Here is a 57,671-nt window from a genome sequence, read left to right on the forward strand (position 1 = left end):
GCCCCGCCCTCTCCCCGGCGAAAGATGGCGGCTGGCACAGGTAGGCGTGTGCTCGCGACCACCTTTTGCCGGCGGGCCGCGCCCTCTCCCCGGCGAAAGATGGCGGCTGGCACAGGTATGCGTGTGCTCGCGACCACCTTTTGCCGGCGGGTGGTTACTGGTGCTCCTGGCGGGGGACCAGGACCTCTTCGTAGAGGAGCAGCAGACCGGCGGCCACCGGGATGGCCAGCAGCGCGCCGAGCACCCCGAGCAGGGTCCCGCCGGCGAGCGCCGCCACGACGGTCACAGCGCCCGGAACGGCCACCGTCCGCTGCATGACGCGCGGCACGATGAGGTAGTTCTCCACCTGCTGGTAGATCAGGTAGTACACCCCGACGACGATCGCCTTCTGCGGCTCGACGAAGAAGGCCACCACCGCGACCAGGACCGCACCCAGCGTGGCCCCGACCATGGGGATCAGCCCGAGGAAGCCGACGACCACGGCGAGCACCGCCGCGTACGGGATCCCCAGGATCGTCATCATGATCCAGCTGCAAGCGGCGTTGATGGTGGCGACGAGGACCTGGCCGATGGCGTACGAGCCGACCCGCCGCATGATCTCCTCGCTGAGCGAGATGAACCGGGGCCGACGGGTGGCCGGGACCATCGCGTACGCGGCCTGCTTGACCCGCGGCAGGGACGCGAGGAAGTACAGCGTCAGGATCAGGATGGTGAACGCCTGGAACAGCCCGCTCGCGACCGCCTTGCCCGCGCCGAGCACGCCGCCGAAGACCTGGCTGACGAACGCGCCGTCGTTGATCCGCTTGTCCATCTCGGCCTGGACCTTGGTGCCGATGTCGTAGTTCTGGTCGAGGTCCTTGACCCAGCGCTGGGCGAGGAAGTCGTCGGCGATGTGGGGCGCGTTGTTGCCGAGCTCGGTCGTCTCCTGGACCAGCGGCGGCACCACCAGCCACGCCAGCAGCGCGAAGACGCCGATCAGTCCGAGGCACACGACCGTCACCGCACCGGAGCGGCGCATCCCGCGTCGGCAGAGCGACTCGACGATCGGGTTGAGGGCGAGGGTAAGGAAGAACGCGACGAGCAGCACCGTCAGGGTGGTGGTGAGCCGGGTGATCAGGTGGACCAGCGCGTACGCCAGCGCGACACCGATGGCGGCCATGAACCCCACGTAGATCGGGGAGGCGCGGTTGATCGGCTTGCCGATGCTGCCGTACGCCGTCGTGGTGCCCTCGGCGGTACGCGGCCGCTCGGGCGTCGGCCCGTCGCCGCCCTCGGCGCTCCCGAGCGGCGTGGCGCCGCCGGTCGACCGTCGCGGCTCCGCCGGTTCCGGCGTCGGCGCCAGGGAGGTGTCGCTCGGGAACTGGTTGCTCTCGCGCAGGGCGACGCGCTGCTGCTCCTGGAAGGCGCGCCAGCGGCGCATCGCGTCACCGGGTCGGTAGTGCGGTCGGTCGGGTGCCCGCAGCCGAGGTCGGCGCAGTCGAGGGCGGGGGAGCGGGCTCACCGGCGCATTCTGTCCCACCCCTGCGTCCGATGTGTGTCACCGGAGGATCCCCGTGGTGTCGAGCGCGCGGCGACCTGAAGCGTGGTGTCACTTATAGCCATAAGTGACACCGAGGCGGTAACCTCCGTGTCATGTCCACGTCCTGGCCCGCGCTCCGCTGGGAGGAGCAGAGCTGGGACCCCGGGCCTGGATGGGGGCGAACCCCCCGCGAGCGGGCGCTGGCCGGCCGGCGCTACCGGTCCGCTCTCGCACCGCCCATCACCGACCGGGTCCTGCGAGTGGACAGCGACGTGCTCGCGCACGCGGAGGACGCCGCTGCTGCCATGGCCCGCTTCGATGCGAGCGGCCCGATCCAGTACGGCGCCGTCATCGCCATCCTGCTGCGCAGCGAGTCGGCGTCCTCGTCCCAGATCGAGCAGATCAGCGCCTCCGCGCGGGCCGTCGCCGAGGCCGAGCTCACCGGCCGGGGACGGGGCAACGCGGCAACCGTCGCGGCGAACGTCACGGCGATGCGCGCCGCGCTGGAGCTGTCCGACCATCTGGACGTCTCGGCAGTCGCTGCCATGCAGGCGGCCCTGCTGCAGGAGAGCGCCCCGCACATGGTCGGCTGGCGCACCGAGCCGGTGTGGATCGGCGGCGGCTCGTCCACGCCGGTCGACGCCGACTTCGTTCCTCCCCATCACACTCGGCTCGCCGCGGGTCTGGAGGACCTGGTGACCTTCATGGAGCGCACCGACCTGCCGGTGCTGGTGCAGGCCGCGATCGCGCACGCCCAGTTCGAGACGCTGCACCCCTTCCCGGACGGCAACGGCCGTACGGGCCGGGCCCTGGTGCACGCGTTCCTGCGGCGCAAGGGGCTGACCCGGTCGGTGACGGTTCCGGTGTCCGGGGGCCTGCTGGCCGACCGTGAGCGCTACATCGCAGCACTCACCACCTACCGGGCGGGACGTCCGGAGGCGATCGTCCGGGTGTTCGCCGACGCCGCGTTGCACGCCGTCGATCACGGAGGGCGGCTCGCGGCCGAGCTGACCCAGCTGCAGCGTCGATGGGAGACGCAGCTGACCGCCCGCGTCGACTCCGCCGCGTGGCGGCTCCTGGTGGAGCTCCCGGCCCATCCGGTGCTCGACGCGTCGACCGCCGCCGAGCTGATCGGGAGCGACCGCCGGAACGTGCACCGCCACCTGCGCGCGCTCGTCGACGCCGGCATCCTGCGCAGCGCGAACCACCACGGGTCCGGGCGCATCCTGTTCCGTGCGCCCGAGGTGCTCCAGGCGCTGGACACGTACGCGGAGGCGGTCGGCCGGCGGTCCCGGGGCTAGTGGGCCGGCTCGACCAGCTCGACGAGGACGCCGCCGGCGTCCTTGGGGTGGACGAAGTTGATCCGGCTGCCGGCCGTCCCGCGACCCGCCTCGTCGTAGAGGAGGCGCAGCCCGCGCTCGCGCAGGACGGCGCTGACGGCGTCGAGGTCGCTCACCCGGTAGGCGAGCTGCTGCAGGCCGGGGCCGTTGCGGTCCAGGAACGTCGCGATCGTCGACTCCGGCGTGAGCGGGGCGAGCAGCTGCAGCCGGGTGCCGCTGCCGTCCTCGCCGATCTGCAGCATCGCCTCGCGGACGCCCTGCTCCTCGTTGCGCTCCTCGTGGACGGCGACCACGCCGAAGGTGTCGCGGTAGAACGCCAGGGCTTCGTCGAGGTCGGCGACCGCGATGCCGACGTGGTCGACCGCCTCGAACAGGTGGGTGGGAAGAGCGCTCATGTCCGCCACCCTAGAATGGGTGGGACGAGCGTCACGTTCGCATCCCGTCGCTCCCACCATCGTTGCTGGAGGCTTCCCCATGTCCGAGTCCACCGACCGCACCCCCGTCCTCGTCGCCGGCGCCCGGACGCCGATGGGCCGGCTGCTCGGCTCGCTCAAGGACTTCTCCGCCGCCGACCTCGGCGGGTTCGCGATCGAGGGCGCCCTCGACAAGGCCGGCGTCGCCGGCGACCAGGTCGACTACGTGATCATGGGCCAGGTGCTGACGGCCGGCTCGGGCCAGATCCCGGCGCGCCAGGCGGCGGTCAAGGGCGGCATCCCGATGTCCGTCCCGTCGCTGACGATCAACAAGGTCTGCCTCTCCGGGGTGGACGCGATCGCGCTCGCCGCCCAGCTGATCCGCGCCGGTGAGTACGACGTCGTCGTCGCCGGCGGCCAGGAGTCGATGAGCCAGGCGCCGCACCTGCTGGCCAAGAGCCGCGAGGGCTTCAAGTACGGCGACGTCACGATGCGCGACCACATGGCGTACGACGGCCTGTGGGACGCCTTCACCGACCAGGCGATGGGCAACCTCACCGAGGACGCCAATGTCGCCGACCAGGAGTTCTCGCGCGAGGAGCAGGACGCCTTCTCCGCGCGCAGCCACCAGAACGCCGCGAAGGCCTGGAAGGACGGCCTCTTCGAGGACGAGGTCATCAGCGTCAGCATCCCGCAGCGCAAGGGCGACCCCATCGAGTTCCGGGAGGACGAGGGCATCCGCGCCGACACGACCACCGAGTCGCTGTCGAGGCTGCGCCCGGCGTTCCGCAAGGACGGCACGATCACCGCCGGCAGCGCTTCGCAGATCTCCGACGGCGCCTGCGCGGTCGTCGTCATGAGCAAGGGCCGCGCGCAAGAGCTCGGCCTCACCTGGCTGGCCGAGATCGGCGCCCACGGCGTCGTCGCCGGCCCGGACTCCACGCTGCAGAGCCAGCCGGCGAACGCCATCGCCGTCGCGTGCGAGAAGGAGGGCATCGAGCCCACCGACCTCGACCTGGTGGAGATCAACGAGGCGTTCGCCGCGGTCGGCCTCGCCTCGACCAAGCAGCTCGGCTACGACCCGGAGAAGGTCAACGTCAATGGTGGCGCCATCGCCCTCGGCCACCCGATCGGCATGTCGGGCGCGCGTATCGCGCTGCACCTGGCCCTGGAGCTCAAGCGGCGCGGCGGCGGCATCGGTGTGGCCGCCCTGTGCGGCGGTGGCGGCCAAGGCGACGCGCTCATCGTGCGCGTCCCGCAGGCCTGACGTCCGCGGACGCGAGTCGTATGCCGAGGGGACCGGTCGACGTCCCGGCGCTGGTGGCGGCCGCCCGTGAGGGTGCCCCCCGCGCCGTGGCCCGGCTGATCACACTCGTCGAGAACGCCGATCCTGCGCTCCGAGAGGTGATGGCCGCGCTCGCCCCGCACACCGGGCGGGCGCGCGTCATCGGCATCACCGGTTCGCCCGGCGTCGGCAAGTCGACCTCCACGAGCGCGCTCGTGAGCGCCTGTCGGGCCCGCGGCTCGCGCGTCGGCGTCCTCGCGGTCGACCCCACGTCGCCATTCTCCGGTGGCGCCCTGCTCGGAGACCGGATCCGCCTGTCCGAGCACGCCCTCGACCCCGATGTGTACGTCCGCTCGATGGCCAGCCGGGGTCACCTGGGCGGCCTGTCCTGGGCGACCCCGCAGGCGCTGCGCGTGCTGGACGGCGCGGGCTGCGACGTCGTCCTGCTCGAGACGGTCGGCGTCGGTCAGAGCGAGGTCGAGGTCGCCGGGCTGGCCGATACGACGGTGGTGCTGCTCGCGCCCGGTATGGGTGACGGCGTCCAGGCCGCGAAGGCCGGCATCCTGGAGGTCGGCGACGTGTTCGTCGTCAACAAGGCCGACCGCGACGGCGCCGACGTCACGGTCCGCGACCTGCGCGGGATGATCTCGCTCGGCGACCGCAGCGAGCCGGGTCGGTGGCGACCGCCGGTGGTGAAGACGATCGCCGAGAAGGCCGAGGGCGTCGATGACGTCATGGAGGCGCTGGACAAGCACCTCGCCTGGATGCAGGAGGGCGGGGCGCTGCGCGAGCGTCGCGTCCACCGCGCGAGCCGGGAGGTCGAGGCCATCGCGGTCCGTACCCTCCGGGAACGCATGGGTGACGTCCGCTCCGGTCACGGCCTGGACGAGCTCGCCGCCGAGGTGGTCGACGGCCGCACGGACCCGTACGCCGCCGCGGACCGCCTCGTCGCCTCGCTCTGACCGCGGACGCCGCGCGTCAGAGGTGCTTCTGCACGACGACCAGTCGCTCGACCGTGCGGAAACCGACCTGCTCGTTGATCGCGTTCATCGCTGCGTTGTCGCCCGCGTTGTCGGTGAAGACCGTGGTGCACGTCGGGTGCGCCTCCAGCAGCGCGCGCTGGTTGGCGATCTTGAGGGCGAGGCCGAGTCTGTGTCCGCGGTGCTCCGGCAGCACGAGCGTTCCGGACTGCTCGGCTCGCCACGGCGTCGCGGTGTCCACACCGATCTCGGAGAGTCCGACGAGCGCACCGGTCGCGTCGCGGGCGACCGTCGTGACGACCGAGCGGCAGATCCGCGCGTGCCGCTCCTCACGCTCGCGGACCCGCTCCGGCGTCCAGGTCTGGGCCTGCATCTCCAGGTCGCCCACCGGGACGTCGGCGCTGAAGGCCGTGCGCAGCCGGCTGTACCCCGGCAGTGCCTCGTCCGGCACCCGGTCCAGGAAGGTCTCGATGTGGTAGTCGCGATGGCCGGCGGCCGCGTGTGCCGCCAGCGCGTCCCAGTCGGCCTGATGGGCCCGCAGCTCCAGCGTCTTGACCTCCTCCTCCAGTGCCGACTCGTACCCGGTGGCCCGGGCGAAGTCCAGCGCCGTCGGCGGCCCGGAGGTGGGCACGTACGCCTCAATCGCCATGGTGCGGCGGTCGTGGTGACGCGCGTACGCCTCCAGCGCGTCCAGGACGGTGCGTCCGACGCCGCGGCGTCGGTGGGACGGCAGCACGAAGACTTCGCCGTACGAGGCGCTCAGGTTGTCGGCCATCGGGAGCAGCACCTGACCTGCGCCGACCATGCCGCCCTGGTCGTCGTGCGCGCTGATGAAGGTCGACGTGCTCTCCGTGCGGGGGTGCCGGGCACCGGCCAGGCAGGCATCCCACGACCAGTACATCTCGTACGGTCGGCTCCGCTCGGCCTCCTGCCCGACCTCCCAGTGCTGGCGCAGCGCCGCTTCGTCGGACGGGTCGATGACGTGTGTGCTCCAGGTCCTCACGGCGAGCAGCGTAGGTGGCGCGGCACCGGCACGCTCGCGAGTTCTCGCGGTCTACGCTCGCTGGATGAAGGCAGAGAAGCCGGCGATCCTCCTGGTGACGGGCGACCACCGCGACCAGGTCAGCGAGGAGATCTCGAGCCGCTACGGCCGTGACTACGACGTGGTGGTCGCCGGGGGCCTCGGCGAGGCGGTCGCCGCCGCCCAGGGCCTGGTGGCCCGGCACGCGCCCGTGGCCCTCGTCGGAGTCGAGTACTCCCTGCCGGACGCGCAGGGTCTGGTCACCGTCGACTGCCTGCACGCCCTGATCCCCACCGCGAAACGGCTGCTGCTGACGCCCTGGGAGGAGTGGGCAGCGGCCAAGGAACCCACCCAGCAGGCGCTCGGCGCGGGTCGGCTGGACTTCTCCCTGGTGATCCCGCGTGGCGCGCGGGACGAGGAGTTCCACACCGCCATCACCGAGTCCCTGTCCGACTGGGGCTGGACCACGGGCGGGCCGGTCGTGGACTCCGTGCGCATCGTCGCCGATCAGGAGACGTCCGAGCTGACGGTGCTGCGCGACTTCCTGGACCGGATGGGCGTCCCGTCGCGCGTCTACCCTTCCGACCACCCCGCCGGTCAGGAGGTGATCGCCCAGGCGGTCTCGGCCGGCCGTCCGGTCGACCAGCCCCTGGTCGCGGCGTTCGACCGCGACCCGATCTCCCGGCCCACCATCGGCAAGCTCGGGCGGGTGATGTTCGGCGACCCGGACGCGCTGGGGGAGGGCTACGTCGCCGACCTGGCGATCGTCGGCGCCGGCCCGGCGGGGCTCGCGGCCGCGGTGTACGGCGCGTCCGAGGGCCTGGAGACGGTGGTCCTGGACTCCGAGGCGATCGGCGGCCAGGCCGGGACGAGCTCGATGATCCGCAACTACCTCGGTTTCCCGCGCGGCATCTCCGGGATGCGGCTCACCCAGCGGGCGCGCTTCCAGGCGGCCCGGTTCGGCGCGCGGTTCTTCGCTGCGCGACCGGTCACGTCCCTGGACCCCGGTGTCGACGGCGAGCCGCACACCGTCCACCTGGACGGGCACCGCATCCGCGCCCGTACGGTCCTCATCGCCTCGGGCGTCTCCTACCGGCGGCTGGGGGTGCCCGGCATCGAGGCGCTCGTCGGCCTCGGCGTCAGCTACGGCGCGGCGATGAGCGCCGCCCGCGACTGCACCGGCCTGGACGTCTGCGTCGTCGGCGGTGGCAACTCGGCCGGGCAGGCGGCCCTCCACCTGTCCCGGTTCGCCCGGTCGGTCTCGATCCTCATCCGACGCGACAGCCTCGAGGAGACGATGTCCGCGTACCTGATCCGGGAGATCGAGGGCAACCCGCGCATCGTCGTCCGGCCGCGCACCGAGGTCGTGGACGGCGGCGGCGGCAACCGGCTGGAGTGGCTGAAGCTCAAGGGCCCGGACGGCGAGCCCACCAAGATGCACGTGGGCGGCCTGTTCCTGCTGCTCGGTGCGAAGCCGTGCGTCGACTGGATCCCGGACTCGGTGACCCTGGACGAGCGCGGGTTCGTCCACACCGGGCGCGACGTCCCGCCGCAGCGGTGGGGTGGTGAGGTCCCTCCCGCCGCCCTCACGACGAGCGTGCCGGGGGTCTTCGCGGCCGGTGACGTGCGCTCCGGCTCGATGAAGCGGGTCGCGTCCGCCTCGGGCGAGGGGGCGGCCGTCGTCCCTCTGGTGCACACCTTCCTGGACGCGATGGCGGGCTCTCCCGCGCCGGCGCCGTCCGCCTAGGTTGGGTCCATGCTCTTCGCGTTCTCCGTCGCCCCTGCCACCACCGACTCCGAGGACGGCTCGGTCAGCGCCGTCGTCGCCGAGGCGATCAAGGTCGTCCGCGACTCCGGTCTGCCGCACCGGACGGACTCGATGTTCACGACCATCGAGGGCGAGTGGGACGAGGTCATGCCGGTCGTGAAGGCGGCCTGCGACGTCGTGGCCCGGCACAGCCCCCGGGTCAGCCTCGTGCTCAAGGCGGACCTTCGCCCAGGCCTCACCGGTCAGCTGGACGCCAAGGTGCAGCGGGTCCAGGACAGGCTTCGCGAGCTCGAGTCATGAGCGAGGACAACGGGTTCCGGCTGTACCGGATCCGTCCCCCGCGGCTTGAGGACGCCGATGAGATGGGCCGGCTGCACGTCCAGGTCTGGCGTGAGGCGTACGCCGACGACATGCCCGCGGAGTACCTCGCCTCGCTCGACCCGCAGGTCCGGGCCGGCTGGTGGCGCACCATCGCGGCAGGCGAGGCGGAGGGCACGGCGGCGCAGGCAGGCAGGACCACCCGCGTCGCGGTCGACCCCGAGACCGGTGCGCTGGCCGGGTTCGCCACGGTGGCACCGGCCCGCGACGACGACGCCCCGACGCCCGTCGAGCTGTGGGCGCTCAACGTGCTCCGCGCGCACTACGGCACCGGGGCGGCCGGGCAGCTGCTGGCCGCCACGCTGGGCGACCGGGCGGCGTACCTGTGGGTCGTCGAGGACAACGGCCGGGCGCAGGCGTTCTACCGCAAGTACGGGTTCGAGCTCGACGGAGGCGCGTCGCGGCACGACGACTCGGGCGCAGAAGAGGTCCGCATGCTGCGGTCGTGACAACGCCGTGACCTGAGTGATCGGCACGTGACCGGACCGTGACGGCATCGTGCCCGAAACCGGCTGCGGTGTCACAAGGCCCGTCGATAGCGTCGCGATGTTCCATTGCTCACCCCGTTGTGATCGCTTCGTTCGCGACGGCTGCAGTCATGGGTGCCCTGTGGGGACAGGGTTCAGGGAGGACATGAGACATGCTCGCAGCGTTGCGGTTTCGTCGAGGTCAGGCGGTCGTGCTGGCTCTGCTGTCGATGGTGGTGACGGCGTGCGCGGTGTTCGCGCCGGTCTACCAGCACTCGTTACGCGAGTCGTTGGTCAAGGCCCGCCTGACCGAGCTCGCGCCCGTCAATCGAGACCTGACATTGCGCTCGTCGGTGAACCCGCGGCTGAACGACGTCTCCGAGCCCGAGAGCTTCGACGTCCTGGCCGACGCGGTGCCCGCCGATCTGCGAGCGGCCCATGGTCTCGCCCGTCGTGAAGCGCGAGCCCCTGTCAGCTTCGACTCCGCACCACTCACGATGCTGTCCGTCGACGGCATGTGCCAGCACGTCCGCATCGTGTCGGGAAGGTGCCCCGGTGATCGCAAGGGCGAGGCGCTGGTGTCGGACGCGCAGGCCAAGGTGCTGCACTGGAAGGTCGGCGACCGGGTGGCGCTCTCCGTGCCGGTCGTCGTGGTCGGCACGTACGCGCAGCCGCCGAGCGACCCGTACTGGGGAGGTGAGCCGTTCAACCTCGGCACCGGAGCCCGCGTCCAGGTCGCCCCGAACGCCCCACACCCGCTCGACACGGTGCTGGTGTCCATGGCGACCCTGGACGGTGCGGGGCTTGCCGAGTGGTCCCGCACGATCTCCTTCCCGATCCGCGACGACGGTGTGACGGCCGGCAACCTGCCGTCCTTGGCCGCTTCGGCCCAACGGCTGGCGGACGGTGGTCACGGCCTGCAGTATGTCGACGCACGCACGTCCCTCCCGACCGTCCTGACCGCCTTCCAGGAGGACGAGCAGCAGGCGGGCGTCATCGTCCTGGTGACCCTCGTCCAGCTGCTCCTGCTGGTCGTGGTGGTGCTGCGCCTGGTGCTCGCGGCCGCGGTGGAGCAACGCCGCCGTGAGATGGCGCTGGCGCGGCTGCGCGGTCTGGGACAGCGTGGCGCACGCGAGCTGGTGGCCCGCGAGCTCGGGCTGCCGCTGCTGCTCGGCGTGCCGTTGGGCGTCCTGCTCGCCCTGGCCGTCGATCAGGCCGCGCGAGCGTGGTGGCTGGTGGACCGGGTGCCGTACCCGTTCACCTGGACGATCCTGCTCGCGGTCGTGGTCGCGACCGCGCTGCTGGCCGGGACCCTGCTGCTCTCGGTCCTGGCGGGCCGGTCCCAGACGATCGGAGACCAGCTGCGCGGTGTGCCGGAGCGCAGCAAGGGCTGGGGCCTGCGGGTCATGGACGCGGTCGTGCTCAGTGCGGCGACCGTCGCCGTGGTCGCCGCCGCGACGGGCAACGTGGAGGGCCCCGTCGCGTTGATCACGCCCGGCGTGCTCGCACTCGCCATCGGCCTGGTGCTGGCTCACCTGGTGATCCCGGTCGCGGCACTGCTCGGCCGACGCCTGCGTCGCCGCGGACAGGTCGCCCGCTCGCTCGCGTCGTTGCAGGTCGCACGCCGACCTGCCGTCCGACGCCTGGTGACGGTGGTGACGATCGGGACCGCTCTCGTGGTCTTCTCGGCCAACGCAATCGGTGTGGCCGACGAGAACCGCGCCAACCGTGCCGCCGCGGAGGTGGGGGCTCCGCTCGTCCTCACGGTGGACCAGAGCCAGCGGATCGGCACCGCGCTCGCCGACACCCGAAAGGCGTTGCGCTCGGTCGATCCCACAGGTCAGGTCAGCACGCCGATGCTGCAGCTGTACCCACCCTCGGACTCGGCGCCGAGCCTGACCGCCGTCGACCCGGTCGCTTATGAGCGGATCGCGACCACCGGCGGGCGCACGCTCGACATTGCCGGTCTGAGCACGTCCGGCGTGAAGCCGCCTCGTATGAGGGGATTCCGGCTCACCACGACGATCTCCATGGACTCGCTGGAGCAGAATCTCGTGGGACTGGGGAAGTGGAGTCCGTTCACCTCTGCCACCTCGGAGATCACGGACGAGAACGGTAAGAGCTCGACCGTCACCGCGACGCCGCCCCATCTGCGCCTCTCCCTGACCACCGGTGAGGGCACCGCCACCACCGTCGATCTCGGCGCCGTGCCCGGAAACGGCCTCCGGGCGACGACCAGGAGCGTGGACGTGCCGTGCTCGGAAGGCTGCCGGATCGACGGGCTGACCCTCGCGCCGAACCCGCCGGACCGTTTCCTGCGCACGGGCATCACCCTGCGAGGGCGCATCCGGCTGACAGGAATGCGCACGAACGTCGGCCCGGTGGCCGGGATGAACGACCTGCGCCAGTGGGTGGACAAGTCGTCGAAGACCAGCAGCGACGACCACGTCAGCCTGCGCGCCGTCGCCGGTGGACTCGGCCTGAACTGGCTGACTCAGGACAACACGGTGACCCTGAAGCAGCGGGCCGGGCTCGAGCGCGGGTCGGCGATCATGTCGCAGTACGCCCGCGACAACGGCGAGCTGGCCGGCGCGTACTCGGGCGGTGCAGTGCAGCTGCCCTCCCTCGCCGGCTCCGACGTGCAGTACCGCGCCATCCGGGTTTGGCCCTTCGTGCCGGGTTCGGACCTGAACACCGCGCTCGTCCCGATCGAGGTGGTGACCGCCAAGACCGAGCGGCTGGACGATGCGAAGGCGACGCTCAAGGTCCTCTCCAGCGATGCCTCCCCGGCCAACGAGGCGCGGCTCACGCAGGCGCTGGCGAAGGTGGGCGTCCCCGTGCTGGAGGTGGACCGGGTCAGCACCCGCAAGGAGGCGTACGACCGGTCCGCCTCGGCCTGGGGACTCCAGCTCGGGCAGGCGGTGGCGGTGGCGTCGCTGCTCGTGGCGCTGCTGGTGATCCTGGTCGCGGCCGTGACGTCCTGGCGCGAGCGGTCACGTGACTTCGGCTCCTTGCGACTGGCGGGCGTACCGGTGAGGGACCTGCGACGCGCCGCGGTGCTGGAGCAGTCGCTCGTGGTCGGTCTCGCCGTCGTCCTCGGCGCTGTAGCAGGCGTGATCGGTAGCGCGCTGAGCCTGAAACGCATCCCGTTGTTCGCGGTCGCACCCGACATACCCGTCGTCCATCTGGAGACACGGTGGTGGGTCGTCCTGGCCGTCACGCTCGCTCTCGGTGCGGCGCTGGTCGCTGCATCGATAGCGGTCGCTCGCGCGATCGTCGGCAGGGCAACGCTGGTGCGAGCGAAAGAGTCGGTGTGAGCCTCGCAGCACTGCGCTTCCGGCGGGGGCAGGCTCTGGTCCTGATGATCCTGTCCACGGTGGTCACGGCGTGTGTGGTGTTTGCTCCGGTGTACGAGCAGACGTTGCGGGATTCGTTGGTCAAGGCGCGACTGGCCGAGCTCGCCCCCGTGAACCGGGACCTGGTCCTGAGGTCCTCGGTGAGTGAGAGCACACTGTCCGCCCGGGGCGAGCCGCAGAACTTCGACACGATGGAGGCGACCCTGCCCGACGCGCTCCGCGCGGTTCACGGCTCACCGAAGCTCGAGGCGCGAGCGCCGCTGATGTTCGACGGTGCAGAAGTCACCATGCTGGCTGTGCAGGGCATGTGCGAGCACGTACGGGTCGTCACCGGCCGTTGCCCGAGCAGCGACAAGGGCGAGGCGCTGGTGTCCGCCAGGCAAGCACAGCTGGCGGGCTGGAAGGTCGGGTCCAGGCTCCAGCTCACGCCTGCTCAACCGGTCACGGTGGTGGGCACCTACGTCCAACGGACGAACGACCCGTTCTGGGGCAACGAGCCCCTCAATGTGGGGACGGGCACGCGTGGGATCCCGCGCGGCCCCAAGGCCCCGCCGGTGCTGGACACGGTGCTGGTCTCCTTCGGCACCTTCGACTCCGCGAGGCTCACTGAGTGGTCGCGCACGATGACGCTCCCGATCCGGGACTCGGCGGTGACCACGCGCAACCTGGCTTCGGTCGCCGCCGAGGCGGAGGCCGTTGTCGCCGGAGGCGAGGGCGAGATCAGCTACGTGGACGTCCGGACGTCCCTCCCCGACGTCCTGCTGGGCTACCGCGCCGACGAGGACCAGGCGGGCGTCATCGTGCGGGTCGCCGTCGTCCAGCTCGTGCTGCTCCTGGTCGTCGTCCTTCAGCTGGTTCTCGGCGCCGCGGTGGAGCAGCGCGGCCGTGAGATCGCGCTGGCCCGGCTGCGAGGTCTGGGCCGGGCGGGCGCTCGCCGGCTCGTGACGCGAGAGCTCGGCCTCCCGCTCCTCCTCGGCCTGCCGCTGGGTGTGCTGCTGGCCCTGGCGACCGATCGGCTCGCCCGGTCGTGGTGGCTCCTGGGCGGGCTACCGCCGCCGCCGTACGTGCAGGTCGCGTGGGCTGCCCTGGCCGCGGCCGTCGTGCTCGGGTTCACGTTGCTGCTCTCCGTACGACCTGACCGGTCGCAGACGGTCGCTGACCAGCTGCGCGGGGTGCCGGAGCGCAGCAGGGGGTGGCGCCTGCGCGTGCTGGACGCAGTCGTGATCAGCGCCGCGGTGGTCGGCGTCGCGGCCGCCGCGACCGGCAACGTGGACGGGCCTGTCGCGCTCCTCACGCCAGGCCTGCTCGCGCTGGCGGTCGGGCTGGGGCTGGCTCATCTGGTGGTCCCGGTGGCCGCGGTGCTCGGGCGGCGGATGCGTCGTCGCGGTGCTGCCCAGCGCGCCCTTGCTGCGCTGCAGATCGCGCGCCGCCCGGCCGTGCGTCGACTCGTGACGGTCGTGACCGTGGCCGCCGCGCTGACCGTGTTCTCGGCCAACGCGATCGGCGTCGCCGACCAGAACCGCGCCGACCGTGCGGCAGCCGAGATCGGTGCACCACTCGTGCTGACGATCGACCACAGCCTGCGGATCGGGACTGCCATGAAAGACGTGCAGCACGCGCTGCGGACGGTGGATCCGGCGGGCCGGACGAGCACGCCGATGCTCACGCTGTACCCCGCGTCCGACGCCGCGCCCAGCCTGACCGCGGTCGACCCGGTGGCGTACCAGCGCATCGCCCTGACCGCAGGCATGGACCTGGATCTGTCAGCCATCCAGTCCGTCGCGGCCCAGCCCGTCCGCCTGACCGGGTTCCGGCTCTCGGCGACCCTCTCCACCGACATGCTTCAGGCACGCGGTTTCGGCTACCAGGAGTGGGCGCGGTCGACTCACCGGTTCGACGCCCCTGATCCGGATGCTGAACCCGTCAACCGGCCTGGCACCTTCGGCAAGATCCTGCAACCGAACGTCTATGTGGACATGACGAACGCTCAGGGATCCAGGACCACCGCGAACCTCGGACCGGTGCCCGACCAGGGCGAGCACGCGGTCACCCGGACCGCGAATGTCGCCTGCTCCAACGGATGTCGGGTCGACGGGCTGAGGGTGGCGCCGAGCCGAGATGCCGATCGCAAGAGCCGAGAGATGATGGTGCGGGGTCGCGTGCGGGTGACCGGTCTGGCGACGAATGCGGCGCCGGTGGCGGGCGTCGGCACCGTGAGCCAGTGGGTGGACCGGTCCGACAAGTCCTCGGCCGAGGATCGCGTCGTCCTTCACGCGGTGCCCGGTGGACTCGGCATCGACTGGACGATGCAGGACAACACGGTGGCGCTCGTTCATCGCTCAGCTCTCGTTCGGGGGGCCGGCATCATGTCCCAGCGCGCACGCGACACGGCCGCGGCTGCGGGAGCGTACTCGGCCGGTCGTGTGCAGCTGCCGTCGCTGTCGGGTGCGGACCAGCAGTACGTCGCCCAGCGTGTCGTGCCGTTCATCCCGGGGGCCGACGGCAGCACGGTGCTCCTGCCCCTGTCCGCCGTGACCTCCACGACCGATCGCCTGGACGATGCCAAGGCGACGTTGAGGGTGCTCTCCAGCGACGCGTCGGTCGCGAACGAGAAGCGCCTGACCAGCGCTCTGGCCGCCGTGGGCCTCCCGGTGCTCGAGGTGGATCGGACGAGCACCCGCAAGGAGACCTACGACCGTTCGGCGTCCGCTTGGGGCCTCCAGCTCGGGATGGCGGTGGCTGTGGCCGCCGTGCTCGTGGCGCTGCTGGTGATCCTGGTCGCGGCGGTGACGTCGTGGCGAGAGCGGTCCCGGGACTTCGCGTCCCTGCGACTGGCCGGCGTGCCGGTGAGGGAGCTGCGGCGGGCGGCCGTGCTGGACCAGGCAGTGATCGTGGTCCTCGCGGTCGTCCTGGGCGCGGTGGCGGGAGTTGTGGGCAGCGCGCTGAGTCTGGAGCGGATCCCGTTGTTCGCGGTGGCACCGGACATCCCGGTCATTCATCTGGATACGCGGTGGTGGGTCGTCCTCGCGGTGACCCTCGCTCTCGGCGCCGCACTCCTCGTCGCGGCGATCGCGGTCGCGCGGGCGGTCGTCGGAAAGGCCCATCTGGTACGAGCGAAGGAGCTGGTGTGAGTAGCAACGGAGTAGCGGTCGAGACACGTGGCCTGGTCCACATCTACCGGGCGGACGGGCACGACGTCGCGGCGCTCGCCGGGGTCGACCTCGCAGTGGCACCCGGCGACACGCTGGCGCTGCTCGGCCCGTCCGGCTCGGGGAAGTCGACGCTGCTGACGCTGTGCGGCGGTCTGCTGCGCCCGAGCGCCGGCCGCCTCAGCGTGGGGGAGCACGAGCTCACGACGATGACCGAGCGTGAGCTGGACGTCATGCGGGCCCGCGACGTCGGGATGATGCTGCAGGGCGCCTCCCGCAACCTCATCCCGTACCTCACCCCGCGCGAGAACGTCGCCTTCGCCCAGGGCGCCGCTCGCAAGGCCGGCAAGGAGGTACCCGTCCCCGGCGAGGTGCTGGAGCAGGTGGGTATGGACGAGCACGCCGATGCTGCGCTCAAGGACCTCACCCCCGGTCACCTCCAGCTCACCGCGCTGGCCGTCGGAGTGGCGGCACGGCCGGGGCTGCTGCTCGCCGACGAGCCGACCAGCCAGCTCCATCACGACGCGAAAGCGACTGTCCTTCAGGCGATATCGGACATCAACGCTACCAACGGCACCACCGTCGTCCTGGTCACGCACGACCCCGACGTCGCGGCTGCAATGGGCCGCACCATCACCATCCGGGACGGTCGGATCGGGGCGGAGGGCCGCGACGGTGAGGAGTACGCCGTCGTCACCGCGGACGGCTCTCTGCCCCTGCCGCCGCACGTCCTGGACGACCTCCCACCCGGCACGCTCGTCCGCGTGCACCACACCGAGAGCGGCTGGCAGCTGCACCCCTTCGACGAAGGAGACGAGCGATGAGGATCGGACGGCGCAGGACCGAGACGGACCCGGGCGACGGCGTCGTCGTGGAGCTCGCCGGGCGGTCCGCGCGACTCCGGGACGAGCCCGAGGTCGTGCAGGAGCGGGAACGTGCTCGCCTGCCGCTCACGGTCGTCGGCGTCAGCGGCGGGTACGACGGGGTCGACGTCGTCCACGACGTCGCGTTCGAGGCGCAGCCGGGTGACATCCTCGCGATCACCGGGCCGTCGGGCGCCGGCAAGTCCACCTTGCTGTGGACGCTGATGGGGGCGCAGGGGGCCAGCGGCGGTCGGGTCCAGGTCGGTGCCCAGCGCATCGGCTCCCACGCCGACGCGCTGGAGGCCGGCGTCCGGCTGATGCCGCAGGGCAACGCGCTGGCCGCCACCCTCACGGCCGCCGAGAACATCGTGCTGCCGCTGCTGGCCACCGGCGTGGAACCCGCGCAGGCCGAGGCGCGTGCCGCGCAGTCGCTCGACGCAGTCGGGCTCGGCGACAGCGGCGACCACCTGGTCGAGGAGCTGTCCGGCGGCCAGCAGCAGCGCGCGGCGGCGGCGCGCCTGCTCGCCGCGTCCGCGGACGTCCTGCTGGCCGACGAGCCGACCAGCGACCTCGACGCCGTCAACCGGGCCCGCATCATGGCGCTGCTGCGCGCCGAGGCTCGTGCCGGAGCGGTCGTCGTCGTGACCACGCACGACCCGGAGGCCGCGGCCGAGGCCGACGCCGAGATCCACCTCGACGAGGGCCGGATGACGTGGGTACGGGGGCGCGAGCGTGCGGAGCGCGAGGAAGGCGTGCCCGCGCAGTAGGTTGGCGCGGATGAGCGGCCACACACCCCTGCCCTTCGACCCGATCCAGCGGGCCGCTCAGCTGTGGCGCGAACGCTGGGGTGACGACGCGCCGTACGCGGCGATGGCGTCGGCGACCTCCGTCATGAGGGCCCAGCAGCTGCTGCTCGCCGAGCTGGACGGCGCCCTGGCGCCGTTCCGGCTGACGTTCGCGCGGTACGAGGCGCTGGTCCTGTTGACCTTCTCCAGCGTTGACGGGCTGCCGATGAGCAAGGTGGGGGAGCGGCTGATGATCCACCCGACGAGTGCGACCAACATCGTGCAGCGGCTCGTGGCGCAGGGGCTGGTCGAGCGAGTCCCGAACCCGCGGGACGGCCGCGGCGCGCTCGCGCGCATCACGGCAGAGGGCCGCGAGGTGATGGAGCGCGCCGCGCGGGCGCTGCACGACATCGAGTTCGGCATGGGCGCCCTCGACGCGAGCGAGCACGCCGAGCTGTTCGGGCTGCTGCACACGCTGCGGGTCGGGCGCGGTGACTTCGTCGAGTCCGACTGACGGCCAAGGAGATCCGGTGCCCGAACCCCTCGACGTGCTCGTGTTCTACGTACCGGTCGACGCGGCCGACGCCGTCCTGGACGCGGTGTTCGCGGCCGGTGCCGGGGCGATCGGCGACTACGACCGGTGCGCCTTCCGGGTCCGCGGCACCGGCCAGTTCCGCCCGCTCGACGGTGCTGATCCGGCGATCGGGTCGGTGGGCGCGGTGGAGCGGGTCGAGGAGGAGCGCGTCGAGCTCGTCCTGCCGCGCCGCCTGCGGGACGAGGTCGTCACCGCCCTGCGCGCCGCCCACCCGTACGAGGAACCGGCGTTCCACGTGCTGGAGACCGCCTGACGGCCGACCTGACATTGCGTCGACGGAGTGCGTGAGAGGTGGGGTCGCTCGTCGGTTTCGACAACTACTTGGACGTCCACGTAATCTGGCTCACATGACGAGTACGCCGCAGCAGGGCAGCGGTCGCGAGCGTTGGGCGCAGCGATTCGCCGGAGCACAGTCCAAGGGCCAGGTGCGCGACGCCGACTTCACCACCCTGTCGGGGATGGCGGTCGAGCCGGTGTACGGCCCGGCCGAGGGCGAGGTGCCCGAGCGGATCGGCTGGCCGGGGGAGTTCCCCTTCACCCGTGGTCTCTACCCGACCGGCTACCGCGGCCGGACCTGGACGATCCGGCAGTTCGCCGGCTTCGGCAACGCCGTCCAGACCAACGAGCGGTACAAGCTGATCCTGCAGCGCGGCGGCGGCGGTCTGTCCGTCGCCTTCGACATGCCCACCTTGATGGGCCGTGACTCCGACGACGCCCTCGCCCTCGGCGAGGTCGGCCACTGCGGTGTGGCGATCGACTCCGCCGCCGACATGGAGGTCCTCTTCCAGGACATCCCGCTGCAGGACGTCACCACGTCCATGACGATCTCCGGCCCGGCCGTCCCGGCGTTCTGCATGTACCTCGTCGCCGCCGAGCGTCAGGGCGCCGACATCAGCAAGCTCAACGGCACGCTGCAGACCGACATCTTCAAGGAGTACATCGCCCAGAAGGAGTGGCTCTTCGCGCCCGAGCCGCACCTGCGTCTCATCGGCGACCTGATGGAGTACACCTCGGCCAAGATCCCGGCGTACAAGCCGCTGTCGGTCTCCGGCTACCACATCCGCGAGGCCGGCTCGACGGCCGCGCAGGAGCTCGCGTTCACCCTCGCCGACGGGTTCGGGTACGTCGAGCTGGGCCTCTCCCGCGGCCTGGACGTCGACACCTTCGCGCCCGGTCTGTCCTTCTTCTTCGACAGCCACCTGGACTTCTTCGAGGAGATCGCCAAGTTCCGCGCCGCCCGCCGCATCTGGGCGCGCTGGCTGCGCGACGTCTACGGCGCCAAGACCGACAAGGCGCAGTGGCTGCGCTTCCACACCCAGACGGCCGGCGTCTCGCTGACCGCCCAGCAGCCGATGAACAACGTCGTCCGGACGGCCGTCGAGGCGCTGGCCGCGGTCCTCGGCGGGACGAACTCGCTGCACACCAACGCCCTGGACGAGACGCTCGCGCTGCCGACCGACCAGTCGGCCGAGGTCGCGCTGCGGACCCAGCAGGTGCTGATGGAGGAGACCGGCGTCGTCAACGTCGCCGACCCGCTCGGCGGCTCCTGGTACGTCGAGGCGCTCACCGACCAGATCGAGGCCGAGGCGGAGAAGATCTTCGACAAGATCCTCACGATGGGCGGCAGCAGCGTCATGTCCGCCGACACCGAGGGCCTTGCCGCCCAGGTGCAGGCCGGCATCGGGCGTACGGACAAGGGCGTCTGGCCGATCACTGAGGGCATCCTGCGCGGCATCGAGGACGGCTGGTTCATGTCCGAGATCGCCGAGGCCGCCTTCCAGTACCAGACGGCGCTGGAGAAGGGCGACAAGAAGGTCGTCGGCGTCAACGTGCACACCGAGTCGATGGCGCACGAGCTGGAGATCCTGCGGGTCAGCCACGAGGTGGAGCGCGAGCAGGTCCGCGCGCTCGCCGACCGCAAGGCCGGCCGCGACCAGGCCGCGGTCGACGCCGCCCTGGCGACGATGTGCGACGTGGCGCGCGGCGAGGGCAACCTCATCGAGCCGATGCTCACGGCCGTGCGCGCCGAGGCGACCATGGGCGAGATCTGCGACGCGCTGCGCGACGTGTGGGGCGTCTACCGGGAGCCCGCGCGCTTCTGAGGCCGGGCGGGCGCGTCCCGGGACGCGCCCGCAGGGGTGCCCGGTTCACCCGGACGCGCCGGTCGGCGACAATGGCGTCATGACCCAGCAGCCCCTCAATGCAGCCGCGCTCCGTGGCGCCGTCGATCTGTCCGGTCTGGCCAAGCGGCCCGCGTCCGGGGGCGGCGCCTCCGGTGGCGCGCCGGCCGGTGGGCAGGACCCCGCCACGGGTGGTCCGCAGGACGGTCTCGTCGTCGAGATCGACGCCCAGGGCTTCAGCAGCCTGGTGACCGCCTCGACGCGCTACCCGGTCGTCATCACCCTCTGGGCGACCTCGCAGCCTGCGTCGCGCACGCCCGTCGACGAGCTCGCGCGGGTCGTGCGCAAGCAGGAGGGACGCGTCCAGCTCGGCATCGTCGACATCGACCAGGCGCCCGAGATCGCCCAGGCCTTCCAGCAGCTCGGGCAGGCGGCCCAGCTGCCACCCGGTACGCCCATGACGACCGTGGCGTTCCTGCAGGGGCAGCCGATGCCGCTGCCGCCCATCCCGTCCGAAGAGGCCGCCGAGCAGCTCATCGGCGAGCTGCTCAAGGTCGCCGTCAGCAACGGCGTCGCGGGTCGGGTGCCGGGTGACCACAGCGCCGACGCGCCCGAGGGTGACGACGCCGACGAGCAGGACGAGGACGAGCTCTCGCCGCTGCACCAGCAGGCGTACGACGCCATCGAGCAGGGCGACTACGCCGCCGCGATCACCGCGTACGAGCGGGCCCTCGCCGCTGACAAGGACGACGAGGACGCGCGGCTGGGGCTCGGCCAGGTCCGCCTCCTGCAGCGCACCGAGGGCGCCGACCTCCAGCAGGCCCGGGCCGCGGCCGCCGCCGACCCGAGCGACGTGGAGGCCGCCAAGACCGTCGCCGACCTCGACGTGCTCGGCGGCCACGTGGAGGACGCGTTCACCCGCCTCATCGACGTGGTCAAGGCGACCGCGGGCGATGAGCGCAACGCTGCCCGCGAGCACCTGATCAGCCTGTTCGACATCGTCGGCTCCACCGACCCACGCGTGAAGAAGGCCCGCACGGCCCTGATGTCGGCGCTGTACTGACCGCTGGTGCTGCTGCGCCTGCCCGATCCCGAGCGTCGATTCGCCACGGTCGAGCTCGACAGCCCCGGCCTGCGCGGGGAGTGTGAGTGGCGGGCGGGCGCGTGGCGCAGACGGATCGGGCGGCCACGCACGCAGCGCATCGAGTACCACTTCCGCGTCGTCGACCGTCGCGGTCGGGTCCGTCACCTGCTGGACCCGACCGCCACGTGCACCGTACGAACCTCGTTCGGCCCGCGATCGGTGTGGGAGGCCGGTCGTTACCGGGCACCGGACTGGCTGGACCAGCCCGGCGTCAGCGGCTCGATGACGCCGCTGGAGCTGCCCAGTGAGCTGGCCGTCCCCCTGCCGGTGATGGTCTGGGTCCCGCGCGGGCTGCGGTCGCACCAGCCGGCGCCGCTGCTGTGGTGCCACGACGGTCCGGAGTACGCCGAGCGGGCGGACCTGCTGCGTTGGGCCGCCTCTCACGTACGCGCACGTACCCTCCCGCCGTTCCGGCTGGTGCTGGCCCAACCCGTCCGACGCCTGCAGTGGTACGCCGCGTCACCCGGCTACCTGCGCTCGGTCGACCTCGCGCTCGAGGCGTTGCGGGAGCGGTACCGGGTCCGGGCGCCGCTGGCGTTCATGGGCGCCAGCCTGGGCGGCCTGACCTCGCTGCTGGTGGGGATGCGCCGCGACGACGTCGGCGCGGTGCTGGCGCAGTCCGGCTCGTTCTTCGATCCGCGGCTCGATGACCAGGAGAGCGACTTCGGCGGTTTCGGCCGCATCACCCGGGCCGTCGACGGCGTCCGGTCCGGGCGGTGGCGACGGGCCGGCGCGGGTCCGCAGGTCGCCCTCACCTGCGGGCGGCACGAGGAGAACTACGCCAACAACAAGGCGATGGCCAAGGCGCTGCGGCGGCGCCGGGTCCCCGTACGGCTCACCGACGTCGCCGACCTGCACAACTACACCGCGTGGCGCGATGCGCTCGATCCGATCTGGCCGAATCTCTTACGGGAGACCTGGACTGCGACAGGATGAGTGACGTGGACGGCCAGCGCGTGGACCTACCCGTTCCCGGTCGAGACGTCTCCCTGGGGGTGATCCGGCACGGGCACTTCGGGCGGCCGGTGCTGGTCTTCCCGAGCGAGGGCGGCCGGGCCGAGGACTTCGCGGCGCACGGCATGACCGACGCCGTGCGCGACCTGCTCGACCAGGGGCGGGTGTCCTTCTTCTGCGTCGACTCCGCCGACCAGCACACCTGGTCCGACAACAGCCTCACGACCGAGGAGCGCGCCCACGGCCACCAGGTCTACACGCGCTGGCTCGAGGAGTCGGTCCTGCCGTGGATCCACCAGCAGCTCGGCGGCCGGCAGGAGATCGCGACACTCGGGGTCTCGATGGGCGCCTACCACGCGGTCCACTTCGCCCTGACCCACGCCGACGTGGCGCCGCTGGCGATGGGCCTGTCCGGCAACTACGACGTCACCAGCTGGCACGGCTGGGGTGAGCGCGGCGAGGCGACGTACTTCGCCAACCCCACCGACTACGTCGCCGGCATGCACGGCGGCCACCTGGACTGGATCCGCTCGCGGGTGGGCGTGCTGCTCGTCGTCGGCCAGGGCGCGTTCGAGACGCATCCGACGGGCGCGCTGCCGTCCAGCCGCGCCTTCGCCGCGCTGCTGGGGAGCAAGGGCATCCCGCACCAGCTCGACCTGTGGGGCGAGGACGTCGCCCACGACTGGCCCTGGTGGCAGCGCCAGCTCGCCCATCATCTGCCGAGATTCTGCTGACGAGGTCGTCGTCCGGACGATCGCGCCGACAGTCGTCCTCGCGACGACGGAAAGGGGCCTCACGTGGCCGAGCACCTCATCGGTCTGCTGCTGGGAGCGGAGGAGGACTGGCCGCGCGCGTTCGAGGAGCTGTTGCGGCGCGTCGGTCCGGTCAGTGCCCCCGACGGGACGACGCACGAGCTGCGCAGCGAGCGACTCACCATCGAGCCGTTCAACCTGCGCGCCAAGCCGCGGACCGACCTGGTGATCGACCGCCTCGCCCACTGGTACTACCACCCGCGCGAGTGGCTGAAGAAAGCCGCGCTGATGGACGACGTGTACCTGCTGAACAGCCCTTTCACGTTCCAGTCGATGGAGAAGCACTCCGCGTACTGCGCGCTGATGCGGCTGGGCATGAACGTCCCCGAGACGGTCCTGGTGCCGTACAAGAACCCGGTCGACAACGTGCGCTGGGCGTACACCTCCAGCAAGTACAACCGCTCGTTCGACCTGGACTCCGTCGCGGCCGAGCTGGGCTACCCCATGTTCATGAAGCCGTTCGACGGCGGGGCGTGGCGCGGCGTCTCGATGATCGCCGACGAGTCCGCGCTGCACCGCGCGTACGACGAGTCCGACGAGATGCTGATGCACCTGCAGAAGGCCGTCGACGGGTTCGAGGTGTTCGCCCGCGCCCTCACGATCGGCCCCGAGACGATGGTGATGAAGTTCCGGCCGGACCAGCCGATGCACGACCGGTACGCCGTCTCGCACGACTTCCTCGACCCGGCGGTCGGGCAGGAGACCGTGACCATCGCCCAGACGGTGAACGCGTTCTTCCGGTGGGAGTTCAACTCCTGCGAGATGCTCGTCAAGGACGGCGTGGTCCACCCCATCGACTACGCCAACGCCTGCCCGGACGTCGCGCTCACCTCGCTGCACTACTACTTCCCCTGGGCGATCCGGTCGCTGCTGAAGTGGTCGATCTTCTGCACGGTGACCGGGCGCAAGGCGCGCACGCAGGTCGACCCGGACCCGTGGTTCGCGGTCGCCGACGACCCGTCCCTGTCGTACGAGGACAAGCTCGCGGCGTACCAGCGGCTCTCGGACGACCACTTCCAGACGCAGGAGTACCGCGAGTTCGTCGAGAAGGCGCTCCCGCACGTGGACGAGCTGGTGCTGGACTGGGTGCAGTCCGACGACTTCGACCGGCTGCTGGTCGAGACGGTGCAGTCGACGTACCCGGTCGCCGAGCACGAGCGGTTCCTCGGCCACTTCCGCGGGCTGACCGGCCTGTGGTCACGCGACGAGGCCGCCCGCCTCGGCTGACGAGCGCACCGAAGCCCCGCCGTACGGCACCCGCCGTACGGCCGCCACCTCGTCGGTCGAGTGCGCGTGTCCTGCTGGATGTGGACCCTTGGGTTCAGGGTGCTGTTGCAACGAGGAGTTCGTTGAGCTTCTCTGCTGGAGTCTGCCAGTGGTGGCGTTGGCGGGGTCGTCCGTTGAGCTGGATCGCGACGCGGTCGAGGTCGTCTTGGGTGTAGGTGCGGAAGTTGGTGCTGGTGCGGGGGAAGTACTGGCGCAGCAGCCCGTTGGTGTTCTCGTTGCTGCCGCGCTGCCAGGGTGAGTGCGGGTCGCAGAAGAACACCTGGCAGCCGGTGGCCAGGGTGAACCGGGCGTGCTCGGCCATCTCCGGGCCCTGGTCCCAGGTCAGTGAGCGGGCCAGGTGAGCTGGTAGCCGTCCCATCAGGCGGGTCAGGACGGTGATGACCTGCTCGCTGACTCGTGACTGGGGCAGGGCGCCGAGCATGACGTACCCGGTGGAGCGCTCCACCAGGGTCACGACCGCGCTGGAGCCGCGGGCACCGATGACCAGGTCACCTTCCCAGTGCCCGGGCACGGCCCGGTCGGCTACCTCGGCCGGGCGGGTGGAGATGTGCAGCCCCTCGATCCATGGCTTGCGTGATCGGGTCGCTGCTGCGCCGGTCCGGGACTGTGGCTTGCGTACCGTCCGCCCCGAGCGCAGCGCGACCTGGCGGCCCAGCTCAGCACGCAGGCTGCCACGTCCTTGGATGTAGATCGCCTGGTAGATCGTCTCGTGTGACACCCACATCTCCGGCCGGCTCGGGTACTGCGCACGCAACCAGTGTGCGACCTGCTGCGGCGACCACTGCTGACCCAGCAGTCCGGCGACGGTGTGCCACAGCGGTGGTAGCGGCCCACCCCACGGTGGGCGCAGCTTGCCGCCGTGACAGCGCCGGGCACGGACCCGGTACTTGTGCTGAGCCGTTCGGTGCTCGTACACCCACCGGTAGCACCCGCCCCGACGACCCGTCCCGACCGCGTGCCGCCCCGAGGGCGACCTCGCCCCGGAACCACCCATCCGCGCACCTCGGTAGGAGTTGTTGCGTCGCACCTCCCGCCACACCGTGCTCCGGTCCCGACCGATCACCGCAGCGATCTGCGGGAACGTCAGGTCCTGACCGAACAACACCTCGATCTGAGCACGCTCCGACAACGACAACCGCTTTCCAGGCATGAGCACATCCTTCGCCGTGCTCGTTGCAACAGCTCCCTGAAACCGCCACCGCAAAACCAGCAGGACACGCGCACTCGACCGGGATCACCGCCCGGACCGGCGGCGAAAGCTGGCGAGTGGCACAGGTATGCGTGTACTGGCGATCAACTTCTGCCGGAGGGGTTTCTTAGGGTGAGGTCGTGACGACGAGCGCGCCGCTGCGTGCGGACCCGGACTTCCGGCGCTACTGGGCTGCGCGGACGGTCTCGGTCGCCGGGTCGCTCGCGACCTTGGTCGCTCTGCCGGTCCTGGTCTACCGGCTGACCGGCTCGGCTGCGCTCACCGCGATCACGACCACGCTCGAGGCGGCGCCGTACCTGATCTTCGGGCTGTTCGCCGGCGCGATCGCCGACCGGCACGACCGGCAGCGCGTGATGGTCGCGGCCGACCTGGCGAACGCCGCCGTGATCTCGTCCGTACCCCTCGCCTGGTGGCTCGGGCACCTCACCGTGGTGCACGCGCTCGTCGTGGCGTTCACCGTGCAGAGCCTGTTCACCTTCTTCGACGGCGCCAACTTCGGCGCGCTGCCGGTCCTCGTCGGCAGCGAACGCATCGGCGCGGCGAACTCGGCGATCTTCGGTGTCGGCGGCGTGCTCGACCTGGTGATGCCCGCGAGCGTCGGCCTGCTGCTGGCGGTCTGGTCGCCCGCGACGATCCTCGCGCTGGACGCGGCCAGCTTCGTCGCCTCGGCCCTGCTGGTCCGCTCCATCGGCCGACCGCTGTCCGTACCGCGCGAGCACGCCGGGCCGCTGCGCCCGGCGGCGATCCTGCGTGACGTCCGCGAGGGTGTCGGCTTCCTGTGGCGCCACGTCGGCGTCCGGACGACGACGGCGGTCGGGACGCTGCAGTCGATCGCGGGCGCCGCGTTCATGTCGCTGGCGGTCGCGTTCTCCGACCGGGTGCTCGGGGTCGGCACGTCCGGCTGGCGGTTCGGGCTGCTGTACAGCGTGTGGGGGATCGGCGGCATCGTGGCCGCCGCGCTCGTCCCGCGGCTGCTCGGCGTCACCTCACCCGGGCGGCTCGTCGCGGCGGCGCTGCCGTTCTCCGGCGTCGCCGGGGTCGCGGTCGCGCTGTCGCCGAGCTGGGCCGCCGCCGTGACGGCGATGGTGGTCTGGGGCGTGGCGTACCAGGTCGTGCTGATCGCCTCGCTCACCTACCGCCAGCAGGTGACACCGGAGGCGATGCTGGGGCGCGTCAACATGGCCGGCCGGATGCTGTCCTGGGGCATCGGGTGGACCGCCGGCTCGCTCGGCGCGGGCGCACTCGCCCGCCTCGTCGATGTGCGTGCGGCGATGGTCGCGCTGACCTGCGCCGGTCTGGTCGCCGCGGCGCTCGCGTGGCTGTCGCCGTTGCGTCGGCAGCCGGACCCGGCGGCGGCCTGAGCCCGCCCACGCCGGCGTCGGGGCTGTCGGTGTTCGAATGTATGTTCGATTCATGGTCATCGAGACGTCCCCTGCTGCCGTGCCCGGCCGGGTGTCGGCAGTCGTGCGTGGAGCGCCGACGGCGTTGGGGGCGCTGTCCTCGGTCCTCTCCCGGGTGGATCACGCTGGTCTGTGGGCGTTGTCCGGCGCTGCGCTGGAGGAGCTGCTGGTCTCGGCGGCGGCGGTGCGTGCGGCGCTGGACCGGGTCGAGGTCGCCGCGGTTCGGGAGGGGCTGGCACGGGGGTTGCCTGCCGAGCACGGGTACGGCGCCGTCGACTGGGTACGACGGTGTCAGCAGCGCGCCGGTGGTGCGGCGGTGGCCGACCCGGCGCACGTCGCGCGGTTGCTGCGAGTCGCGGCGACCGCGGAGCGAGATGCGGCTCAGCAGGTGTGGCAGCAGTTCGCCACGGGCCATCTGTCGTTGGGCAAGGCCGACCAGGTGGCGCGGTTCGAGCGAGAGATGTCGCCGATCGTCTCTACTGACGATGCGCAGTCAGCGGTGGCGGACCTCGTCAGGGCAGCGAGCGACTCCGCTGACGGGACGGGGCTGACGCCGCGAGGGCTGCGGACGGCGATCCGGTATGCCGGTGAGCTGATGAAGCCCGAGCCCGCCCTCGACGCCGAGCACGATGCACGGGCGCGGGCTCGGTCGTTGGTGAAGCAGCCTGGCCCGGCGGGGCTGTGCGAGTACCGGTTGCTCCTCGATCCGGACGGGTCGGCGGTCGTGGACGCCGCGGTCGCGGCGTTGTCGGCCCCGGTTCCTGGGCCGCACGGCGAACCGGATCCACGCAGCGCGGCGTTGCGGCGGGCCGACGCCTTGGTCGAGGTCGTGCGTCGCGGCGTGTCCTCGCCCGGTGCGGCGCCGAAGACGTCCAAGGCACAGGTGGTCGTGACGATGACCCTGGGCGAGCTGCTCAGCCGGATGCCCGCTGCGCAGCCACAGGGTGCAGGGGTGACGGCCACCGGCGAGGTGCTGTCGGCGTCGGAGGTCCGCCGCCACGCCTGCGATGCGGGGATCGTCCCGATGGTCCTCGGTTCGGCCGGTGAGGTGCTGGACGTCGGTGCGCAGGTGCGGCTGTTCACCACGGCCCAGCGGCTGGCGCTGTGGCGTCGAGACCGCGGATGCAGCTACCCGGGATGCACGATCCCGGCCCAGTGGTGCGACGCACACCACGTCGTGTGGTGGTCCCGCGGGGGTCCCACCGACCTGTCGAACGCGGCACTGCTGTGCGGACGGCATCACACGGTGGTCCACCGCCGTGATCTGGCCGCGCAGGTGACGCCGACCGGCGTGGTGTGGGATCTGGTGCCCGGTTCCGGCGCCGGCCCGCCATGGCAAGCTGCCCGGTGAGTCGGTGAGTCGGTGAGTCGGTGAGTCGGTGAGTCGGTGAGGCGTGGTCGAGGCCCTCGCGGGCGCTCGGCGTCGATGGCGCGCGGCTAGCGACGCCTCGGCGCGCCGCGTGTGCCACGTACCCGCGTCAGGCCGGGGAGACCGGCGCCACCTCGGCCTCCGGCTGGCGCTTGAGGATCTCCAGCACCGTCTCGGCGACCGTCATGTGCGAGGTGTCCAGCCACAGGCCCGCGCGGCGCGTGCCGCTCTCGACCGACTCCCACAGCCCCTGGATCGTGAACCCGTCACGGTAGGCGTCGCCGCCGCGCTCCATGTCGCGCAGCCGGACGGTGTCCTGCGACGGGTGCAGCATCACCAGGTGCACGGTCTCCGGGGCGGCGAGCTCGAGGAAGTCCTCCAGGTAGTCGCCGAAGATGTTGTCCGCGATCACCGCGTCGAAGCCCGCGGTGCGGTACGTGTCCGCGAGCACCAGCGCGCCGACGTACCGGAACAGCAGCTGCTCGATGGCCTCCTGGCTGGCGGGCTCGCTCATCGGCTCACGGCCGCTGACCACGACGCTGCCCACCAGGTCCCCGTCGATGAAGACCGACCGGTTGAGGGTCCTGGCCAGAGCCGTCCCGATGGTCGTCTTGCCTGCTCCCTGGATGCCGGTGATGACGAACAGCCGGCCGCGCTCACTACTCATGCCTGCAGGGCCTGCGACACGACCTCGCGCGCCGCGGCCTGCACCTCCTTCAGGTGGTCCTCGCCGCGGAAGGACTCCGCGTAGATCTTGTAGACGTCCTCGGTACCCGACGGGCGCGCCGCGAACCACGCGCTCTCAGTGGTGACCTTGAGCCCGCCGATCGCGGCGTCGTTGCCCGGCGCCTGCGTCAGCTTGGCGGTGATCGCCTCATCCGCGAGCTCGGTCGCGGTGACGTCCTCGGCGCTCAGCGCGGCGAGCTTGGCCTTCTGCTCCCGGTCGGCCGGTGCGTCCACGCGGGCGTACGCGGGTGCGCCGTGCTCAGCGGCGAGCTCCGCGTAGTGCTCGGACGGAGAGCGGCCGGTCGCCGCGAGGATCTCCGAGGCGAGCAGGGCCAGGATGATGCCGTCCTTGTCGGTGGTCCACACCGTCCCGTCGTGGCGCAGGAAGGACGCGCCGGCGGACTCCTCGCCGCCGAATCCCACACTGCTGTCGAGGAGCCCGGGCACGAACCACTTGAATCCGACCGGGACCTCCCACAGCTCCTTGCCCAACCCGGCGGCGACGCGGTCGATCATCGAGGACGACACCAGGGTCTTGCCGATGCGTTCGGACGCCCAGCCCGGGCGGGCGCCGCCGTAGAGGTACTGGATGGCCACCGCGAGGTAGTGGTTGGGGTTCATCAGGCCGCCGTCCGGCGTGACGACGCCGTGCCGGTCGGAGTCGGCGTCGTTGCCGGTGGCGATCTGGAACTCGTCCTTGCGCGCGATCAGCGACGCCATCGCGCTGGGGGAGGAGCAGTCCATCCGGATCTTCTCGTCCCAGTCGAGCGTCATGAACCGCCACGTGGGGTCGACCTTGGGGTTCACGACCGTCAGGTCGAGACCGTGACGCTCGGCGATCTCACCCCAGTACGCGACGCTGGCGCCGCCCAGAGGGTCGGCGCCGATGCGGACGCCGGCATTCCGGATGCGTTGCACGTCAACGACGTTCGGCAGATCGTCGACGTACGTGCCGAGGAAGTCGTACGCCTGTGCGGCACCCCGGGCGCGGGCGTACGGCATGCGCTTGACGTCCTTCAGGCCCGCGCGTAGGTACGCGTTCGCCGTCGCGGCGATGACCTTGGTGGCGTCCGAGTCGGCAGGGCCACCGTGCGGGGGGTTGTACTTGAATCCACCGTCGCTCGGCGGGTTGTGCGACGGCGTCACCACGATGCCGTCGGCGAGCCCGGAACCCTTGGCGTCCAACGACTTCCCGCGGTTGGCGCGCAGGATCGCGTGCGACACCGCGGGAGTCGGGGTGTACCCGTCGCGGTCGTCGACCAGCACGGTGACGTCGTTGGCGGCGAGCACCTCCAGCGCCGACGCCCAGGCCGGCTCGGACAGGCCGTGGGTGTCGCGTCCGATGAACAGCGGCCCGTCGAAACCCTGGTCGCGCCGGTAGTCGACGATCGCCTGGGTCGTGGCGAGGATGTGGTGCTCGTTGAAGGCAGTTCGCAGCGACGAGCCCCGGTGGCCGGACGTGCCGAACGCGACCTGCTGGTCGACGTTCTCGGGGTCCGGCTGCTGGGTGTAGTACGCGGTCACCAGGTGAGCGACGTCGACCAGGTCGCGGTCCTGCGCCGGCTGCCCCGCACGACTCGTGCTCATCGCTTCTCCTCCGTGATCTCGGACATCCCGCCGGTCGAGCCGTTCATCCCGCCGGTCGAGGCGTTCGTCCCGCCGGTTGAGGCGTTCGTCCCGCCGGTTGAGCCGGGCGAGGCGCTAGCCGAGTCCGAGTCGAAACCTGGTGCGGTCCGGGGAGACTCGGCGTCCGCGGCTGCGGGGGTCTCGATACGACCTCCGCTAGCGCTCCGGTCCACTCGACCGGCGGAGCGAGCGGAGTCGACCTGGGTGTCGGGATCGTCGGGGACGAGCCAGACGGCGGAGAGCGGGCCGACGGTGACGCGTGCCGAAGCGGGCTGCCCGTCGGCCGGATCATCCGTCGCCTCGACGACGCCGAGGTTGCCGACCCCGCTGCCGCCGTACGACGCGGCGTCGGTGTTCAGCACCTCGCGCCACGCGCCGGCGAACGGGAGGCCGACCTGCATCGCGGTGTGCTCCGAGCCGCTGAAGTTCACGACCACCGCGACGACCGCGCGCTCGTCGTCCCGCGTCCGGCGCAGGAAGGAGAAGGTGTTCCGGGCGGCGTCGTCCGCCTGGATCCACTGGAAACCGCCGGGCTGGTGGTCCTGCTCCCACAGCGCCGCGTGCTCGCGGTAGACGCGGTTGAGGTCCTTGGTCAGCGCGTGCACGCCCCAGTGCGCCGGTTGGTCCAGCAGCCACCAGTCGAGGCTGCGGCCATCGGCCCACTCCGACTCCTGCGCGAACTCACATCCCATGAACAGCAGCTGCTTGCCGGGGTGGGCCCACATGTAGGCGAGGTACGCGCGCAGGTTCGCCAGCTGCTCCCACCGGTTGCCCGGCATCTTGCGCAGCAGCGACCCCTTGCCGTGGACCACCTCGTCGTGGCTGATCGGCAGCACGAAGTGCTCGCTCCACGCGTACGTGAGCCCGAACGTCAGCTTGTTGTGGTGGTACTGGCGGTAGACGGGCGACTTCGCCAGGTAGTCCAGCGAGTCGTGCATCCACCCCATGTTCCACTTGAACCCGAAGCCGAGGCCGCCCTGCGCGGTCGGCGCGCTGACACCCGGCCAGGAGGTGGACTCCTCGGCGATCGTCACGATGCCTGGAACCCGTTTGTACGCAGTGGCGTTCGTCTCCTGCAGCAGCTGGACCGCCTCGAGGTTCTCGCGACCACCGTCACGGTTGGGCACCCACTCGCCGGGGTTGCGCGAGTAGTCGAGGTAGAGCATCGAGGCGACGCCGTCGACGCGCAGCCCGTCGGCGTGGAACTCCTCCAGCCAGTAGATCGCGTTGGCCACCAGGAAGTTGCGGACCTGCGGCCGGCCGAAGTCGAAGATGTACGAGCCCCACTCGGGGTGCCACCCGCGCCGCGGGTCCGGGTGCTCGTACAGCGGTGTGCCGTCGAACCGCGCCAGCGCCCACTCATCGGTCGCGAAGTGACCCGGCACCCAGTCCAGGATCACGCCGATGCCGTTCTGGTGCAGCGTGTCCACGAGGTACTTGAAGTCGTCCGGGTCGCCGAGGCGGGAGTTCGGCGCGTAGTAGCTGGTCACGTGGTAGCCCCAGCTCGGCGGGTACGGGTGGTCCATCACCGGCATCAGCTCGACGTGGGTGAACCCGAGGTCCTTGACGTAGTTGACCAGGTGCTCGGCGAGGTCGCGGTAGCTCTGCCCTTGCCGCCACGAGGTGAGGTGCACCTCGTACACGCTCATCGGAGAGTTCGTCGCCGAGTGCTCGGCCCGCTCGCGCAGCCAGCCCTCGTCGCCCCACTCGTACGCCGACTCGGTCACCAGCGATGCGGTCTTCGGGGCGGTCTGGGCCAGCCGCGCCATGGGATCGGCCTTCTGCCGCCAGGCGCCGTCCGGTCCGAGGATCTCGAACTTGTAGTGCGTGCCCGCGTCGACGCCGGGGACGAAGATCTCCCAGATGCCGCTCGTACCGAGCACGCGCATCTGGTGACCGAGGCCCGACCAGCGGTTGAAGTCGCCGATGACGCGGACGGCGCGGGCGTTCGGCGCCCAGACCGCGAAGGACGTCCCGCGAACCGGGCCGGCGTCGGCCTCGTAGCTGCGCACGTGCGCGCCGAGCACCGTCCACAGCTGCTCGTGCCGGCCCTCGCCGATCAGGTGGATGTCGATCTCGCCGAGCGTGGGCAGGTAGCGGTACGGGTCGTCGGCGACGTGCTCGACACCGTCCTCGTAGGTCGTCACCACGGAGTACTCGGGGACCGCCTCGCCGGGGATCAGCGCGGTCCAGATGCCCTCGTGCTCGTGGGTGAGGTCCGTCTGCGTGCCGTCGGGGAGCCGGATCGCGACGGACGCCGCGAGCGGGCGCAGCACCCGGACGGTCACGCCGTCGCGTCCGGGGTGCCCGCCGAGGACGCCGTGCGGACCGCGATGCGTGCCGGCCACCAGCGCGGCGGCGTCGGAGGGGTCCAGCCGCTGCGGCCAGGGCATGCGGGACGACGCCGGACGGGCAGGGCTCACGGTCGTGCTCCTTCGTGGGGGACGAGGGGTGCGATCGGTCGGGGCGTGCTGGTCGGGGGAGAGACCGTTCGGGTCCCCGGGGTCGTCGCCGGCCGGGTGACCGTCCGGCAGGGTGCCGTCCTCCGGCAGGAGCCGGTCGATGGCCGAAGCCGGGATGCCGACCCAGTCGGGGCGGTGGCGGGTCTCGTAGACCAGCTCGTAGAGGGCCTTGTCCACCTCGAAGGCGTCCAGCAGCGGCTGGAGCGCGACGAGGTTCAGGCCGCTCCCGGCGGAGTAGCCCTCCAGGAAGGCGCTGCGGGCGGCGTGCGCCCAGGCAGTGCGGTCCGGGCCGCCGCCCTGCTGCACCGAGCCGGCGGCGTAGTCGAACGAGCGCAGCATGCCGGCGACGTCGCGCAGGACGCAGTCGGGCTGGACGCGCTCGTGCAGTGGCCGCAGCGGCTCGCCCTCGAAGTCCAGGACGATCCAGCCGCGACCGGGCACGTCCAGGACCTGGCCCAGGTGGTAGTCGCCGTGGATGCGTTGCAGGGCGGGCCAGCTCAGCCCGTCGAGGCGTTCCATCGTCTCCTCGACGCTCGCGCGGCGGCCCGCGAGCGAGGGCCGGACGGCGGCAGCCTGGGCGAACCGCAGCCGCATCCCTGAGGTGATGGCCGTGACCCGCCTGCTGTTGCCGGGCACGGTGGGGAGGGACCGGGCGAGCTGGGTGTGGATGGCCGCGGTCGCCTGCCCGAGCGCACGAGCGCGCTCGGTGAAGTCGGTGTCGTCCGTGGCCGCTGCGACCGCCTCGCGCCAGGCGTCCCGTACGCCGGGCAGGAACTCCTGCGCGAACGCGAGGTCGCCGTCGCGGGGCGGGCCCTGCCGCTCCTCGTCGCGCCAGGTGCCGCTGAGCGAGCCGAGCATCGCCGGAACCTGGGTGCTGCCCGCCGCGGACAGCACGGCCTGCACCTCGACGTCGGGGTTGCTGCCCTCGTGCAGGACCCGGAACACCTTGCAGATCAGCTGCTGCGCCGTGCCGTCCAGCTCGACGTCGCCGATGATCGAGGTGTTCGACTGCTCGCCCGAGAGGACGCGGCTGCGCGCGAGGGAGAGGCTCATCGGCTCGGTGGTGCCGTGCCGCGGCGTCTGCCGACCGACGACCCCACTGCCGCGGACGGTCGCGCTCACCGCGCCGTCGGACCGCTTCGCTTCGACGTCGGCGGCGACGATGGTGCGCAGCAGCTCGGCGGCGTACACCGGGTCGTGGCAGCCGTCGTACACGTAGCGGGTCCCGAGGACGGAGTGCTCGGCGGTGCCGATCAGCGCCGCCTGCGCCCCGGCCAGCGGAGCCGCGCGGTAGGTGAGCGGCACCTGGTAGACGACCGGGACGGTGCCGGACTCGTCGGCGACGATCAGCGTCTCGACACCGACCTCGCCCTCGGGGTCGTCGAACCGGAAGCTGCTCAGCCGCCGCAGCTGCGGCGTCCGGCCTCGGCTCGTGTACCAGCGCTGGTCACTGATCCAGCCGCTGACGAGGTCCAGCTTGGACGGCTCGATCGTCGCGTCGGGGTGGACGAGCGCCATGGGTCAGCCCTCCTGGCCGGTGTCCAGCGCGAGCCAGAAGAAGTCCCGTGAGCCCAGCGTCAGCGTGATGCGGCCGTCGCCGGACACCTGACCGAAGCCGGTGCCGCCGAACAGGTCCCGCACCGCCGCCCCGGCGAACCGCTCCGGCAGCTCGATGGTGGTCGCCTGCGGCCGGCTGGACATGTTGTTGACGCACAGCACGTCACGGGTCTGCACACCCTGGTCGGCCGCATCGTCCTCGGCGACCGAACGGGTGAACGCCAGGACCGCGTCGTTGTCGGCGGGACAGGCCACGAAGTCGCCCAGCCCGAAGACGGGGTACCGCGCTCGGACGGCGAGCATCCCGCGGACCCAGTGCAGCAACGAGGAGCTGGACGCCATCTGCGCCTCGACGTTCACGCTGTTGTAGTGGTAGACGAGGCTGGAGATCACCGGCAGGTAGAGCTTGCCCGGGTCGGCGGTCGAGAAGCCCGAGTTGCGGTCGGGGGACCACTGCATCGGGGTACGGACGGCGTCGCGGTCCTCGAGCCAGATGTTGTCGCCCATGCCGATCTCGTCGCCGTAGTAGAGGCACGGTGAGCCCGGCAGCGAGAGCAGCAGCGCGTGCGCGAGCTCCACCTCGGCGCGGGAGTTGTCCAGCAGCGGCGCGAGCCGGCGCCGGATGCCGACGTTCGCGCGCATCCGCGGGTCCGGGGCGTACCAGCCGTACATCGCCGCGCGCTCCTCGGGCGTGACCATCTCCAGGGTCAGCTCGTCGTGGTTGCGCAGGAAGGTGCCCCACTGGGTGCCCGGCGGGATGTCCGGGGTCTCGGCGAGGACGTCGATGACCGGCGCGGCCTTCTCCTCGCGCAGCGCGTAGTACAGCCGCGGCATCACCGGGAAGTGGAAGCACATGTGGCACTCCGGTGCCTCCGCGGTGCCGAAGTAGTCGACCACCTCGTGCGGCATCTGGTTGGCCTCGGCCAGCAGGATGCGTCCGGGGTACTCCGCGTCGACCTTGGCCCGCAGCTCGGCCAGCAGCTCGTGCGTGCGCGGGTGGTTCTCGCCGTTGTGGCCGTCCTCCTCGAACAGGTACGGCACCGCGTCCAGTCGGAACCCGTCGATGCCGAGGTCCAGCCAGAAGCGCATGACGTCGAACATCGCCTCCTTCACCGCGGGGTTCTCGAAGTTGAGGTCCGGCTGGTGGGAGAAGAAGCGGTGCCAGAAGAACTGCCGCCGCACCGGGTCGAACGTCCAGTTCGACACCTCGGTGTCGATGAAGATGATGCGCGCGTCCGGGTAGCGCTCGTCGGTGTCGGACCAGACGTAGAAGTCGCCGTACGGGCCCTCGGGGTCCGAGCGGGACGCCTGGAACCACGGGTGCTGGTCGCTGGTGTGGTTCATGACCAGGTCGGTGATGATCCGGATGCCCCGCGCGTGCGCCTGCGTCACCAGCTCGGTGAACTCCGGCAGCGTCCCGAACTCCGGGAGCACCGCGGTGTAGTCGGCGATGTCGTACCCGCCGTCGCGCAGGGGAGAGGCGTAGAACGGCGGCAGCCAGAGGCAGTCGATGCCCAGCCACTGCAGGTAGTCCAGCCGCTGCATGAGGCCGGAGAAGTCGCCCGACCCGGAGCCGGTGGAGTCACCGAAGCCCCGGACGAGCACCTCGTAGAAGACGGCCTTGCGGAACCATTGCGGGTCGTGCTTCAGGCCGGGCTGCTGAAGGTTGAGGCCTTGCACCATCGGGTCAGGACCTCCTCACGTGGACGATGTGGACGGGTTCGCTGTCACGGCCCAGCCTGACCCAGTTGTGCTCACCCCACTGCCAGGGGGTGTCCGTGATCAGGTCGTGAGCCGTGAACCGCTCGCCCGGCTCGAGCCCGAGCGCCTCCATGTCGAGGTGGACCCAGGAGTCGCGGGTGCTGTGCGGGTCGGTCGTGGCGATGACGATGACCACGTCGTCCGTGCCGTCGGCGAGGGTGCGCCGCTTGGAGAACGCCAGCATGGCGTCGTCGTCGATCGTGTGGAAGTGCAGGTTGCGCAGCCAGTGCAGCGCCGGGTGCTCGCGCCGGATGCGGTTGAGCGTGGTGAGGTACGGGGCCAGGCTCTCGTCGTACCGCGGACCGCCCGGCTCGAAGTCGGGCCAGTGCCGGTCCTTGTACTCGTACTTCTCGTTGTCGATCTGCTCCTCGGCGCCCGGACGCGCGACGTTCTCCATCAGCTCGTAGCCGGCGTAGATGCCGTAGGTGGGCACGAGCGTCGCGGCCAGCGCCGCCCGCAGCCGCCACGCGGTCGGTCCGCCGAACTGCATGTACGGGGTGAGGATGTCGTGCGTCGTCGGCCAGAACGAGGGCCGCATGTACGCGGCGGTGTCGCCGGCGAGGTCCTCGCAGTACTCCTGCAGCTCCTCGGCCTCGTTGCGCCAGGCGTAGTAGGTGTAGCTCTGCTGGAAGCCGACCTTGGCGAGGGTGTGCATCATCGCCGGCTTGGTGAACGCCTCGGCCAGCCAGATCACCTCAGGATGCGACGCAGCCACATCACTGATCAGCCACTGCCAGAACTCCACCGGCTTGGTGTGGGGGTTGTCGACCCGGAAGATCTTCACGCCGTGGTCGATCCACACCTGCACGACGCGCCGGACCTCGGCGTAGATGCCCTCGGGGTCGTTGTCGAAGTTGAGCGGGTAGATGTCCTGGTACTTCTTCGGCGGGTTCTCCGCGTACGCGATCGAGCCGTCCGCCCGGGTGGTGAACCACTCCGGGTGCTCGCTCACCCACGGGTGGTCGGGCGCGCACTGCAGCGCCAGGTCCAGGGCCACCTCCAGGCCGAGCCGCTCGGACTCCGCGACGAACGCGTCGAAGTCGTCCCAGTCCCCGAGATCAGGGTGGAGCGCATCGTGGCCGCCGTCCTTGCTGCCGATGGCGTACGGCGAGCCCGGGTCCTTCGGGCCGGCGTCGAGCGTGTTGTTCGGGCCCTTGCGGTTGACCTCGCCGATCGGGTGGACCGGCGTGAGGTAAACCACGTCGAAACCCATCTGCGCGATCGCGGGCAGGCGGCGCATCGCCGTGCGGAACGTGCCGCTGACCCAGTCACCGGTCTCGGGGTCGCGGTGCGCCCCCTCGGACCGGGGGAAGATCTCGTACCAGGCGCCGGTGAGCGCGCGCTCGCGCTCGACCAGCCAGGGGTACGTCGGGCTCGGGCTGACCAGCTCGCGCAGCGGCTGGTGGTCCAGCACGCAGCGCACGTCGTCGGACAGGCCGGCGGCGAGCCGCTGCTGCGGCGGCTGCGCCGAGTCGCGCAGACCGCGGGCGGCGTCCACGAGCACGTCGCGCGCGTCGTGGTCGAGGCGCAGCTCGGTGGCCGCGCGCTCGAGCAGCCGCGCACCCTCCTCGAGCATCAGCTCGGTGTCCACGTCCGCGGCGACCTTGATGGCGACGTCGTGCGACCACGTGCCGTACGGGTCGGACCACCCCTCGACACGGAAGGACCACCGGCCCGGCCGGTCGGCGCTCGTCTGAGCGGTCCACAGGTCGAGACCGGGGTTCACGCACGTCATCGGGACGTGCTCGCGGTGGCCGTCCGGACCGGTCACGACAAGGGTCGCGCTGACCGCGTCGTGGCCCTCCCGGAAGACGGTCGCGCTGAACGTGATGTCTTCGCGCACAACGGATCTCGCCGGGAAGTCGCCGGCGTCGACCGCCGGGCGCACACCGGTGACCGGGATGCGTCCGACAGGGCGGTCGGCAGGTTGGCCCCGCTCGGCGGCGGGGAGGGTCGTGGCTCTCGGGGGCAGGCGGTGCTGGAGCGTCACGGGGGCGACGCTACCCGCTGAACGGAGGACGTGCGGACCCTTACCATCGCGGGGTGAAGGCCATCCGTCGATTCCACGTCCGTACCGTCCTGCCAGAGCCCCTGGCGCCGCTCGGAACGCTCGCGTCCAACCTGCGGTGGTCCTGGCACAGTCGCACCCGCGACCTGTTCAGGGACATCGACCGCAGACAGTGGGAAGCGGTCTCGCACGACCCGGTCGCTCTGCTCGCGTCGCTGTCCGCGCACGAGCTGGACGCCCTGAGTCGGGACGAGGCCTTCGTCGCGCGGGTGCGCGAGGCGGCCGAGGGGCTGCAGCGCTACCTGGAGGCGCCGCAGTGGTTCCAGTCCTGGACCGAGCAGGCCCACGGGCCGGCCGCGATCGCGTACTTCAGCGCCGAGTTCGGCATCACCTCGGTGCTGCCGCAGTACTCCGGCGGCCTCGGCATCCTGGCCGGCGACCACCTCAAGTCCGCCTCCGACCTCGGCGTGCCGATCGTCGGCATCGGCCTGTTCTACAAGACCGGGTACTTCAGCCAGTCCCTGTCCGGCGACGGCTGGCAGCAGGAGACCTACCCCGTCCTGGACCCCGACAACCTGCCGCTGTCCCTCGTCCGCGAGGCCGACGGCACCCCCGCGCTGGTCAGCCTGCGCCTGCCCGAGGGCCGCGTGCTGCGCGCCCACATCTGGAAGGCGCAGGTCGGTCGCGTCCCGCTGCTGCTGCTGGACTCCGACGTCGACGGCAACGACGACGCCGCCCGCGACCTCACCAACCGGCTGTACGGCGGCGGCGGCGACCACCGCCTCCAGCAGGAGATGCTCCTCGGCATCGGCGGCGTCCGGGCCCTGCGCATCTGGTCGCGGCTGACCGACGCGCCGGAGCCGGAGGTCTACCACTGCAACGAGGGCCACGCCGGCCTCCTCGGCCTGGAGCGCATCAGCGAGCTCGTCACCCAGCGCGGCCTGACCTTCGACGAGGCGCTGGAAGCCGTGCGCGCCGGGACCGTGTTCACCACCCACACGCCCGTCCCGGCGGGCATCGACCGGTTCGGCGTCGACCAGGTCCGACGGTTCCTCGGCGGCGACTGCGGCCTGCCCGGCGTCCCGGTCGAGAGCGTGCTGCCGCTCGGTGCCGAGGACTACGACGGCGGCGCGGCCGGGGTGTTCAACATGGCCGTCATGGGACTGCGCCTCGCCCAGCGCGCGAACGGCGTCTCCCAGCTGCACGGCAAGGTGAGCCGCGGCATGTTCGACGGGCTCTGGCCGGGCTTCGACGACGACGAGGTCCCGATCACCAGCATCACCAACGGGGTCCACGCGCCGACCTGGATGGACCCGCGGGTCGTCGAGCTCGCGCAGCGGTACGTCGGCGGCGAGAACGTCCGGCACGCCGACGGCTGGGACCACGTCGCCAGCATCCCCAGCGAGGAGATCTGGCACCTCAAGCGGCAGCTGCGGGCGCAGCTCGTCGAGGACGTCCGCGGCCGGGTCCACGACGCGTGGGTGGCCCGCGGCGCCTCCGAGGCCGAGCTCGGCTGGACCCAGGAGATCCTCGACCCCGACGTCCTCACCATCGGCTTCGCCCGGCGCGTCCCCACGTACAAGCGGCTCACGCTCATGCTGCGCGACCCGGCCCGGCTGCGCCGTCTGCTGCTGGATCCCGACCGCCCCGTGCAGCTGGTCATCGCGGGCAAGGCCCACCCGGCCGACGACACGGGCAAGAAGCTCATCCAGCAGATGGTGCAGTTCGCCGACGACCCCAAGATCCGGCACCGCATCGTGTTCCTGCCGAACTACGACATCGCCATGGCCCAGCAGCTCTATCCCGGCTGCGACGTGTGGCTGAACAACCCGCTGCGCCCGTTCGAGGCGTGCGGCACCTCCGGCATGAAGGCCGCCCTCAACGGCGGGCTCAACCTGTCCATCCTGGACGGCTGGTGGGACGAGTGGTTCGACGGCCAGAACGGCTGGGCCATCCCGACCGCCGACCAGTCCAGCAGCGCCGCCGGCGCGGTGATGGACGAGGACCGGCGCGACGACCTGGAGTCGGCCGCGCTCTACGACCTCATCGAGAGCCACGTCCGCGCGCTGTTCTACGACCGGGACGCCGAGGGCCTGCCGCAGCGGTGGATGTCGATGGTCTCCCACACGCTGGGCACGCTCGGCCCGAAGGTGCTCGCGACCCGGATGGTGCGCGACTACGTCACCCAGCTGTACGCGCCCGCCGCGCTCGCGTCCCGGGCCCGGTCCGCCGACTCCTACGCGCAGGCCCGCGAGCTCGCCTCGTACGAGCACTCCGCCCGCAGCGCGTTCGGTGAGATCCGGGTCGACCACGTCGACTCCGAGGGCGTCAGGGACACCCCGCAGGTCGGCGACCGCATCCGGGTCAAGGCCGACGTCTGGCTCGGGTCCCTGTCGGCCGACGCCGTCCAGGTGCAGGTCGTGTACGGCCGCGCCTCCGAGAGCGACGAGCTGAGCGAGGTGCAGTCGGCCCCGCTCACGCACGTCGAGGCGTACGACGGCTCGCGGCACCGGTTCGAGGGCGAGGTGGTGCTCTCGCGCACCGGCGCGTTCGGGTACACCGTGCGCGTCCTGCCCCGTCACGAGGGCCTCGCCTCGGCGGCCGAGCTCGGCCTCGTCGTCAACGCCTAGCCCCCGGGCAGCACAGCGCCCGGACGCGGTCGGAACTCGCTCGCGTCCGGGCCGCTGCCTTCGTAGAGTCCGCCGCGTGACCCGCCGACCCCTCCCGCTGATCCGCACCGCCGACGACTCGGACGCCTCTCGCATCGCGGACATCCACGTCCGGACGCGCGCGGCGACCATGCCGTACCTGCCTGCTCAGACCCGTACCCGGGACGAGGTGGTCGCCTGGGTGACCGAGGTCGTCCTGCCGGCAGGACCGGTGTGGGTGGCCGAGCAGGACCACGAGGTCTGCGGCTACGCGGCGGTGAAGGGCGACCTGCTCGACGCCCTCTACGTCCTGCCGGAGATGCTGGGGCGTGGCATCGGCGCCGCCCTGCTCGACCAGGTCCAGCGCGCCGCAACCGGTCCGGTGCGGCTGTTCGTCTTCGAGCAGAACGTCGGCGCCCGCCGGTTCTACGAGCGCCACGGCTTCGTGGTCACTCAGCGCGGCGACGGGACGGGCAACATTGAAGGACTGCCCGACCTCACCATGCGGTGGGTCCGCGAGCGGGTCTGAGGCCGTCCGGCTCCTACGATGTGGCGGTGCTCGCGCCGCTCACCGCCGCCCTCGTCGTCGTCCTCGTCCTGCTCGCAGCGCTCACCGCGCTCGCGACCGTACGAGGACGGCAGATCGACAACCCGACCTTCTACGTCGCCTGCGCCGCGGAGCTGCTGATCGTCGTCCAGCTGGTCGTCGGCATCGTCCGGAGCGGCGACGGCGCGGCGGGGATGTCTGCCGCCCTCTTCATCGCCTACCTCGCCGGACTGGTCGCCGTGCTGCCGATCGCGGGCTTCTGGGCGGTCGCCGAGCGCGAGTCCCGGTGGGGGACCGGCGTGCTCCTCGCGGCCACCCTCGGGCTCCTGGTCATGGTCGCCCGACTGGTGCAGATCTGGAACGGCCACGGGTGACAGCGAATTCGGCCATCACCGCAGGTCAGGAACGTGTGCGTGGGGTTGGCCGAACCGGCGGCCGGGAGCCGCTATGCTGCTTGGGCTGCCCGGGCCGTCCCGTCCGGGCACTACGTCGCTGCGAGGTCTGAGCTCAGTGCGACGGACGGCCCGCGGGGGCGGCCGGACGTCGTGGATGGTGCCTTGCAGCCGGAGCCCACGAGGGGGACAGGTTGCCGCACGTACGACCACGCAAGCGAGTGACCCGGCGCGAGGTGCTGGGTCTGGTCGCCGGCACGGCCGGAGCGGGCTTCGCCTACACGACGCTGCGATCGCTGCAGGCGCTTCCCGCCTCCGCCGCGACGAGCACCCCGACCGCGTCCGCGGCCGCCACGACTGCGCCGCCCGTCTCGCTCGACGTGGACAAGTTCACCTTCACCCGCGCGGCGAACCCGGCCCGCACCCTCGTGCACGACGCGAGCAAGCACCTGGTCGCGACGTTCACCGACACCTCGCGGACCGTCACGCTGGCCGGTCAGATGCGCACGTTCGCCGAGCCCGAAGGCACCGGCGCGACGATCAAGCACGCCACCTGGGTCCGGTTCGCGCCGCAGGCGTGGGTCAACGGCGCCGAGCGCACCTGGGCCAAGCCGTGGCTCGTCTCCGCGCTGCAGGACCGCTCGCCGGACATGCTCGCCATCGCGATGCAGTACATCCAGAGCGCGCGTGACCTGAAGGACACCCACGGCGTGCGGTACGCCGGCAACGCCTCGTTCGGACCGCTCGGTGGCCCCGGCCAGCCGCGCGAGGAGGCCTCCGACTTCTACGACTTCCTCGGCAAGCCCTGGACCTTCCCGGACGGCCGGGTCAAGCCGTTCGAGCAGATCCGCCTCGGCGCGATGGACTGCTCCGGCTTCCTGCGGATGGTGCTCGGCTACCGCATGGGCTTCCCCATGATGAGCCGCAGCGACCGCAAGCCCGGTCCGATGCTGCCGCGTCGGGCGTACGCCATGGCCGGCTACGCACCTGGCACCCTGATCATCGCCAACCGCAACGTCCAGCCCGACCCGGCCGAGCTGAAGAAGCTGCTGCCCGGCGACCTGGTCTTCTTCGAGACCAACATCGAGATCGGGATCGACCACTCCGGCATCTTCATGGGCGTCGACAGCGACGGGAAGCACCGGTTCATCTCCAGCCGCGGTGAGCCCGACGGCCCGACCATGGGCGACGTCGGCCGCGAGTCCACGCTCGACGGCAACGGCCCCTTCACCCGCGGCTTCCGTACGTCACGACGAATCTGAGGAGAACGATGCAGGTCAGCACCCCCGGCTCCACCACATCGACGATCCGGCGTGACGCGGTGGGCGTCGCGCGACCCAGCAACCACGACCGTGGCCTCGTACCGGCCATCTCGACGGAGGACAGCGTTCGATGACGATGATGCACAGTGCGACCCGGCTCAGTGCCGGCGCCACCGAGACGATCGCCTCGGTCCCGCGCATGGTCGCCGACCGGATCGACGCCGATGTCGTGGTCTTCGCGCCCGAGGGTGCCGACGCGATGATGGTCGACCTCTACCAGCGCCGGTCGGTCTTCGCCGCCGCCGACGCGCTCTCCCAGCCGCTGCGCTCAGGCTCGGTGTCGCCGGGCTCGAACGTCGGCGGTTACGTCGCCCGCTCGGTGCAGGACGTCCGGGACGCCCGCAGCGGCGCGCGGCTCGGAGTGATCGGCGTGTACGACCGCGAGCCGCGCGAGGCGGGCTGGAACGAGGCGAACCAGCTGCAGGAGCTGAGCGTCTCGATCGCCGGCCGCCTGGAGGACTTCGTCCTGGACCGCCCCTCACCGGCACCGACCCGCGGGGCGACTCCGCTCGGCGCGAGCCCGCTCCGTCCGGTCGAGCCGTCGGCGACCTCGGTGGGCTCGGCCTACCGGTGGTTCGACGACCTCCCGAGCACCTCGGTGCTGCCCGCCCCCAAGGACCCGACCGAGCCGATCGCCCCGCTGCGTGCCGCGGCTGCCCGCGCCGCCCTTCCGCCGCGCCGCAGCCTCGACGCGATGTGGCAGCAGGAGGCGCACAGCGCCCCGGCGCCGGCGCCTGCGCCCGCCCCGGCCACCGGCGGTGACGCCGACGTCGAGCTGCGCCGGTACAGCCTGAGCCTCGCCGACGAGATCGGCGGCGCCGCGGACTCGCTCGGCTCGCTGATCGGGCAGATCGACCTGCGCCACGACCAGGTGCTGCACCGGCACGCCGCCGCGGTCCAGGAGCGCTTCGCCGTCGTCGAGCGCTCGCGCGCCCGGCTGCGCGGTCACCTGGAGGGCAACCCCGAGCGCCCGCGTACCCGGGCGATGTTCGAGCTGCCGCGGGTGATCGACGCCGCGGTCACGACCGTCTACCAGAGCCTGCCGGGCAGCCACGTGGACGTCGACCTGATCGACGACTCGCTGACGGTGTCCGCCGACCCGGGCATGGTGCAGCGGGCGATCACGCTGCTGCTGTCGACCGCCGTCGAGGCGGCCCGGCACCGTACGGTCCGGCTCTCCGCCGGCGTCCGCGCCGAGGACTCCTCGCGGATCGAGGGCCGCCTGAGCGTCCAGCTGAACGTCTCGTTCAACGGCGAGCAGCTGACCGCCGGTCAGCTGGCCCAGCTGGCAGGGCGGTTCGCCGACGCCTGCCGCGCGCCGCACACCTCCGACCGTCGTACTCCCGCGCAGATGCGCGTCACCACGCACGAGAACGTCCTCGTCGCCGACTCCTTCGAGGTCCGCTCGGGCACGGACAGCACCACGTTCGTGGCGCAGTGGCCGCTCGACCTGGGCTGAGCGGGCACGAGACACACACACCAAGGAACCATGGACAAGACCACCTGGCTGATCGCGCTGACGCGTGCCGGCCTTGCAGCTTCACTGTTCGTCGTCGTCTTCATCGCGGCACGGATTCGATTCGCGAAGGGGGCGGCCGACGATGAGCGGTCGACGGAGAGTCGTATGGACTGACCAGCACTGGCTGGTGCTGTTCTGCGCCGGCGCGGCCGCCGCAGCAGCGTTCATCGGCGGCGGGCAGACGCCGTCGATCGGGCTCGGCATGATCGCGCTGATCGTGCTGACCCTGCTGATCTCGATGTGCGTCGACGGGTTCGCCGCACTGTGCGTCGGGCTCGCAGCCGCAGCCGCGGCGGTGTTCCTGTTCCGGCTGAACGACGTGTGGGGCTCGGACCACTTCTTCACCGTGCTCGTCGCTGCCGTGACGATGCTGGTGCTCTGCTGGGTGGGTGGCCAGCTCGGCACCGCGCTGCGCGAGCTGGCGCGCGGGCGGTTCCAGGCCGGGGTCGGCGAGGCCGGGCTCGCGCCCGTCGTCGGCTCGCTGGGCCTGCTGACCCGCGGCTCCGCGGTCGTACGGCTGCAGGAGGAGATCGAGCGCGCACAGGGATCCGGCACCGCCCTGAGCCTGTGGGTCGTGGACCTGCGCGTCACCGACAAGCGGATGGACGCGGGGTCGGCCCTGCGGCTGAAGCGCGGCGTGGCGCGGCTGGTCGAGAGCCTCTCGCGCAGCAGCGACGTGCCGTTCATGGTCTCCGAGACCGCTCTGGGCGTCATCCTGCCCGGCACGGACACCACGGCCGCGTGGGACATCGTCGGTCCGATCATGGACGCGGCCACGCGGTCGACCTTCGCCGACCGGTCCCGCGGTGACCGGCGCCGGCTCTCCGACCACGCCGAGCTGCACTCCGGTCTGGTGTCGTTCGACCCCTCGCACGCGACCGCCGACGCCCTCCTGGAGGCGGCCACCGACGCGGCTGCGCCGCCCTCGTACGAACGAAGCGGCGGTCGGTAGGTGCTCGCCTCGCTCTGCGGGCTCGCAGCGATCACGGTCTTCAGCTGCGCGCTCTTCCTCTACTGGCACCTGTCCGTACGCGCTCACAACCGGCGCCTGGAACAGCTCGACACCCGCATCCACGTCAACGGGATCCGCGGCAAGTCCACCGTGACGCGCCTGCTCGCCGGCGTGCTGCGCGAGGGCGGCTACGTCACGGTCGCGAAGACCACCGGCAGCGCCGCCCGGGTCATCGGCCCGACCGGCGCCGAGGAGCCCATCAAGCGTCGCGGCGCTCCGACCATCAACGAGCAGATCGACGTCGTCGCCGAGCACGTGACCTCCGAGGTCGAGGCGCTGGTCATCGAGTGCATGGCGGTCCGGCCCCTCTACCAGCAGTACTCCCAGGACTTCATGGTCCGCTCCGACATCACGGTCATCACCAACGTGCGTGAGGACCACCAGGAGGAGATGGGGGAGACGCTCGAGGAGATCGCCGACTCGCTGTCGGCGACCATCCCCACCAACGGCGTGCTGATCACCGCCGAGGACCGCGAGCACCTGCGGGAGCGGCTGCGCCGCAACGCCGAGGCCCGTGGCAGCCGCCTGGTCTACGCCGACCCGAGTGGCGTGTCCGACGCGGACATGCGCGGGTTCGACTACCTGCAGTTCAAGGAGAACGTCGCCGTCGGCATCGCCGTCGCCCGGCTGCTCGGCATCAGTCGCGAGGCCGCGCTGGAGGGCATGTGGAAGTCCGTCCCGGACGTCGGCGTGGTGCGGCTGCGCACGTACGACATCCGCGGCAAGCGCATCCTGTGGGTGCCGATGTTCGCTGCGAACGACCGCGAGAGCGTCATCCTGACGCTGGACACGCTCGCGGCGCGGTTCCCCGCCGGCGCAACGGTGATCGGCATCCTCAACAACCGTCGTGACCGCGGACGCCGGGCCGAGCTGTTCGCCGAGATGGTCCCGAACGACCTGTCCCGTCACCTGCACCACGTGATCACCTTCGGCGCGTTCGAGGACCAGGTCACCTCGGCGATGATCGACGGCGGCTACGCACGCGGTCGCATCCACAACCTCGGCGACACCGTCCAGCCGTCGTTGCAGCAGATCCTCGCCACGGTCGAGAAGCTCGTCGACGGCCGGCACGGCGTCCTGATCGGCATGGTCAACATCCACACCGACCAGGCGGAGATGCTCATCGAGCACTTCCACGAGCTGAGCGGGGCGGACCACCACGACGAGCTCGAGGAGTCCCTCGAGCCGGGCCGCGCACCGCGAGGCACCCAGCGGCTGCGCAACGCCCTGGTCCGACCGGGAGGCTCCGACGACGACGCGGACGGAAGCCGTCGGGAGCGCCAGGCGGTGAACGATGGCTGAGTACGCCGTCAGCCCCGAGGTGGTGCGGGTCGCCATCGTGGTCGGCGTCATCATGAGCATGCTCTTCTACGAGCGGGCCCAGCTGACGACTGGTGGCGCGATCGTCCCGGCCTACCTCTCGCTCGCGGTCTTCCGGCCGCTGGCGATCGTCGTGACCATCGTGATCGGCTTCCTCACCTACCAGGTCGTCACCGTGCTGCTGGCGAAACGGACGATCCTGTACGGCCGGCGCAAGTTCGAGGCCGAGGTCCTGGTCGGGCTGACGCTCATCATGGTCGCGACCTACCTGGCCCACCTGACCGACCACCTCGACCCGGTGTTCCTCGGGCTGACCGGTGTCGGGTTCCTCGTGCCGGGGATCATCGCGCACGACATGGCACGGCAGAAGCCGGGCCGCACCGTGTTCGCGATCGTCGTCACCACGTCCGTGCTCGCGGTGTTCGTGTTCCTCATCACCGCGCTGTTCGACATCCTCCCCGGCAAGACGGCCGACCCGGTGCAGCTCGCGTCGGTGCTGGGCTACCCGCGTGAGTTCCTCGTGGTCGCCGTCGCGCTCAGCGTGCTCGCCGGCATGTTCATCTTCGACACCACGAGCCTGCGGTCGGGCGGGTTCATCACCGGCGCGTACCTCGCGCTGGTGAGTCCGCGGACCTCGGACCTGGCGTTCACCGCCGTGGTGGCGCTGGTGACGTGGTTCATCGTCAAGAAGCTGATGATGCCGCGGCTGCTGCTCTTCGGCCGGCGCAAGGTGTCGACGATGATCCTGGTCGGCGCGATCGTCGGGTGGAGCGCCGAGCTGGTGATCCAGCAGTTCAGCAACGGCGACTACACCCCGTGGCGAGGTCTCACCGTCGCGACGCTGATGGTGCCGGCGCTGATCGCCAACGACGCCGAGCGGCAGGGGTGGGAACGCACCGTCTGGGGTACGGCGCTGTCCGGACTGGGCGTGTTCGCCGCGGTGAACGTCATCGCCGCCATCACCAACGTAGGAGCGCTGACATGACCACCGAGCCGCGATCGAAGCGATCCAGCGCCCGGCTGACCAAGGTGGTCCTCCCCGGGATCGCCGCCGCCCTCGCGCTCGGCTGCGTGTCGGCCCTGACGATGAAGGAGCCGCCGGTCTCGCAGGCGGCGCTGGCGGCCTCGTCCGTCGGCGGCGTCGTCGTCGACGAGACCGGCCGTCCGGTCGAGGGCGCCACCGTGCGTACCAGCGTGGACACGGTGCGCAGCGACGCCCACGGGAAGTTCACCGCGGCCATCCGTGGCGCGGAGCTGGTCAAGGCCTCGGCGCCCGGCCACAAGTCGCGGACCCAGGCGGTGGGCAAGGACGGCGCCGTCTCCATCGAGCTCACCTCGCAGGCGAGCAAGACGCTGTCGTTGCGCTTCGGCGGCGACGTCATGATGGGCCGCCGCTTCTACGAGAGCCAGAAGGGCCAGCTGCCGCAGCTCAAGAAAGGCTCCACCGCCGCCGAGCACGCGCAGATCCTGAGCGCGGCCGAGCCGCTGCTGTCCGACGCCGACCTGACGACCGTCAACCTCGAGACGCCGTTGCTCGAGAACCCGTACTACGACCCGAAGAAGCCCCGGCCCAGCCGGTTCGCGCCGGAGAAGGACCTCGCGTTCGGCAGCGCGCCGGAGACGGCGGAGGCGCTGCGGATGTCCGGCGTGGACGCGGTGTCGCTCGGCAACAACCACCTGTACGACGCGATGGACCCCGGGCTCAAGAGCACCAAGCGGGCGCTGGACGCCGCCGGCATCGTCTACTTCGGCGCGGGTGCGACTCCCGCGGAGGCGTGGAAGCCGGCGGTCGTCACCCGCAACGGGCAGAAGGTCGCGATGATCGGCTGCACGACCGTCGACGGTCACAACTGGAAGGTCCAGTACGTCGCGACCCCCCGGCAGGGCGGCGCCGCGTACTGCACCGAGCCCGATCTGAGGACCTACGTCGCCGCGGCGCGCCGGCTGGCACCGAACGTCGTGGTGATGATCCACGGTGCGGTCGAGTACCTGCGTCCCCAGCAGCCCGAGGTGCGCTCGCTGTTCAAGGTCGCGAGCGACGCCGGCGCGCAGGCCGTCATCGCGAGCCACCCGCACGTGGTCGGCGGCATGACCCAGACGGGCAAGGCGTTCGTCGCGGAGACGACGGGCAACCTGGCCTTCGACCAGCAGCTGTGGGCGACCTTCCCGACCTACCTCATGCGGGTCGACCTGCGCGGGGGAGTTCCGGTGTACTCCTCGATCGACCCGCTGTCGATGCAGAACTTCCGGCCGGTGCCCTCCGTCGGGGCGCTCGCCCAGGCGTCCGCGCGCATCGCCGCGGGGACGGTGCCCGGCCCGGCGCGGCTCGGGGACAGCGGGGCGTTCGTCCCGCCCGGCACGCGAGCGCCGAGTGCCGGGACCGACGTGTCCCTGGCCAAGGGCGACATCCAGGCCGTGTCACCCGGCTGGTGGTTCTCCGGTGTCTCCCAGCCGGTGGGTGGGGTCCGCGCCGGGTCCGACCTGCTGTTCGGGACCGGGACCTTCGAGGACCAGGACGTCGACGCGTCCACCAACGGCGGCGACCTGTGGACCCTCGGCAAGTACGCCCAGGTGACCGCCCGGGCGCGCTGCACCTCCGGTGACGGCGAGAGCGACCAGGGCATCGAGCTGGTGCGCAGCCCGGTCAGCACCAAGGACGTGTTCGCGACCCCGGCCCACCGCCAGGACGTCGACCCGGGCCAGGAGGTCACGCTGTCCGCCGACATCCGTAACGCGTCGGCCGGCTCGATCCTGGAGCTGCGCTGGTACTACCGGACCGAGGGCAAGAGCTTCCACACGACGTCCGCGAAGATCCCGGTGACCGATGCGTCCGCGTCGTCCTGCCGACGGGTGGTCATCAACGCGGTCGTGCCGAAGGAGGCGCATGCGGTGCAGCCCTTCCTGCGGCTGAAGCCGCCGGACGACGAGCAGGAGGGCCGCCGGTTCTCCGCCGACAACGTCCGGCTGATCCAGTGGGCGCCCTCCGGCGCCGGGGGCCGGCAGTACGACGTCGTCCGCGGCAGCGTCGACGCCAAGGCGCGCTTCATCCAGGACGGCCCGTCCCTGAAGGACGAGGGACCGCTGGTCGACAACCCCGCCTCCCGGTGAGCGAACGGGCGCCGGGACGGCGCGGTCCGGGACCTAGGCTGTCGGCGATGGACGACGACACGGCCACGCGACGACCGACCGGGAGCGGGTTCGGCCGGGTGCTGGTGGCGGTCTACGCCTTGTTCGCACTCGCGGCGACCGGGCGCTCGATCCTGCAGATCACCGAGTACTTCGACCGCGCGCCGCTGGCGTACGTCCTGTCCGCCCTCGCCGCCGTCATCTACATCGTCGCGACGATCGCCCTGGCCCGCGGAGACCGTACCTCGGTACGGGTGGCGCGGGTGACGATCACGACCGAGCTGATCGGCGTCCTCGTCGTCGGGCTCTGGTCGCTGCTGGACTCCAGCGCGTTCCCGGACAAGACCGTCTGGTCCCACTTCGGCCAGGGGTACGGGTTCGTGCCACTGGTGCTGCCCGTCGTCGGGCTCTGGTGGCTCCGACGCACCGGCGCCGCGCCGGCCGACTGACCGAGCCTCGCCTCGAGGTGGCGGCTTGCGCAGCGGTTGCTGAACGGGGTAAGTAGATTTCGGCGCGGCCGACCGCTCGGCCGCCGGGAGAGGATCACGATGAGCGCTGCGCAGACCGGGACGTCGGAGCCCGCCCGACGGGCGACGATGGGTGACATCGCGCGGCACCTCGGGATCTCCAAGGCCGCCGTCTCGTACGCACTCAACGGCCAGCCCGGCGTCGCCGCGGCCACCCGGGAGCGGGTGCTGGAGGTCGCCCAGGAGATGGGCTGGCACGCCAGCTCGAGCGCGCGGGCGCTGTCCGGCTCGCAGACCCAGGTCGTCGGCCTGGTGCTCTCCCGGCCGCCCGACCTGCTCACCACCGAGACCTTCTTCATGCGGTTCCTCGCCGGCGTCGAGTCGGTGCTGTCCGAGCGCGGCTGGAGCCTGCTGCTGCGGGTGATCGGAGACCATCCGGCCGACGAGATGGCCACGTACGAGCGCTGGTGGGGTGAGCGTCGGATCGACGGGGTGATCCTCCTGGACGAGCGGTACCGCGACCCTCGCGTCGACCTCGTCGAGCGGATCGGGCTGCCCGCCGTACTGTGCGGTGGTCCCGTGAAAGGTGTTGGCATTCCTTGCCTCTGGACCGATCAGAGCGGCGATGCGGGACTGGTCGTGCAGCATCTCGCCGACCTCGGCCACCGCCGGATCGGTCACGTCGCGGGCCCGGGGGAGTTCGTCCACGAGCGGGCCCGGCGCCGCGGGCTGCGTCGGGCTGCAGCGGCACTGGGGGTGGAGGTCGTCACGGTGGAGGCGGCGTACACCGGCCCGGAGTCGGAGGAGGCGACCAGGCGGCTGCTGACCGGTGACGCCCCGCCGACGGCCGTCGTCTTCGGCTCGGACGTGATGGCGCTGGGCGGCGTCCGGACCGCGGCGGCCCTCGGCGTCCGCGTGCCGCAGGAGGTGTCGTTCGTCAGCTGGGACGACTCTCAGCTGACGAGTCTGGTGGCCCCCCGGCTCACCGCGCTGCAGCGCGACACCCCGGCGTTCGGGCGGCTCGCGGCGACCGTCCTGCTGGACGCCGTCGCCGGTCGCCGGCCGGTGCGCATCCAGGTCCCGCCGTCGGTGCTGGTCGCTCGCGAGAGCAGCGGTCCCGCACCCGCCTGACCCCACCTCGGCGATAACGATCAGGTAACAGGCGGCTCTCGTACTGAACCGGATAAGTTCAGCGGTGGTGTGATGTGGGTCTCACCGCCGCGGTCGTGACCGGAGACCAGGCGTCGGAACACAGGGAGTCCACGTGAAGATTCGTCTCTGGTGCGCGTCGTTCGCGATCACAGCGGTCGCGGCCACGGCAGCGTGCGGCAACGGCGACTCGGGTTCGTCCGAGTCCGGCGGTGGCGGTGGCGGCGGCGACGCCAAGACCCTCACCTACTGGGCGAGCAACCAGGGCGCGACCCTGGACGTCGACAAGCAGGTCCTCGGCAAGGAGCTGGCCAAGTTCACCCAGCAGACGGGCGTGAAGGTCAAGCTCGAGGTCATCGGCTGGCCCGACCTGCAGAACCGCATCCTGGCCGCGACCAGCAGCGGGCAGGGCCCGGACGTGCTCAACATCGGCAACACCTGGGCGGCGTCACTGCAGTCGACCGGGGCGTTCATGCCGTTCGACAAGGCGGCGCTGGACGCGATCGGCGGGCAGAGCAAGTTCGTCGACGCCTCGTTCAAGACCTCCGGCATGGAGGGCAAGGACCCGACCTCGGTGCCGCTCTACGGCCTGGTCTACGGCCTCTACTACAACAAGAAGATGTTCGCCGACGCCGGGCTGCAGCCGCCGACGACGTGGGAGGAGCTGCAGGCCGCGGCCAAGAAGCTCACCGACGCGGGCAAGGGCACCTACGGCATGGCGATGGAGGGTGGCAGCTACACCGAGAGCATCCACTTCGCCTTCATCTTCGGCCAGCAGCACGGCGCCGACCCGTTCACCAAGGACGGCAAGCCGCAGTTCACGACGCCGGGCATGGTCGCCGGCGTGAAGCAGTACGTCGACCTGATGAGCGACGGGGTCGTCAACAAGAGCAGCGTCCAGTACAAGAACGGCCCCGAGGCTCCCGGCGACTTCGCCAAGGGCAAGGCCGCGATGCTGATGAGCCAGAACAACGCCGACAACACGCTGCAGGCCGACGGCATGAAGTCCAGCGACTACGGCGTGGTCGCCATCCCGACCAAGTCGGGCAACAAGGACACTGCCAGCTTCGTCGCCGGCATCAACATGTCGGTGTTCAAGGACACCAAGAACAAGGACGGCGCCCTGAAGCTGGTGAAGTTCATGACCAGCCCCGAGGAGCAGGCGATCCTGGACAAGCCGTTCACCGCGCTGCCGGTCGTCAAGGGCGGCACGGTCAACTTCACCGACAACCCGGCCGAGGCCAAGACCTTCGCCGACATCCTCGCGACCAAGTCGGTGCCGCTGCCGCTGGTGCCGGCGGAGGCGGCGTACGAGACCAACGTCGGTAACGCCGTCAACGGCCTGCTCGCCAAGGCCGCCACCGGTCAGAAGCCGAGCGAGGCGGACATCAAGAGTGCGCTGCAGGAGGCGCAGGACAAGATGGCCTCCGCCGGCTGATGAGCGTCGACACCGTCGAGACCCCCGCCGCCGGCAGCACCGCCGCGGCTCCCGCACCGTCGCGGCCCCGACGCCGCGGCCGGCGCGTGACGCCGTACCTGCTGGTGCTGCCGGCGGTGGTCCTCGAGCTGCTCGTCCACATCGTGCCGATGCTCGTCGGCATCTGGATGAGCTTCGTCCGGCTCACGCAGTTCTTCATCGCCAACTGGTCGCAGGCGCCGTCGGCCGGGCTGGACAACTACAAGGTCGCCCTCGACTTCTCCGGCCCGCTCGGCAAGAGCCTGCTGCACTCCTTCGGGGTGACGCTCGCCTACACCGTCCTGGTGGTCGGCGTGGCCTGGCTGTTCGGGATGTCCGGCGCCCTGGTGCTGCACCGCTCGTTCCGCGGGCGAGGGTTCCTGCGCACGCTGTTCCTCGTCCCGTACGCCATGCCCATCTACGCCGGGATAATGACGTGGAGCTTCATCTTCCAGCGGGACAACGGCTTGATGAACCACCTGGTGAAGTCGCTGGGGCTGGGTGACGGTGAGTCGTTCTGGCTGGTCGGCAACAACGCGTTCGCCTCCATGGCGATCGTCGCGATCTGGCGCGCCTGGCCGTTCGCGTTCCTGATGCTGCTCGCCGGCCTGCAGAACGTCCCGGACGAGGTGTACGACGCGGCCTCGGTCGACGGCGCGGGCATCTGGAAGCAGGTCCGCTACATCACGCTGCCCTACCTGCGGCCGGTCAACGTCGTGCTCGTCCTGATGCTGTTCCTGTGGACCTTCAACGACTTCAACACCCCGTTCGTGCTGTTCGGGCCGACGCCGCCGAGGTCGGCGGACCTGATGTCGATCCACATCTACGGCAACTCCTTCGTCAGCTGGAACTTCGGGTTCGGCGCCGCGATGTCGGTGCTCCTGCTGCTGTTCCTGCTCGTCGTGACCGGTCTGTACCTGTTCCTCACCTCCAGGAGGTCACGTCGTGCGTGAGCCAGTCTCCTTCCGGGTGTTCCGCTGGGTGGTCGTGCTCGTCCTCGGCGCGTTCACCCTGATCCCGCTGTACGTCCTGCTGTCCAGCTCGCTGAAGCCGCTCGGCGAGGTCCAGGGCGAGTTCCGTTGGTGGCCGGAGCATCCGACGTTCCGTCCGTTCGTCGACATCTGGAGCACGGTGCCACTGGCGAGGTACTTCGCGAACAGCCTCGTCGTGTGTCTGGTGGCGACGCTGTTCAGCGTCCTCATCGCGATCTTCGCCGCGTACGCGGTGTCGCGGTACCGCTTCCGGGGCCGCAGCCTGTTCAGCGGAGCGGTGCTCTCGACGCAGATGATCCCCGGCATCCTGTTCCTGCTGCCGCTGTTCCTGATCTTCGTCAACCTGGACAAGACGCTCGGGACGACGGTGTTCTACCAGACCCGTGTCGGCCTGATCGTCATGTACATGACGTTCTCGCTGCCGTTCGCGATCTGGATGCTGGCGGGGTACCTGGACGGCATCCCGCGCGACCTGGACGAGGCGGCCCGGGTCGACGGCTGCTCCGCAGTGGGCGCGCTGTTCCGCGTCGTCCTCCCGGCGGCGCGGCCGGGCGTCGTGGCGGTCGCGGTGTACGCGTTCATGACGGCGTGGGGCGAGATCCTGTTCGCGTCGCAGATGACCAACACCGAGACGCGGACCCTGTCCATCGGTCTGCAGAGCTACTCGACGCAGATCAACGTGTACTGGAACCAGGTCATGGCAGCCTCGCTGGTCGTCAGCCTGCCGATCGTGCTGGTCTTCCTGCTGCTGCAACGGTATCTCGTCGCCGGTCTGACCGCGGGCGCCGTGAAGTGAGCGAGCCGCGTTCAGGCGCAGGGCTGTTCGTCGACAGGCCGCTGCGGTTCGTCGAGGGGAGTGAGGGCCCGGTCGCGTGGACCGGCGTGAACTTCTGGTCCCGGCACGGTGGTCCGCTCATGTGGCGCGGGCTGGATGAGGCGGTCCTGCGGTCCGAGCTGGAGACGATGCGGTCGTACGGCATCGGCGTCACCCGGTCGTTCTTCTACTGGCCGGACACCATGCCTGCGCCCGACCGGCTCGACGAGGACGTGCTCGACCGGTTCGCGATGTTCCTGGACCTGCACCGCGAGCTGGGCCTGACCACGATCCCGACCTTCGTGGTCGGTCACATGTCGGGGGAGAACTGGGACCCCGCCTGGCGGTCCGGCCGCGACCTGTACGCCGACGTGTGGATGGTCGCCCGGCAGGCCTGGTACGCCAGGGAGCTCGTCTCCCGGTTCGCCGACCATCCGGCGATCGTGGGCTGGCTGGTCTCGAACGAGATGCCGATCTACGGCGGCGCCGCCGACAGCGACGTGGTGACCAGCTGGGCCGAGCTGATGGTGGACGCGATCCGGGCCGGGGGCGCGAGGCAGCCGGTCTCGCTCGGCGACGGCGCGTGGGGGATCGAGACGACCGGCGAGGACAACGGCTTCTCGCTGCGCCGGACCGCGGGCCTAGTCGACTTCGTCGGTCCGCACGTCTACCGGATGGAGAACGACGTCGTCCGCCAGCACCTCAAGGCGGCGTTCGTCTGTGAGCTGGCCGCGGTCGCGGGGCTCCCGGTGGTGCTGGAGGAGTTCGGCGTGACCTCGGACTTCGCCTCCGACCTGAACGCCGCGCACTACTACCGGCAGACGCTGCACACCTCCTTGCTGGCGGGTGCGACCGGCTGGATCGCCTGGAACAACACCGACTTCGACACCATCGCCGACCAGGACCCGTACCGGCACCATCCGTTCGAGCTGCACTTCGGGCTCACCCGGGCGGACGGTACGCCGAAGCCGGCACTGAGGGAGATGCGAGACTTCGCGGCCCTGCTCGACCGGATCGAGGTGACCGCCTGCCGTCGTGCCCCCGCACAGGCGGTGCTGGTCGTCCCGGCGTACCTGGAGACCGGCGAGCCGCTGACCCTCTCGGCCGCGGAGCGCACGCCGATCGTCGCCGCGCTGGAGCAGGCGCACGTCGCGGCGCGCGAGGCCGACCTCCCGGTCGCGTTCGCCCGTGAGGTGGACGGCATCCCCGGCGGTGCACCGCTCTACCTGGTCCCGTCGACCAAGGCGCTCACGGCCCCGACCTGGCGGCTGCTCGGCGAGCAGGTGCGCTCCGGCTCCACCCTCTACGCCTCGTACGGCCTCGGCGACAGCGACTTCCAGCGCGGCCCGTGGTGGACCGGGCTGGAGGAGATCTTCGGCGTCCGTCACGACCTCGTGTACGGCATCACCGAGCCGCTGGAGGAGGACCTGGTGGTGACCCTGGAGCGGGACCTGGGGCCGCTGCGCGCCGGGGACGTGCTCGACATCGCGGTCGCGGGCTCGGAGGTCACCCGCACCATGCTGCCGGTCGAGACGACGACCGCAGACGTTGTGGCGCGCGATCAGCACGGCCGGATCGTGCTGACCCGCAACAGCATCGGTGCCGGGATCGCGGTGCTGTCGACGGTGCCCACCGAGGCGCTCGCGGCCGCGCGGCCTCGGGCCAACCCGGAGCCGACCTGGCGCCTCTACGACGCCGTCGCGCAGGTCGCCGGCGTCGACCGACCTGTCCGTGTGGAGTCACCGATGGTCCTCGTCGACCGGCTGGTACACCGTGACGGACGCTGCTTCGTGTGGCTGGTGAGCGCCTCGCGCGATCCCCAGACGGTCGCGGTCGAGACCGCCGTGGGCACAGCCGTACGACCGCTGGCCGGGGGCGACCCGGTGACCAAGGTCGAGCTCGCCCCGTACGACGTCCAGGTGCTCGAGCTGATCGCCACGACGAGCTCAGCCCGGTACGACGAGAACACCGGCACCGCAACGGTGTCGGGCCCTGCCCAGGAAGAAGGACGACGACCATGACCACGAGCGAGCAGGGCCTCGGCCTTCCGGACGGGTTCGAGCTGGGAGCGGCGACGGCGTCGTACCAGATCGAGGGCGCGATCGCGGCGGACGGTCGCGGCCCGTCCATCTGGGACACGTTCAGCCACACGCCCGGCGCGGTCGCCGGCGGCGACACCGGCGACGTCGCGTGCGACCACTACCACCGGTACGCCGAGGACGTCGCGCTGATGGCCGGTCTCGGGCTCGACAGCTACCGCTTCTCGGTGGCCTGGCCGCGCATCCAGCCGACCGGCAAGGGGCCGGCCAACGAGGCGGGCCTGGCGTTCTACGACCGTCTGGTCGATGAGCTGCTCGCCCACGACATCGCCCCGGCGATCACGCTCTACCACTGGGACCTCCCGCAGCCGTTGGAGGACGCGGGCGGCTGGCGGGTGCGCGACACGGCCGAGCGGTTCGCCGAGTACGCCGACATCGTCCACGAGCACCTGTCGGACCGGGTGAGCCGCTGGATCACGCTGAACGAGCCGTACTGCTCCTCGATCGTCGGCT

The 57,671-nt window shown here is 71.3% G+C and carries 45 protein-coding genes (1 of these 45 running past the window's edge); 36 read left to right on the forward strand and 9 right to left on the reverse strand.

The annotated features are described in order from the left end of the window. Window positions 1-154: 154 nt before the first annotated feature. The gene (locus tag P4R38_RS11720; RefSeq protein ID WP_277192302.1) at window positions 155-1,501 is read right to left on the reverse strand and encodes an AI-2E family transporter; all 1,347 of its coding nucleotides are present in this window, start codon (window positions 1,499-1,501) and stop codon (window positions 155-157) included. A gap of 131 nt (window positions 1,502-1,632) precedes the next feature. Here P4R38_RS11720 and P4R38_RS11725 point away from each other — a divergent pair, with 131 nt between their 5' ends. Next, window positions 1,633-2,820, forward strand: a complete 1,188-nt coding sequence (locus tag P4R38_RS11725; protein WP_277192303.1) for a Fic family protein — start codon at window positions 1,633-1,635, stop codon at window positions 2,818-2,820. On the opposite strand, the gene mce is transcribed toward P4R38_RS11725, so the two are convergent. After that, on the reverse strand, window positions 2,817-3,254 hold the full coding sequence (gene mce, locus P4R38_RS11730) for a methylmalonyl-CoA epimerase (RefSeq protein ID WP_277192304.1): 438 nt from the start codon (window positions 3,252-3,254) through the stop codon (window positions 2,817-2,819). The two genes, P4R38_RS11725 and mce, sit on opposite strands and share 4 nt — an antisense overlap. A gap of 79 nt (window positions 3,255-3,333) precedes the next feature. On the opposite strand from mce, the gene P4R38_RS11735 reads away from it, so the two are divergent. Both P4R38_RS11735 and meaB read left to right on the forward strand, forming a co-directional pair. Continuing rightward, window positions 3,334-4,539 (forward strand): acetyl-CoA C-acetyltransferase, encoded by a 1,206-nt coding sequence (locus P4R38_RS11735; RefSeq protein ID WP_277192305.1) that lies wholly within the window; start codon window positions 3,334-3,336, stop codon window positions 4,537-4,539. A 20-nt stretch (window positions 4,540-4,559) separates the two neighbouring features. Then, entirely contained in the window at window positions 4,560-5,519 is a 960-nt protein-coding gene (meaB, locus tag P4R38_RS11740) for a methylmalonyl Co-A mutase-associated GTPase MeaB (protein ID WP_277192306.1), read from the forward strand. Between the two features lie 16 nt (window positions 5,520-5,535). On the opposite strand, the gene P4R38_RS11745 is transcribed toward meaB, so the two are convergent. Further along, a complete protein-coding gene (locus P4R38_RS11745) occupies window positions 5,536-6,540 on the reverse strand; it encodes a GNAT family N-acetyltransferase (protein WP_277192307.1) in 1,005 nt (334 codons plus the stop codon). A gap of 64 nt (window positions 6,541-6,604) precedes the next feature. Between P4R38_RS11745 and P4R38_RS11750 the strand changes: the two genes are divergently transcribed. The 14 genes from P4R38_RS11750 (at window position 6,605) to P4R38_RS11815 (ending at window position 24,176) form a co-directional block, all read left to right on the forward strand. Next, on the forward strand, window positions 6,605-8,305 hold the full coding sequence (locus P4R38_RS11750) for an FAD-dependent oxidoreductase (RefSeq protein ID WP_277192308.1): 1,701 nt from the start codon (window positions 6,605-6,607) through the stop codon (window positions 8,303-8,305). A gap of 9 nt (window positions 8,306-8,314) precedes the next feature. After that, complete coding sequence (locus P4R38_RS11755) at window positions 8,315-8,626, forward strand: thiamine-binding protein (RefSeq protein ID WP_277192309.1); 312 nt, start codon at window positions 8,315-8,317, stop codon at window positions 8,624-8,626. Further along, window positions 8,623-9,153, forward strand: a complete 531-nt coding sequence (locus tag P4R38_RS11760; protein ID WP_277192310.1) for a GNAT family N-acetyltransferase — start codon at window positions 8,623-8,625, stop codon at window positions 9,151-9,153. The genes P4R38_RS11755 and P4R38_RS11760 overlap by 4 nt, the downstream gene beginning before the upstream one ends. Window positions 9,154-9,383: 230 nt before the next feature. Beyond that, the gene (locus P4R38_RS11765) at window positions 9,384-12,488 is read left to right on the forward strand and encodes an ABC transporter permease (RefSeq protein WP_277192311.1); all 3,105 of its coding nucleotides are present in this window, start codon (window positions 9,384-9,386) and stop codon (window positions 12,486-12,488) included. Then, window positions 12,485-15,658: an FtsX-like permease family protein gene (locus P4R38_RS11770; protein ID WP_277192312.1), complete on the forward strand. Its 3,174-nt coding sequence runs from the start codon at window positions 12,485-12,487 to the stop codon at window positions 15,656-15,658. Before P4R38_RS11765 ends, P4R38_RS11770 begins: the two co-directional genes overlap by 4 nt. After that, a complete protein-coding gene (locus tag P4R38_RS11775) occupies window positions 15,655-16,500 on the forward strand; it encodes an ABC transporter ATP-binding protein (RefSeq protein ID WP_277192313.1) in 846 nt (281 codons plus the stop codon). Before P4R38_RS11770 ends, P4R38_RS11775 begins: the two co-directional genes overlap by 4 nt. Beyond that, on the forward strand, window positions 16,497-17,306 hold the full coding sequence (locus tag P4R38_RS11780; protein WP_277192314.1) for an ATP-binding cassette domain-containing protein: 810 nt from the start codon (window positions 16,497-16,499) through the stop codon (window positions 17,304-17,306). The genes P4R38_RS11775 and P4R38_RS11780 overlap by 4 nt, the downstream gene beginning before the upstream one ends. Before the next feature lie 10 nt (window positions 17,307-17,316). Beyond that, window positions 17,317-17,838, forward strand: a complete 522-nt coding sequence (locus tag P4R38_RS11785; RefSeq protein ID WP_277192315.1) for a MarR family winged helix-turn-helix transcriptional regulator — start codon at window positions 17,317-17,319, stop codon at window positions 17,836-17,838. A gap of 16 nt (window positions 17,839-17,854) precedes the next feature. Beyond that, window positions 17,855-18,172 (forward strand): hypothetical protein, encoded by a 318-nt coding sequence (locus P4R38_RS11790; RefSeq protein WP_277192316.1) that lies wholly within the window; start codon window positions 17,855-17,857, stop codon window positions 18,170-18,172. 94 nt (window positions 18,173-18,266) lie between these two features. Next, the gene (locus tag P4R38_RS11795) at window positions 18,267-20,021 is read left to right on the forward strand and encodes an acyl-CoA mutase large subunit family protein (protein ID WP_275236609.1); all 1,755 of its coding nucleotides are present in this window, start codon (window positions 18,267-18,269) and stop codon (window positions 20,019-20,021) included. Between the two features lie 79 nt (window positions 20,022-20,100). Next, window positions 20,101-21,102, forward strand: a complete 1,002-nt coding sequence (locus P4R38_RS11800) for a tetratricopeptide repeat protein (protein WP_277192317.1) — start codon at window positions 20,101-20,103, stop codon at window positions 21,100-21,102. 6 nt (window positions 21,103-21,108) lie between these two features. Next, on the forward strand, window positions 21,109-22,119 hold the full coding sequence (locus P4R38_RS11805) for an alpha/beta hydrolase (RefSeq protein ID WP_277192318.1): 1,011 nt from the start codon (window positions 21,109-21,111) through the stop codon (window positions 22,117-22,119). Then, window positions 22,116-22,871, forward strand: a complete 756-nt coding sequence (locus P4R38_RS11810) for an esterase family protein (RefSeq protein WP_275236612.1) — start codon at window positions 22,116-22,118, stop codon at window positions 22,869-22,871. Before P4R38_RS11805 ends, P4R38_RS11810 begins: the two co-directional genes overlap by 4 nt. A 63-nt stretch (window positions 22,872-22,934) precedes the next feature. Then, window positions 22,935-24,176 (forward strand): ATP-grasp domain-containing protein, encoded by a 1,242-nt coding sequence (locus P4R38_RS11815; protein WP_277192319.1) that lies wholly within the window; start codon window positions 22,935-22,937, stop codon window positions 24,174-24,176. Between the two features lie 94 nt (window positions 24,177-24,270). On the opposite strand, the gene P4R38_RS11820 is transcribed toward P4R38_RS11815, so the two are convergent. Further along, on the reverse strand, window positions 24,271-25,386 hold the full coding sequence (locus P4R38_RS11820) for an IS30 family transposase (RefSeq protein WP_277192320.1): 1,116 nt from the start codon (window positions 25,384-25,386) through the stop codon (window positions 24,271-24,273). A 179-nt stretch (window positions 25,387-25,565) separates the two neighbouring features. Here P4R38_RS11820 and P4R38_RS11825 point away from each other — a divergent pair, with 179 nt between their 5' ends. Both P4R38_RS11825 and P4R38_RS11830 read left to right on the forward strand, forming a co-directional pair. Beyond that, window positions 25,566-26,807 carry an MFS transporter gene (locus P4R38_RS11825; protein ID WP_277192321.1) on the forward strand — a complete coding sequence of 414 codons (1,242 nt, stop codon included), beginning with the start codon at window positions 25,566-25,568 and terminating at the stop codon, window positions 26,805-26,807. Window positions 26,808-26,859: 52 nt separating this feature from the next. After that, entirely contained in the window at window positions 26,860-28,197 is a 1,338-nt protein-coding gene (locus tag P4R38_RS11830) for an HNH endonuclease signature motif containing protein (RefSeq protein ID WP_277192322.1), read from the forward strand. A 127-nt stretch (window positions 28,198-28,324) separates the two neighbouring features. On the opposite strand, the gene P4R38_RS11835 is transcribed toward P4R38_RS11830, so the two are convergent. The 5 genes from P4R38_RS11835 to P4R38_RS11855 are packed head-to-tail and all read right to left on the reverse strand — an operon-like array spanning window position 28,325 to window position 38,337. Then, complete coding sequence (locus tag P4R38_RS11835; protein WP_275236615.1) at window positions 28,325-28,882, reverse strand: nucleoside/nucleotide kinase family protein; 558 nt, start codon at window positions 28,880-28,882, stop codon at window positions 28,325-28,327. Beyond that, window positions 28,879-30,528, reverse strand: coding sequence for a phosphoglucomutase (alpha-D-glucose-1,6-bisphosphate-dependent) (pgm, locus tag P4R38_RS11840; RefSeq protein ID WP_277192323.1), 1,650 nt, complete (start codon window positions 30,526-30,528; stop codon window positions 28,879-28,881). Before pgm ends, P4R38_RS11835 begins: the two co-directional genes overlap by 4 nt. Continuing rightward, entirely contained in the window at window positions 30,525-34,547 is a 4,023-nt protein-coding gene (glgB, locus tag P4R38_RS11845; RefSeq protein WP_277192324.1) for a 1,4-alpha-glucan branching protein GlgB, read from the reverse strand. Before glgB ends, pgm begins: the two co-directional genes overlap by 4 nt. A 3-nt stretch (window positions 34,548-34,550) precedes the next feature. Then, window positions 34,551-36,269 carry a maltose alpha-D-glucosyltransferase gene (gene treS, locus P4R38_RS11850; RefSeq protein WP_275236618.1) on the reverse strand — a complete coding sequence of 573 codons (1,719 nt, stop codon included), beginning with the start codon at window positions 36,267-36,269 and terminating at the stop codon, window positions 34,551-34,553. A gap of 4 nt (window positions 36,270-36,273) precedes the next feature. Next, window positions 36,274-38,337, reverse strand: a complete 2,064-nt coding sequence (locus tag P4R38_RS11855) for a maltotransferase domain-containing protein (RefSeq protein WP_409201256.1) — start codon at window positions 38,335-38,337, stop codon at window positions 36,274-36,276. A gap of 53 nt (window positions 38,338-38,390) precedes the next feature. Here P4R38_RS11855 and glgP point away from each other — a divergent pair, with 53 nt between their 5' ends. The 17 genes from glgP to P4R38_RS11940 form a co-directional block, all read left to right on the forward strand. Then, window positions 38,391-40,985: an alpha-glucan family phosphorylase gene (gene glgP / locus P4R38_RS11860; RefSeq protein WP_277192325.1), complete on the forward strand. Its 2,595-nt coding sequence runs from the start codon at window positions 38,391-38,393 to the stop codon at window positions 40,983-40,985. A gap of 76 nt (window positions 40,986-41,061) precedes the next feature. Continuing rightward, window positions 41,062-41,532 carry a GNAT family N-acetyltransferase gene (locus tag P4R38_RS11865; protein WP_277192326.1) on the forward strand — a complete coding sequence of 157 codons (471 nt, stop codon included), beginning with the start codon at window positions 41,062-41,064 and terminating at the stop codon, window positions 41,530-41,532. 26 nt (window positions 41,533-41,558) lie between these two features. Continuing rightward, the gene (locus tag P4R38_RS11870) at window positions 41,559-41,924 is read left to right on the forward strand and encodes a hypothetical protein (RefSeq protein WP_277192327.1); all 366 of its coding nucleotides are present in this window, start codon (window positions 41,559-41,561) and stop codon (window positions 41,922-41,924) included. A gap of 239 nt (window positions 41,925-42,163) precedes the next feature. Then, the gene (locus P4R38_RS11875; protein ID WP_275236622.1) at window positions 42,164-43,204 is read left to right on the forward strand and encodes an NlpC/P60 family protein; all 1,041 of its coding nucleotides are present in this window, start codon (window positions 42,164-42,166) and stop codon (window positions 43,202-43,204) included. Between the two features lie 130 nt (window positions 43,205-43,334). After that, window positions 43,335-44,723, forward strand: coding sequence for a histidine kinase (locus P4R38_RS11880; protein ID WP_277192328.1), 1,389 nt, complete (start codon window positions 43,335-43,337; stop codon window positions 44,721-44,723). A gap of 30 nt (window positions 44,724-44,753) precedes the next feature. Continuing rightward, the gene (locus P4R38_RS11885) at window positions 44,754-44,897 is read left to right on the forward strand and encodes a hypothetical protein (RefSeq protein WP_275236624.1); all 144 of its coding nucleotides are present in this window, start codon (window positions 44,754-44,756) and stop codon (window positions 44,895-44,897) included. Between the two features lie 13 nt (window positions 44,898-44,910). Next, window positions 44,911-45,735, forward strand: coding sequence for a nucleotidyl cyclase domain-containing protein (locus tag P4R38_RS11890; protein ID WP_277192329.1), 825 nt, complete (start codon window positions 44,911-44,913; stop codon window positions 45,733-45,735). Next, window positions 45,736-47,097: a poly-gamma-glutamate synthase PgsB gene (pgsB, locus tag P4R38_RS11895; protein ID WP_277192330.1), complete on the forward strand. Its 1,362-nt coding sequence runs from the start codon at window positions 45,736-45,738 to the stop codon at window positions 47,095-47,097. Continuing rightward, window positions 47,090-48,100: a poly-gamma-glutamate biosynthesis protein PgsC/CapC gene (locus tag P4R38_RS11900; protein ID WP_277192331.1), complete on the forward strand. Its 1,011-nt coding sequence runs from the start codon at window positions 47,090-47,092 to the stop codon at window positions 48,098-48,100. The genes pgsB and P4R38_RS11900 overlap by 8 nt, the downstream gene beginning before the upstream one ends. Next, window positions 48,097-50,223: a CapA family protein gene (locus P4R38_RS11905; protein WP_277192332.1), complete on the forward strand. Its 2,127-nt coding sequence runs from the start codon at window positions 48,097-48,099 to the stop codon at window positions 50,221-50,223. The genes P4R38_RS11900 and P4R38_RS11905 overlap by 4 nt, the downstream gene beginning before the upstream one ends. Window positions 50,224-50,270: 47 nt before the next feature. After that, on the forward strand, window positions 50,271-50,690 hold the full coding sequence (locus tag P4R38_RS11910) for a hypothetical protein (protein ID WP_275236629.1): 420 nt from the start codon (window positions 50,271-50,273) through the stop codon (window positions 50,688-50,690). Window positions 50,691-50,789: 99 nt separating this feature from the next. Beyond that, the gene (locus P4R38_RS11915) at window positions 50,790-51,839 is read left to right on the forward strand and encodes a LacI family DNA-binding transcriptional regulator (RefSeq protein ID WP_275236630.1); all 1,050 of its coding nucleotides are present in this window, start codon (window positions 50,790-50,792) and stop codon (window positions 51,837-51,839) included. Window positions 51,840-51,972: 133 nt separating this feature from the next. Further along, window positions 51,973-53,295 carry an ABC transporter substrate-binding protein gene (locus P4R38_RS11920; protein ID WP_275236631.1) on the forward strand — a complete coding sequence of 441 codons (1,323 nt, stop codon included), beginning with the start codon at window positions 51,973-51,975 and terminating at the stop codon, window positions 53,293-53,295. Beyond that, window positions 53,295-54,266 carry a carbohydrate ABC transporter permease gene (locus tag P4R38_RS11925; RefSeq protein WP_277192333.1) on the forward strand — a complete coding sequence of 324 codons (972 nt, stop codon included), beginning with the start codon at window positions 53,295-53,297 and terminating at the stop codon, window positions 54,264-54,266. The genes P4R38_RS11920 and P4R38_RS11925 overlap by 1 nt, the downstream gene beginning before the upstream one ends. After that, the gene (locus P4R38_RS11930; RefSeq protein ID WP_277192334.1) at window positions 54,259-55,101 is read left to right on the forward strand and encodes a carbohydrate ABC transporter permease; all 843 of its coding nucleotides are present in this window, start codon (window positions 54,259-54,261) and stop codon (window positions 55,099-55,101) included. The genes P4R38_RS11925 and P4R38_RS11930 overlap by 8 nt, the downstream gene beginning before the upstream one ends. After that, window positions 55,098-57,140 carry a glycoside hydrolase 5 family protein gene (locus P4R38_RS11935; RefSeq protein ID WP_277192335.1) on the forward strand — a complete coding sequence of 681 codons (2,043 nt, stop codon included), beginning with the start codon at window positions 55,098-55,100 and terminating at the stop codon, window positions 57,138-57,140. The genes P4R38_RS11930 and P4R38_RS11935 overlap by 4 nt, the downstream gene beginning before the upstream one ends. After that, on the forward strand, window positions 57,137-57,671 hold the 5' portion of the coding sequence (locus P4R38_RS11940) for a GH1 family beta-glucosidase (RefSeq protein WP_277192336.1). The gene runs 857 nt beyond the window's last position; 535 of the gene's 1,392 nt are visible here — the first part of the coding sequence; its start codon is at window positions 57,137-57,139; the stop codon falls past the right edge of the window. The genes P4R38_RS11935 and P4R38_RS11940 overlap by 4 nt, the downstream gene beginning before the upstream one ends.

The sequence above is a fragment of the Luteipulveratus flavus genome, from assembly GCF_029439465.1.
Taxonomy (GTDB): Bacteria; Actinomycetota; Actinomycetes; order Actinomycetales; family Dermatophilaceae; genus Luteipulveratus; species Luteipulveratus flavus.

Coding starts and splice junctions, on each gene's coding strand:
- P4R38_RS11725 (WP_277192303.1), top strand. CDS start 1,633: ATGTCCACGTCCTGGCCCGCGCTCCGCTGGGAGGAGCAGAGCTGGGAC.
- mce (WP_277192304.1), bottom strand. CDS start 3,254: ATGAGCGCTCTTCCCACCCACCTGTTCGAGGCGGTCGACCACGTCGGC.
- P4R38_RS11735 (WP_277192305.1), top strand. CDS start 3,334: ATGTCCGAGTCCACCGACCGCACCCCCGTCCTCGTCGCCGGCGCCCGG.
- meaB (WP_277192306.1), top strand. CDS start 4,560: ATGCCGAGGGGACCGGTCGACGTCCCGGCGCTGGTGGCGGCCGCCCGT.
- P4R38_RS11750 (WP_277192308.1), top strand. CDS start 6,605: ATGAAGGCAGAGAAGCCGGCGATCCTCCTGGTGACGGGCGACCACCGC.
- P4R38_RS11755 (WP_277192309.1), top strand. CDS start 8,315: ATGCTCTTCGCGTTCTCCGTCGCCCCTGCCACCACCGACTCCGAGGAC.
- P4R38_RS11760 (WP_277192310.1), top strand. CDS start 8,623: ATGAGCGAGGACAACGGGTTCCGGCTGTACCGGATCCGTCCCCCGCGG.
- P4R38_RS11780 (WP_277192314.1), top strand. CDS start 16,497: ATGAGGATCGGACGGCGCAGGACCGAGACGGACCCGGGCGACGGCGTC.
- P4R38_RS11785 (WP_277192315.1), top strand. CDS start 17,317: ATGAGCGGCCACACACCCCTGCCCTTCGACCCGATCCAGCGGGCCGCT.
- P4R38_RS11795 (WP_275236609.1), top strand. CDS start 18,267: ATGACGAGTACGCCGCAGCAGGGCAGCGGTCGCGAGCGTTGGGCGCAG.
- P4R38_RS11800 (WP_277192317.1), top strand. CDS start 20,101: ATGACCCAGCAGCCCCTCAATGCAGCCGCGCTCCGTGGCGCCGTCGAT.
- P4R38_RS11810 (WP_275236612.1), top strand. CDS start 22,116: ATGAGTGACGTGGACGGCCAGCGCGTGGACCTACCCGTTCCCGGTCGA.
- P4R38_RS11820 (WP_277192320.1), bottom strand. CDS start 25,386: ATGCCTGGAAAGCGGTTGTCGTTGTCGGAGCGTGCTCAGATCGAGGTG.
- P4R38_RS11830 (WP_277192322.1), top strand. CDS start 26,860: ATGGTCATCGAGACGTCCCCTGCTGCCGTGCCCGGCCGGGTGTCGGCA.
- P4R38_RS11835 (WP_275236615.1), bottom strand. CDS start 28,882: ATGAGTAGTGAGCGCGGCCGGCTGTTCGTCATCACCGGCATCCAGGGA.
- pgm (WP_277192323.1), bottom strand. CDS start 30,528: ATGAGCACGAGTCGTGCGGGGCAGCCGGCGCAGGACCGCGACCTGGTC.
- glgB (WP_277192324.1), bottom strand. CDS start 34,547: ATGGCGCTCGTCCACCCCGACGCGACGATCGAGCCGTCCAAGCTGGAC.
- treS (WP_275236618.1), bottom strand. CDS start 36,269: ATGGTGCAAGGCCTCAACCTTCAGCAGCCCGGCCTGAAGCACGACCCG.
- P4R38_RS11880 (WP_277192328.1), top strand. CDS start 43,335: ATGACGATGATGCACAGTGCGACCCGGCTCAGTGCCGGCGCCACCGAG.
- P4R38_RS11885 (WP_275236624.1), top strand. CDS start 44,754: ATGGACAAGACCACCTGGCTGATCGCGCTGACGCGTGCCGGCCTTGCA.
- P4R38_RS11900 (WP_277192331.1), top strand. CDS start 47,090: ATGGCTGAGTACGCCGTCAGCCCCGAGGTGGTGCGGGTCGCCATCGTG.
- P4R38_RS11905 (WP_277192332.1), top strand. CDS start 48,097: ATGACCACCGAGCCGCGATCGAAGCGATCCAGCGCCCGGCTGACCAAG.
- P4R38_RS11910 (WP_275236629.1), top strand. CDS start 50,271: ATGGACGACGACACGGCCACGCGACGACCGACCGGGAGCGGGTTCGGC.
- P4R38_RS11915 (WP_275236630.1), top strand. CDS start 50,790: ATGAGCGCTGCGCAGACCGGGACGTCGGAGCCCGCCCGACGGGCGACG.
- P4R38_RS11925 (WP_277192333.1), top strand. CDS start 53,295: ATGAGCGTCGACACCGTCGAGACCCCCGCCGCCGGCAGCACCGCCGCG.